The sequence below is a fragment of the Paenibacillus eucommiae genome (assembly GCF_017874215.1).
In the GTDB taxonomy this organism is placed as follows: domain Bacteria; phylum Bacillota; class Bacilli; order Paenibacillales; family NBRC-103111; genus Paenibacillus_AI; species Paenibacillus_AI eucommiae.
Window position 1 is genome coordinate 115,343 of the sequence record NZ_JAGGLB010000005.1, and the last position, 57,671, is coordinate 173,013.

At 49.0% G+C, this 57,671-nt stretch carries 29 protein-coding genes (2 of these 29 running past the window's edge); 16 read left to right on the forward strand and 13 right to left on the reverse strand.

Translation table 11 applies throughout. The annotated features are described in order from the left end of the window. On the reverse strand, window positions 1-1,173 hold the 5' portion of the coding sequence (locus J2Z66_RS10035; RefSeq protein WP_209971255.1) for an alpha-glycosidase. 576 nt of this gene lie to the left of the window's left edge; only the first 1,173 of its 1,749 coding nucleotides appear in the window; it begins with the start codon at window positions 1,171-1,173; the stop codon falls past the left edge of the window. A 1,104-nt stretch (window positions 1,174-2,277) separates the two neighbouring features. Between J2Z66_RS10035 and J2Z66_RS10040 the strand changes: the two genes are divergently transcribed. The 3 genes from J2Z66_RS10040 (at window position 2,278) to J2Z66_RS10050 (ending at window position 4,575) form a co-directional block, all read left to right on the forward strand. After that, the gene (locus J2Z66_RS10040; RefSeq protein WP_209971256.1) at window positions 2,278-3,036 is read left to right on the forward strand and encodes a YheC/YheD family protein; all 759 of its coding nucleotides are present in this window, start codon (window positions 2,278-2,280) and stop codon (window positions 3,034-3,036) included. A gap of 195 nt (window positions 3,037-3,231) precedes the next feature. After that, window positions 3,232-3,939, forward strand: coding sequence for an MBL fold metallo-hydrolase (locus J2Z66_RS10045; protein WP_209971257.1), 708 nt, complete (start codon window positions 3,232-3,234; stop codon window positions 3,937-3,939). Between the two features lie 69 nt (window positions 3,940-4,008). Further along, on the forward strand, window positions 4,009-4,575 hold the full coding sequence (locus tag J2Z66_RS10050; RefSeq protein ID WP_209971258.1) for a TetR/AcrR family transcriptional regulator: 567 nt from the start codon (window positions 4,009-4,011) through the stop codon (window positions 4,573-4,575). Window positions 4,576-5,336: 761 nt separating this feature from the next. On the opposite strand, the gene J2Z66_RS10055 is transcribed toward J2Z66_RS10050, so the two are convergent. The 3 genes from J2Z66_RS10055 to J2Z66_RS10065 all read right to left on the reverse strand — a co-directional run bounded on the left by J2Z66_RS10055 (window position 5,337) and on the right by J2Z66_RS10065 (window position 24,109). After that, window positions 5,337-8,606 carry a Tc toxin subunit A-related protein gene (locus J2Z66_RS10055; protein ID WP_209971259.1) on the reverse strand — a complete coding sequence of 1,090 codons (3,270 nt, stop codon included), beginning with the start codon at window positions 8,604-8,606 and terminating at the stop codon, window positions 5,337-5,339. A gap of 15 nt (window positions 8,607-8,621) precedes the next feature. Next, the gene (locus J2Z66_RS10060) at window positions 8,622-16,004 is read right to left on the reverse strand and encodes a neuraminidase-like domain-containing protein (protein WP_209971260.1); all 7,383 of its coding nucleotides are present in this window, start codon (window positions 16,002-16,004) and stop codon (window positions 8,622-8,624) included. Between the two features lie 143 nt (window positions 16,005-16,147). After that, window positions 16,148-24,109 carry a SpvB/TcaC N-terminal domain-containing protein gene (locus J2Z66_RS10065; RefSeq protein ID WP_209971261.1) on the reverse strand — a complete coding sequence of 2,654 codons (7,962 nt, stop codon included), beginning with the start codon at window positions 24,107-24,109 and terminating at the stop codon, window positions 16,148-16,150. Window positions 24,110-24,491: 382 nt separating this feature from the next. Between J2Z66_RS10065 and J2Z66_RS10070 the strand changes: the two genes are divergently transcribed. Beyond that, window positions 24,492-27,143, forward strand: coding sequence for a calcium-translocating P-type ATPase, PMCA-type (locus tag J2Z66_RS10070; RefSeq protein WP_245375427.1), 2,652 nt, complete (start codon window positions 24,492-24,494; stop codon window positions 27,141-27,143). 50 nt (window positions 27,144-27,193) lie between these two features. Here J2Z66_RS10070 and J2Z66_RS10075 read toward each other — a convergent pair whose 3' ends face one another. The 3 genes from J2Z66_RS10075 to J2Z66_RS10085 form a co-directional block, all read right to left on the reverse strand. After that, on the reverse strand, window positions 27,194-27,484 hold the full coding sequence (locus J2Z66_RS10075) for a hypothetical protein (RefSeq protein WP_209971262.1): 291 nt from the start codon (window positions 27,482-27,484) through the stop codon (window positions 27,194-27,196). Window positions 27,485-27,667: 183 nt separating this feature from the next. Continuing rightward, window positions 27,668-28,177, reverse strand: coding sequence for a hypothetical protein (locus J2Z66_RS10080; RefSeq protein WP_209971263.1), 510 nt, complete (start codon window positions 28,175-28,177; stop codon window positions 27,668-27,670). A gap of 61 nt (window positions 28,178-28,238) precedes the next feature. Continuing rightward, window positions 28,239-28,772: a hypothetical protein gene (locus tag J2Z66_RS10085; RefSeq protein ID WP_209971264.1), complete on the reverse strand. Its 534-nt coding sequence runs from the start codon at window positions 28,770-28,772 to the stop codon at window positions 28,239-28,241. Between the two features lie 599 nt (window positions 28,773-29,371). On the opposite strand from J2Z66_RS10085, the gene J2Z66_RS10090 reads away from it, so the two are divergent. From J2Z66_RS10090 to J2Z66_RS10100, 3 genes are all read left to right on the forward strand, one after another. Continuing rightward, window positions 29,372-29,932 (forward strand): glycerol-3-phosphate responsive antiterminator, encoded by a 561-nt coding sequence (locus J2Z66_RS10090; RefSeq protein ID WP_209971265.1) that lies wholly within the window; start codon window positions 29,372-29,374, stop codon window positions 29,930-29,932. 57 nt (window positions 29,933-29,989) lie between these two features. Further along, window positions 29,990-31,483 carry a glycerol kinase GlpK gene (glpK, locus tag J2Z66_RS10095; RefSeq protein WP_209971266.1) on the forward strand — a complete coding sequence of 498 codons (1,494 nt, stop codon included), beginning with the start codon at window positions 29,990-29,992 and terminating at the stop codon, window positions 31,481-31,483. Window positions 31,484-31,723: 240 nt separating this feature from the next. Then, complete coding sequence (locus J2Z66_RS10100) at window positions 31,724-33,391, forward strand: glycerol-3-phosphate dehydrogenase/oxidase (protein ID WP_209971267.1); 1,668 nt, start codon at window positions 31,724-31,726, stop codon at window positions 33,389-33,391. A 778-nt stretch (window positions 33,392-34,169) separates the two neighbouring features. Here J2Z66_RS10100 and J2Z66_RS10105 read toward each other — a convergent pair. Further along, window positions 34,170-35,414: an aminopeptidase gene (locus J2Z66_RS10105; protein ID WP_209971268.1), complete on the reverse strand. Its 1,245-nt coding sequence runs from the start codon at window positions 35,412-35,414 to the stop codon at window positions 34,170-34,172. A gap of 82 nt (window positions 35,415-35,496) precedes the next feature. Between J2Z66_RS10105 and J2Z66_RS10110 the strand changes: the two genes are divergently transcribed. Both J2Z66_RS10110 and J2Z66_RS10115 read left to right on the forward strand, forming a co-directional pair. Next, complete coding sequence (locus J2Z66_RS10110) at window positions 35,497-37,164, forward strand: glutamine--tRNA ligase/YqeY domain fusion protein (protein ID WP_209971425.1); 1,668 nt, start codon at window positions 35,497-35,499, stop codon at window positions 37,162-37,164. Window positions 37,165-37,310: 146 nt separating this feature from the next. Continuing rightward, window positions 37,311-37,952, forward strand: a complete 642-nt coding sequence (locus tag J2Z66_RS10115; RefSeq protein WP_245375428.1) for a hypothetical protein — start codon at window positions 37,311-37,313, stop codon at window positions 37,950-37,952. Between the two features lie 552 nt (window positions 37,953-38,504). Here the strand turns inward: J2Z66_RS10115 and J2Z66_RS10120 are convergent. Beyond that, on the reverse strand, window positions 38,505-39,461 hold the full coding sequence (locus J2Z66_RS10120) for a hypothetical protein (RefSeq protein WP_209971269.1): 957 nt from the start codon (window positions 39,459-39,461) through the stop codon (window positions 38,505-38,507). 160 nt (window positions 39,462-39,621) lie between these two features. On the opposite strand from J2Z66_RS10120, the gene J2Z66_RS10125 reads away from it, so the two are divergent. The 7 genes from J2Z66_RS10125 (at window position 39,622) to J2Z66_RS10155 (ending at window position 50,622) form a co-directional block, all read left to right on the forward strand. Then, entirely contained in the window at window positions 39,622-41,346 is a 1,725-nt protein-coding gene (locus J2Z66_RS10125) for a sensor histidine kinase (RefSeq protein ID WP_209971270.1), read from the forward strand. Then, complete coding sequence (locus J2Z66_RS10130) at window positions 41,339-42,439, forward strand: response regulator (RefSeq protein ID WP_209971271.1); 1,101 nt, start codon at window positions 41,339-41,341, stop codon at window positions 42,437-42,439. Before J2Z66_RS10125 ends, J2Z66_RS10130 begins: the two co-directional genes overlap by 8 nt. Before the next feature lie 158 nt (window positions 42,440-42,597). Then, on the forward strand, window positions 42,598-44,337 hold the full coding sequence (locus tag J2Z66_RS10135) for an extracellular solute-binding protein (protein ID WP_209971272.1): 1,740 nt from the start codon (window positions 42,598-42,600) through the stop codon (window positions 44,335-44,337). A gap of 96 nt (window positions 44,338-44,433) precedes the next feature. Beyond that, window positions 44,434-45,324 (forward strand): ABC transporter permease, encoded by an 891-nt coding sequence (locus tag J2Z66_RS10140; RefSeq protein WP_209971273.1) that lies wholly within the window; start codon window positions 44,434-44,436, stop codon window positions 45,322-45,324. Between the two features lie 27 nt (window positions 45,325-45,351). After that, window positions 45,352-46,236 carry a carbohydrate ABC transporter permease gene (locus J2Z66_RS10145; RefSeq protein ID WP_209971274.1) on the forward strand — a complete coding sequence of 295 codons (885 nt, stop codon included), beginning with the start codon at window positions 45,352-45,354 and terminating at the stop codon, window positions 46,234-46,236. A gap of 39 nt (window positions 46,237-46,275) precedes the next feature. Beyond that, window positions 46,276-47,445, forward strand: a complete 1,170-nt coding sequence (locus J2Z66_RS10150; protein WP_209971275.1) for a Gfo/Idh/MocA family protein — start codon at window positions 46,276-46,278, stop codon at window positions 47,443-47,445. Window positions 47,446-47,643: 198 nt separating this feature from the next. Further along, window positions 47,644-50,622 carry a fibronectin type III domain-containing protein gene (locus J2Z66_RS10155; protein ID WP_209971276.1) on the forward strand — a complete coding sequence of 993 codons (2,979 nt, stop codon included), beginning with the start codon at window positions 47,644-47,646 and terminating at the stop codon, window positions 50,620-50,622. A gap of 1,571 nt (window positions 50,623-52,193) precedes the next feature. Here J2Z66_RS10155 and J2Z66_RS10160 read toward each other — a convergent pair. The 4 genes from J2Z66_RS10160 to J2Z66_RS10175 all read right to left on the reverse strand — a co-directional run. Then, window positions 52,194-53,222, reverse strand: a complete 1,029-nt coding sequence (locus J2Z66_RS10160) for an ABC transporter substrate-binding protein (RefSeq protein ID WP_209971277.1) — start codon at window positions 53,220-53,222, stop codon at window positions 52,194-52,196. A gap of 101 nt (window positions 53,223-53,323) precedes the next feature. Beyond that, window positions 53,324-54,976 (reverse strand): helix-turn-helix domain-containing protein, encoded by a 1,653-nt coding sequence (locus J2Z66_RS10165; protein WP_209971278.1) that lies wholly within the window; start codon window positions 54,974-54,976, stop codon window positions 53,324-53,326. A gap of 201 nt (window positions 54,977-55,177) precedes the next feature. After that, the gene (locus J2Z66_RS10170; RefSeq protein WP_209971279.1) at window positions 55,178-55,513 is read right to left on the reverse strand and encodes a hypothetical protein; all 336 of its coding nucleotides are present in this window, start codon (window positions 55,511-55,513) and stop codon (window positions 55,178-55,180) included. A 578-nt stretch (window positions 55,514-56,091) separates the two neighbouring features. Beyond that, window positions 56,092-57,671, reverse strand: partial view of an ABC transporter substrate-binding protein gene (locus J2Z66_RS10175; protein WP_209971280.1) — the 3' portion only. Its footprint extends 79 nt past the window's final position; only the last 1,580 of its 1,659 coding nucleotides appear in the window; its start codon lies off the right edge, out of view — the gene reads right to left on this strand; its stop codon occupies window positions 56,092-56,094.

The following is a 57,671-nucleotide window of genomic DNA, read 5'->3' on the forward strand; positions in this document are numbered from 1 at the left end:
ACTGCCATCCATGCCTGGGTCTGTGAAAAATTGCAGCACTTTATTGGAAAAGGGGTAGTTCATGACGGAATCGAACTGATCGCCCATAAGCCATTTAAGGGAATCATTCCAAACCTCGCCGACTATGTAGGCTTCCGGATTGGCAGCCTTGACTGTTTTGCGGAAATCTCTCCAGAAGGCGTGATCGACTTCATTGGCGACATCGAGTCTCCAGCCGTCAATTTTGATTTCCTTGATCCAATATTCCGCAACATCCAGCAAGTATTGCTTCACTTCGGGATTCGCTGTATTGAATTTAGGCATATTGCCAAAAAAGCCAAACGTATCATAGGTCGGAATGCCGTCTTTAACTTCTAACGGGTACTCACGGATGTGGAACCATTCCGCATATTTGGAATTCTCCCCATTTTTCATAACGTCCTGGAATTGGGGGAATTGTTCGCTGCAGTGATTGAACACAGCATCCAGCATGACACGAATGCCTTTGGAGTGGCACTGCTCTACCATTTTTTTCAGAAGCTCGTTGTCTCCAAGATGCGGATCCACCTTTTTATAATCAACGGTGTCGTACTTATGGTTGGAAGGAGCCTCAAAGACTGGCGTTAAATAAATGGCGTTGATCCCTAAGTCCACCAGGTAATCCAAATGATCTATAATCCCCTGCAGATCGCCGCCGAAGAAATTTTCATAGGTTGGCTTGCCCCCCCAAGGCTGAGTTCCTTCAGGGTCGTTAGAGGGATCGCCGTTGGCGAATCTTTCAGGAATAATTTGATAAAAAATCGCCTCTTTGGCCCATTCCGGGGCTGCATACATATCAACTTCATGGATATAGGAAAAGTCATAATAGCCTCCGGTAGGAGCAGGCTGATCGGGGGTAACCCCCATTTCTGTCATCCAGGCATACTGATTGCCGCTGCGCAAGCGAAATCCGTAGGATACCCGTTTATACTTAGGCTTAACGTGAGCTTCCCAATAGTCAAACATGGAATCTGATGAGATTCTGAGCATATTGTATTCGGCCACCGTCTTGTCCCAATCATATTTATCGCCTGTAACTGCGACAACTTCCTCAACATCATTACGTTTGGTACGCATCCGCAGATGAATGGTATCTTTGTCGTAGGCATAAACCCAATTGTTCAATGATGTATGATAAAAGCATTCTTGCAGCATAGCCTCAACTCCTTATTTGTTTGCTGAATGCTTAACATCATATTAACCTAACTTTCTTCAGATTAAACACAGCAGATCCTTTCAGAAAAGAAATTCAAATAAGAGCAAGTCCGCCGATGATTGGAAATCGGAAGATTTGCTCTTATTTGAAGATGGGATAACAGCAGGCGCAATTAGACTGGCAGGAGTGAGTGGGGGGAGGAACGTAAATAGGGATCCCGCTTATCGAAGATAACCGGAATCCCTAGCTTATACACCATATATTCAATTGTGGAATGACACTCTCCCATCCAAACAACCTTCGTTGCAGAATTTCAATTTCCTTAGTACAGATTCCACATTCAATTTCAAATTAGATTTTCACATTATCCTGACTACATAATCCATCCACAATCAATCCACAATCCACGAACTATCAAAACCCACAAACCACAAAAGCATCAACTCGAACTTCAAACTTCAATATTTCAAAGTTACCTAAACAACTGACGACTAGCTGCAAAAGAGATACATTCGCTTGGGTTCCCGCATGCCTTATTAGGTGAGCACTTACCTGCTGCTCCTTCCTTATAATAGATATCAACAAATCGGGTACTGCGTTTAGACCAGGCATGCTTCGCTTACCTACGTCATTGGACTATCCCCTTTCCTAGTTATTGTGATTTATATCCATTTCAATCTAGGAAGAAAAAGCATGTATCCAAAAAGTTGGATAGGTTCTAGATTGAAAGATATAACAAAAGTTACTAGGAATTGCTGTTACTAGGTTGGTGTGTCGTTGATGTCTTATTTACAGAATACGAGATTGTTAAAGAAATGTAAATATTCAGAATATTCTATTTTCGGTCTTCTGGCTGTTTTATGACAGCGTTTACTGCTTATATCTATCGTATGCTTACCATTTAAAGTTATTCCAAAATAACTGTGATTTGGAGTGAAAAATAATGTAAGTGATCTATCCTACTCGGTGGTGCAACAAAATGCAATTGGGCGAGCCAGTTGATGAGGAACGGGAATAGTAGCAGGCCATAATCCCTGTCGCAGCAATGCTCTATGGCATAGAATGGAGCAAGCAGTTTCAGCAAGAGGAGAGGATGTGGCCACATGGGTAGGTTTCCCAATACGAAGCTCAGAAAAGCTATGTATTTGAGCGAGGATTCGGAACTCAGGCAATATAATCCCCAAACGGAATTAGCTATGCCAGAAACCGTACTATCGATGCTGAAGCAATACCGGATGGTTTATGTAAAACCAAATCTGGGTACGGGTGGGCATGGTGTTATTAAAGCTGAGCAGATCAAGATTGGGGGTACAACCAAGTATCGCTATAAATTAGATATGCGCACTTACACATTCACGTCTTACGAGGAATTTTACCGGTCTTTAAGCAGACATTTTGGTCCCAAGGTTTATTTGGTGCAGCAGGGAATCAAGATGCTTACTTCCGGTGGCAAGCCTTTTGATCTGCGGGTGATGATCCAGAAAAATGAACGGGGACGGTGGGAGCATACAGGTAGCATCGGCAGAATTGCCCATCCGCGGCGGATTGTAACCAACTACCATAGCGGAGGAACTCCCCAGCTGATTGAAAAATTGCTCAGGCCCTACATGGGCACTAAAGGAAGCGCCGCCTATAACCGAAGGCTCGGAAGGTTAGGTTTGCAGGTAGCACGATATATGCAAAAGGGCTACCCTAATATAAAGGATATAGGCTTGGATATAGGCATCGACAAATCAAAAAAGCCATGGATATTTGAGGTGAACACGCGTCCCAATCCGATTATTTTTCGAAGCTTAAACCAACCTGCGGTATATAAACGCATTAAGCGCCTTACCCGTCTTCATGGGGAGTATCACGGCTAATCTTGGTCACACTCACGAGCCGCCAGCTCCGTACTGCTTCTTATTGGGACAAAGGCGGCCAGGCCAAAAAAGGGGGCAGCCCGATATGATGGCTCTTTTGAGAAAATCCAGAGACTTTAGAAAAAGCACTTGATAAAACTAATGATGTTAGTTATTATACTAATGTAATTAGTTTTTCGATGGAGGGATTCATTCATGCGCATTACCAAAGAGGAGAATTTATTTCAGCTATCTTTTTTACCGCGTATATTTCCCGTTAATTGTTATTTAGTAGAAGAAGAAAAAGAGCTAACGCTTATTGATGCCGCGCTTTCATATAGCGCTAATAGCATTCTGCAGGCCGCACAGCGTCTAGGCAAGCCAATTACCCGGATAGCACTTACTCATGCTCATGGTGATCATGTCGGCGCGCTGGATTCACTCCGGGCAGCACTGCCACAGGCCAAAGTGTATATGTCAAGACGTGATGCGAAGCTGCTGGCCGGTAATTTTGAATTCGAGGCGGGTGAACCTAACACCCCAATTAAGGGTAGCTTTGCTAAATCTCTGACAACGAAGCCGGATGTGTATCTGGAGGATGGCGACAGGGTAGGGTCCTTGCAGGCTGTGGCGGCTCCAGGACATACGCCGGGAATGATGGCTTTTCTGGATGTGCGCAGCAGAGCGCTAATTGCGGGTGACGCCTTGGTTACCCGTGGAGGAGTTGCCGTATCGGGAACCTTCAAGCTGTTTTTTCCGTTCCCGGCGTTTGCCACCTGGCATAAAAAAACCGCGCTTGAAACTGCAAAGAAGCTAAAGCAGCTTTCACCTGCCCTTCTGGCTGTGGGCCATGGACGTATGCTGCGCAATCCAGTGGAGGCGTTGGGCCGGGCGATAGAAGAAGCTGAGAAAGCTGAAAGCTGAAAGCTGAAAGATGAAAAAGATGAAAAAGGAAAAACGGAAAATAGGAAAGTCGGGGGAGGTGCAGGGCGGATGGCTAAAAGACCAGGGATTGATAAAGCAGTAATTCTTCAAAATGCGGTAGAGCTTGCAGATACGGAAGGCTTTGAACAGGTGACATTAGGGGCTATAGCGCTGCGGTTAAACATAAAAACCCCTTCTTTATACAACCATATAGATGGTCTTCCTGGCTTACGCAGGCTGCTATGCTTACATGGTCTAGAGCAGCTTAGAGTAAGCTTGATTCAAGAAACGCTAGGCAAATCTGGGGATGAAGCGCTGTTTGCACTCGGAATTGCCTATGTGGGGTTCGTTAGAAGACACCCTGGACTCTATGAGGCAACAATGGTGGCGAACACTCTCCCTGACCAGGAAATCAAAGCTGCGGGGGAGGAGATAGTTAGACTGCTGCTGTTGATCCTGAGTGCCTATAAGTTGGAGGAGGCTGAAGCCCTACATACAGTGCGCGGTCTGCGCAGCATAGCACATGGGTTTGCAACTTTGGAAGCCAAGGGCGGCTTCGCCATGCAGCTGGACCGGGATGAGAGCTTACGGCATCTGCTCCAGACTTATGTAACTGGGATGAGGCATAGCCATTAAGAGCGGATGCAAGGGTAAGGTAGCGCTGGCAGAGGCGCAAACGGGTGCATGGGGATGGCGTGGGTGCGTGCAGGTGAAAGTATATAGGGATAGGTGCATGCAGGTGAAAAGTAGATAGGGATGGGTGTGTACAGGTGGAAAGTAGATAGGGATAGGTGTGTGTGGTGAAAGTGGATGGCGATGGTACGTACAGGGAAAGTGATGGGATAGGTGTGTATAGGTGGAAAGTAGATAGGGGTAGGTGTGTACAGATGAAAGTTGGTGGGACAGGCGTCTATAGGCGATGAAAACATCATCATGTGGGAAAAAGGGGTCTTGGTAGCGGGAGAAGAGTCATTTAGTGATGAAAAACATTGTTAAGTAACCAAAATTCTGGAGAATGCATTACTTAGCGATGAAAAACATCGTTAAATGGGAAAGAAAGGGCCTTGGTAGCGGGAAAAGAGCCATTTAGTGATGAAAAACATCGTTAAGTAATCAAAATTCTGGAGAATGCATTACTTAGCGATGAAAAACATCGTTATGTGAGAGAGTGAAGAGAAAAGAGTAGGGTAAAGAGTAAAGAGTAAAGAGTAAAGAGTGAAGAGTGAAGAGAATAGGAGTTTGAATAAGGTAGCGGTGGTCAGAGTGAAAACATGTTGTGATCTCGTCTTCCACACCTAGGCTTGAACTATACATTTTGTGTCTTAAAAAGAAGAGGCTGCAAGCCGCTATAAGCGGCCGCAGTCTCTTTTTGTGACAAAGCTATAAAATGCCCAAAGCTAAATCGTTGGCGTCAATGTGTAGGCCATAATCGCAAAAACACGCTGCTGCATGCTGCGCTTCAGAACCGCATTGTCAGAAGGGAGAGTCAGCGTCAAGCTTCCCTCGTCACTTAGCTGCTCACTAAGTGCAGTAAGATCAAGCCCTTGGGGGGCAATGGTCTCGATCTTATCATCCTTAATTGCCAGCAGCTGCAAGTGAGTGATTGTGATCGCCATCCCTTTTGTAAAGTAAGGGAAAAACTCACGCTTTACTACCGCTTCGAAATTAGCATTGCCCTGCACGAAACGGTGCCACTCACCGGGGAAATCCTGGGGAAACCCGAGCAGGAGGGAGAGACCGGAAGAGCTGGCTTCTCCAACAAGCGCTTCGATCTGCTTGACTGCTTCATCGCGCAATTGTGCGCCACCCTGGCGGGCTGTGTACCGCACATGAACGATGACGTCCGAGATGGTATTGTAATCAAACTGCCGGAAAGCGGCTGGCAGCTCCAGTCTCCAGATGCTCTGCACGCCTGCCCCTTCGAAAGGCAGGAACCGATCATCGCGCAGGTTTGCCTCGAACAGGCCGCTATCGTTGCTTGCGCTGCTCGTCACGATGGATTGAACCGTGCCGAAATAATCAGTGAAGCGAGCGTCCTCGCTGCTCTCCCGGGCGTATCCGTCCGACACTAACGGTGATTTCCGCAGCGAGCTCTTGAGCAGCGTTAGCGTGCAGTTGACGCTGGTGTAAGGTCCCGTAACCGAAGGGATGGAGAGGGAGACATTTTTGATCCGGCGCATGTAGTGGCCTGGGCAATCGAGGTCAAACAGCCATTCTGGCAGGGCAACCTCGCATACTCCGGATGCCTTGAGCGCAAGCAGCGCGGCTGGATCTAGCTGTCGTAATGACACATGCTTGATCAATTCGTATTCACGCTTGTTGTTGTCATGGAAAGCCAGCTCCATCCGTTTCACATCCAGATAGAGACTCTCGCCCGAAAGAAGCCCCTTCCTTCCACCATCCCAGTAATTAAATTTAATATAGTCAGTAGCATCGACCTCAGGGCGCATCAGCTCATGCTTCATCGTCAGCTCGGCTTTCCGTGCTGTATCGAAAGCAAAGCGGTAATATTCGTAGTAAAGCTTGGATATTTCACCCTGCATCCAGCCGTACAGCTCTTCGTTCGTAAACTTTTCATGCATGAATTGGTCCAATTCCAGCGAATGCTCTATCTGCTGTTGTATGGACGAATATTCGCGGCTCGTCACCTGCTCGGCTAAGAGTGAGCCGATAACCTGTTTGCCAATCAGCATCAAATCGCGTGCAGCCAGCCTCACCTGCAGCACCCAATCATCAGCGCGCCGCTCAAAGGATGCAGTTTTGGAAGCATTCTGTCCTTGCTTCTCCTCAATTTGCGCCCATATGTTGAATCCCGAGCTCACGGCTCTGCCCACGTTGGACAAGAAGGCCCCGCCAAGCAGCTCGGATTCGCCGCCGATTCCCCAGTAAGCCATCTTCACATTAAAGTTCGGAATTGCTGCCAGCCCTGCTGTAAGGACTTCGGAGGCTGCTGCCGATATGCGCGCAGCCAGTGCCCTGTCGGCATGACCGTTGAGATCGTCATATTCACCGGCATGCAGGAATAATCGGCCCTCCTGTTTAATCTCCATCGGAGGATATTCAGGGGCTGTTATGACTCTGTCATATTGTCCAACGAGCGCACTGTAGGCCTCGTCGAAGTTCTCTTCCGTCAGCACTGCGCCGCGGTCGATTGGCAGCGTATCGGGAGCGCTGTCGTCGGGAGTCAAGCCAAGCAGCCGCTGATAATAACGATAGCGCTCCAAAGCACCTGCACGACTGCGCAGCAGCGATTCGGTCGACTCCTTCGCCTGGTTCCACTGCAAGAAGCGAACTTCACGTGTCATCTCTTGAATTTTGATCTCATGCCCTTGGCGGAGCAGTGACATCCGCTCCCCGTCTCCTTTTTCAATCGCAGACAGAAGAGCCGCACCGAGCCCGCGTACCTCGCTGCACAGCTCCAGCGCTTTTTGAATGAGCAGCATAGAGCGTACAGGACTTATCGGCTGATTCAGGCCGTTCAAAATCGAGCCGACCGGAATACCAGCGGCAGCCGCCTTGACCAGCATACCGGGATCAATAGGCGGGTCGAACAAGGCAAGCTGACGCACAACGCCTTCTATATTCATGCAGTTGCGGATTTTGAAGAGCCGGTCAGCTGTTTTGTCCCAATATCCGAGCAATTTATCGTTATGGGGAATGCAGAAGTAGAGCGTACGGCCGAGGCCAAACAGCGGACCGGAAGCGTCCAGATCGGATCCTTGTGTCTGTGGCAAGCCGAGATTAAGCGGGAATTTGCCCTCCAGATCGACCAGCGCGTTGCCTGTCGCGTCCAGCCCCCGCTTCTTTAGCTCGGCAAATGTCATCGGCCGAGAGGTGCCCCGGGGCGGAATGCGCTGTGGCCGGGCGCCTAGCAGATTGGCCGCCATCACATAGCGCTGGGTAGCCTCATTAATCGATTCCACGGTATCCTGCCGAAAAAGATTGTCTCCCCAAGCCAGCAGATTGTCCAAATATTTCATAAAGACAGAATATTGGTAAGCAAGATGCCGGGTTCGTGCAACTGCGTGCGGCTGGAACGGCTTGTTTCGGATCGCCTCATAGCCGTTAAGCACGGATTCACGCAGTTTGGCCTCCTCTGGAGTCAGATTCGGCTTGCTGAGCAGCTCCAGCAGCTCGTCAATGCGGGTAACATCCCCTTGCTGAACATCCCCATTCTGCCGAAACGCGAGAAATTTCCAGAAGCGCTGAGGGGCTGGAACCGATACATCGGTCGTTGTTGGGTCAAATATATAATGAAACCATTTTTGTGCTTCGGCAAAACGTTGGTTTTTGCTGAGATGTACAGCGATTGTAAGCGGAATATGGAAGAGCAGTTCCCAGTTGTAGTTGGCATAAGGACCGCCTGTACGGACATCCATTTCTATCGGAAAATGATTGACCTTGACCAGCTTGCTATCCAGCGTTGTATAGAAAGAATCAAAAAATTCAGCAGCCCAGCTTTCATGATGGTCCGGATTCAGCATTCCTGATAGAGATTCTTTATTGAGCTTCTCAATCAACTTTCCGACAAAGGGATGGAAGAAATTTTCGAAGGTGTACGTGAATCCAATCTCCTGCTGCTGTACCACCCTTCCACTTCCATGGTGAAAATTGTAAGCATCCTTAAAAGCATGAAAACCGATTTTATCATAAGCAGCCTTAGCCATAACAAGCCCTCTTCTCTAACGGTTGGATTTGTTAATCTGAATACGGCCCGCGGGCCCAATGTCGATATTGCCGAAACGAATGGTCCCTTGTGTCCCGATCCCTTTGTTAATATAAGCATCTTCGGATATGAAACGCTCTATAGGCTGCGGATCGACAATGCCGAAGTCCGGGCCTGTCCGGTAAGGATTCAGCCATTCAGGAGTCGGGCGCGGCTTAATAGGCACATTCGGAACGACCAGAGGTGGTATAGACACTCCGGGCTTCTGAGGAGATGGCAGAGGAATATAGCCCTCCCATTTAGGGATGAGGACGGTGCGCTCCTCTGTAGTGACATAAAAGACATGCCGGCTGTCCTCATAAAAGAACGGTGCGTCCCAAGGATCTGCCAGGGAATGACTAGGGCTGACAGTGCTATCCCTGAGCGGATTGTTCAACACTGGACGCGGCAGCATAGCAGACGGGAAGGTGCCATCCGGGTTCATAAGCATAAAGCCCCGATAATAGTTGATAGTAAACGCTTTGAGTGATGAATCCAATTCCCGGCTTGGTCCAATGAGCAGAAAATAAGGCGCGTCGATATCCTCAAGACGAACCGGCAAGCTGTGGGTGTTGTAAAGAGTAAACGAAGACGACCCCTGCCCAGAGATGTGTATACGCAGGGCGTCTTTTCCTTCACTGTATACGGATAGCTCTAATTTGGAGCGGTCGAATGCGTCTGCCCCGACAGGGTTAAACCGTCCCAGCTCAGTTGGCTTTTTGATATCTGACGTTTTGACAGGCTGCCATTTGCCATTGTAATATTCGCTCCAGCACAGAATGGCCTGCATCGTCACTTGTGAATTAGTTTTGGCATCCGCCTGTGTCGACTTCTTGACCTCGCTCAGCTTCATATTGGCGATGGATTTCTCAGCCCCTCCAGAGCCTTCTGTTGGTCCGGGTGATGCATTCAGTTTGGAAGGATCAAGCGGCGCCTGCTGCAGCACTCTAAGCCAGAAAAGGAACATCCGGCCTTTCCAGACGACCGGGATGACCGGGTTGTCTTCAATATCCAGCCGAATAGGCTCCCATGGCGTCCAATACCCATATTCGCGGCGGCGGTAGAAATAGCTGCGGTTCGCGCCAGCCGTACGGGCAACCACGTGGCTGATATCATCCTGGGACTGGTTCGGATCGAATTCTTCGAAGTGAATGCCGCATGGCTCCAGCTTCGCCACTTCCTCCAGCTTCGTCAAATAGTTCTGCAGCGCGGCTGCTGCGCTGTCTTCTGTAATATCGCTTTGCAGCAGCTCGCTCATCGCCTCCTTGAAGAAAGGCGATTGATCGTCACGCAGCTCGGGCTCCAGCCAATTTTCGGGGTAAAGGAAAATTTTGCGATTGGCTTCCCATACCCGGTAACGGCTCATCCATTCCCACTGCTTCGCATTGATGGAGGATGGTGATACCCTGCGTTCCAGATTCATTAAGCTTCGTTCGATGAACAGCTGGACAGAGGACAGAGCGTGCCTCACGCGGGATGTCTGCATGCAAGGCTCCATCTGGACATCCATCAGGAAATATTCGAACAGCTTATCCGGTGTATCGATGTGCCCGGTAACTGCGGACTCACGCATCCGATGAAGCAGGTAGGCAACCAGCGCATCACGCTGCAGTCTTCTCATTTCATCATTAATACCTTTCAGAACTTCCAGCCAGCCGCTTTCGTCATAACGGGCACGAAGCGCCGACTGCAAGCTGCGGACCGTTGGTGCTTGCGGTTCGTTATGGGCGGCTTGGATAAGTGCCGATGCCGATACGCCAAGCTTCTTTACCCAAGCATACGCACTATAGACTCGCCCCAAAGTCTCGATATTGGCAAGATCAACTGCTGTAATGCCGAAGTGCTGCAGCAGCGTCTCTACAGAAGATGGCTCCCAGCGCGGCAGTGTGTACAACAAACCATCTGGATTTTGGGCCGCGGCAGACGGGTTTTGCAGGATAGACAGCAGCCGCTCATCGTCAGGAGAGAGGGCGGCCTTCATCGAAGCGAAGGTCAGCAGCGCATCGAAGGCTTTCAACAGCGCCTCCCAAATTTCCGGCTTTGGATTGCCCGCTGCTGGGAGCTGATTTAGCCAGCCTTGTCCATGAATCCGATAGTCGCTTTGGGAAGCAAAGAAGGAAATTTCGGACGCAGTCAGATGAAGCGCAGAAGCAAGCGCAGCTGTTTTACTGAATCGGATGTATATGCTCCGCAGCCGGTCGATCCCGAAGGTGGGGTACAGCAGTTTAGGCGGTATGATTCCTACCCCAAGACCACTCGTCTCCCAGCGAAGCTTGAACGTGTCTTTGACTTTCTCGGCTTGTATGGAAACGGGATACAGCGTTCCTCCACGCAGCTCAATTGGCGTGTTATTACTATAGACAGTGCCGTCCAGAGACAGGGGAACCGTGGCGCCAGCAAGGGATAAAGTCACGCTCGCACCAGGATCTGCTTCGATATATAGGTTATAAAAGCCGTTCTCCGGTGCTTCCACATACCCGCTCCAAATACCAGAAACTGCGCTGCCGGGTGACGGGTTAGCAGGAAGCTTGTGCTGGCTTTCAGCTGTATATGTGAGATTATCGACCGTGTCATAAGTTATATCTGCTTCTCCGGAAGCTGAATCCTGATAGAAGAACTTAACGGAAAGTCCGGATGACGACAGCGCTGTTAGATCATCCAGCGCAGGGCGGTTCTGATCATTCGACGCATGCAGAATGGACGCGTTATTAAGCGCTGTAGAGGCTAGCGCAGAATCGGCTTTCGCTGCTGCTGCAGCGGTCTGCAGCGCAAATTGGCGCTTGCGGCGGTTCTTCAGCTCAGCAAGCAAGCTGGATATCAGCTGCTCCCGCTTTTTCGTCACAGGAGCAGAAGAGGCCTCAAACGAACTATAGTATGGCAGCAGCTCGGGGTACTGGGCGAACAAGCTTCTTGTGGCACGATACAGCTCGTCTACCGCATTTATAAATCCAGTGCTCGCACCGCCTGGCACGGCTTTAAGCGCATCGCGGATCGCATCGCTCATAATGCCTGAGCTGTATATGAGCCGTTTCCGCAAATTGTCGTAAGATATGCCTCCTTGTGCAGCAGCCACAATTTCTTGCTTCAGCGCGGGCTGGTCGTGCGCGTAAGGGATGTCGGTTACGACGCTGCCGCTTAGTATGCCGAAGAATCGATCCGCTGCCTCGCTGCCATAGAACATAGCCATCTTCGCCCGTGCTGCCTGTCCGTCCGGATCATCGGTCAGCGAGAACTCGCCTTCAATTGTGGCGAGACCGGACCGCAAGGCAAGGGCAAGATCCAGCAGCATCTTGTCGTCCGGCGCCGAACGCCCGCTTATGTCCTGATTCCATACCAGGTACAGCAGTTGAGCAGGCTTTACAGACGTTGCTTTCAGGCGGTTAACAAGCTTAATAAACCGCAAGAGAGGAAGCTCGGGAGGGTTAGGAGCTGCAAAAGGATCAATCGTTGTGTACCTGCTGAGCAGCACAAGCTCCTGCACGCTAAGCTTCAGCTTTCGAGCCAGCCAGCCGCGGCGAAAAACCGCAGATATTTGGTCCATAAGCAGTGGTGTCGTAGCGTCGATGTCAAGCTCTTTGATGATGGTTTGGAGCTCCTCACCAGTCAGTTGGAACGCCGCACGCAATGAATGCGCATGGTCGATTAGCTTTTTGGATCCATCCAAATATTGACCATATCCGTCATCGGCAAAAGCAGCATCCCGATCAAGCAGGGAGGGACTGAGAAACATTTGGCGGTAGAGGGAATTCTCCCCATGTGTATCGATTGGAGCCAGACAAGCGAGCAGAGGCAGCAAGTCCTTATCCGTTCTGAGCTTCAGGAGCGCTATGGTGCGGATGACTGCACCAAGACGTGGCAGCATAATATGAAATCCAGCGTCCAGCCGCTGCTTGTTGATCTGATCATCGGGGTCGTTCGGCGTCTGATCAGCTGGATATAGCGCAGTAATTGCCTTATCCAGCTGATCGATCGACCAGCCTGATTTCTTCCATAGCCGGATGAACCGGCTCAGACGCACAAATTCAAATGCACGGATTGTGTTGGAAGTGGGATCAGGATTGGCGTAGCGGAGCTCCAGCTTCTCGAAGCTGCAGCCTTTGTCCGATCCGTCCGGGTCCTGCAGCGTAATTAAGCCCATCATATTGGCATAATTGTCTGCATTAACGATCCATGCTTTAATGTCCCCTGAATAAGCTGCGGGGTCAAGATGCGGCGCCAGTGCCTCGTCCAGCTCGGCACCTGTCATACTGCCATCTTTATATGCTTTTAACACCGCGAATGGCACGCCCAGCCGTTCAAGTTTTGGTATAAGCGCAGCATTCGGGTTCATAAATCGAGTCTTCAGAATCTGGATCAGATCTTCATAAGAAATACCAAGCCGTCTCGTGAGCGCTTTTGCATTCGAGAGGCTGTCTGCTGCATCCGCTTCCGGGGTGCCTGACGGAAAACCATAAAGGTGCTGCAGTGATAAGCTGCTATCGGTAAGTAGTGTATATTCAGCTCTCGAGAGCCGCAGCTCCTCCATCAAAATATCACGCCAGCCATATTCGTCTTCACTTGCGCGCTCCAAAGTGTCACTTTTGCGCAGATCCTCCATGACTGAAGAGAGCGGCGCTTCGAACTTTGTGAAATAGCGGCGCAAATTTTCCAACGGCTGGTGGAAGGGAAGCGGAAGAACGGGCGGGAGGATAGGGGGGAGCGAGCCAGGCTGGGCTGGCTTGCCAGCCAGCAGCTCATACGCCGTCTCACTGACAAATTGCGGATTGGCCAGCAGCTCCTCCGGTTGTGCCAAGCCGTCCGTATTATGGCCGGTATAACCCGACAGCGTAAAATCATGCGTAATATAATGCTCAAGCGTCTCATTAACCAAATCAATATAAGGAACAGGCAGATTCGTATTTTCGCAGGTTAAAGGAAGGTGCTGAAGATCGGGCCGGCGATCGAGCAGCACCGTTTGCGGATTGAATGCACCCGCAGGCACAGATGGGCGGTCCAGAAAAAGCAGCAGGTCAACAAGATAAGCCGCTGGACTAAGAATCGAACGGCAGTGCTCGCAGGAGCAATAATCTGCCTCACCGAACAGCTTCTCAAGAGCGGGATAGGCAATTATATCTGAAGCATTCGAAAAGGACTCCGAAGTGGCTGAAACTGCAGACTGTGTCTGAGCAAAAGCATACATATCCGGTACCAGGGCAGAAGTACGATAGGAGAGCGCGAGATTCAGTACTGTGTTGTGCACCTGCTGGGATTTCGTATAGATAAGCCGGGCATTCGCTTCACCGCCCACTTCATGCCCAATTGTACGGATAAACTCATCCCTGTCATGGCGAACCACAGCATAGGCTGAGTCCAAGCCCTTGGCCAGCAGTACATTCATTGCATCATCGCTGGGGGATATTTGATATACCCGTTGAATGCGTTCAATCTCTTCAGCCACCTCAGGCTTTATTTGCAAGCTGCGGTGATTGATGTATTGCTGGATGGGGTGAACACCAATCTCGAAATCTCCCTGCTGCCCGGATAGAAAAGCGTACACCGGCTCGGCAAGACCTGCAGTCTTCAGCGGGGTATCCTTATCCTTGACCATTCGGGCCACAACTGCTGTAGGGTAGCTGAGCCTTATTTGAGCCGCCATCAACTCGGCATAACGTTCGCGCTTCTCCGATTCGTTCTCGCCAGGAATTTCCTGAGGAACTGGATCGTTCCCCATAATGCTCTGCCAATTACGCGCACGATAAAAGCCGCTATCGACAAGATCATGTGCGCCAGACAGTCCATTCGGTCCTCCGGCCCTATGCAGCTTGTGAATAAGCGGAGCATTATTCAAAGTCATGTAAGCAAGCTGTCCATCCAGCTTAAGCCGCGTTTCCAGCTTCTCCCCGAACGTGCTCCGCACAGAATTCCAGAATTCCGTTGTATTGTGCCTGTTTCGCATATATAAATCCGCCAGCTTAACCTGCTGCTGGGTGTCATCGCCAATAGTGACAGCTATTAGATCCTTAAGCGGTGAAATCCCTATTAGGGCGGGCCCATCCAGCGCCCGCCTGGCAGCCGTTCTGCGGAACTTCTCGACTGCACCTGCAACACCTCTCGCCATGGAAGCGGGAATGCCTCCGCTGCGGGTCGCATCTTTCCAGATCGATTCTGCGATGGAGGCGTCCGTCTGATAGAGCGCATCATCATTGGCGGGCAGGCCGGCGCGGAAAAGTGCATAGAAGAAAGCCGGCTCAAGCTGGCCGTCCTCATCCGCAGTCCTGGCGCTAAACTGGTCTGCCAGTGAAGCGAGCGCTACTGCGCGCGCATCCCAACCGGTTTTGTTCGCAAGGTAAGTAATATCCTGCTGCTCATCGGTCTCTTTCAGATCGCCCAGCGAACCGCCGAAATGCTCGGATAATGCGCCTGTCAGCATTTCATGCTCGGATCGAAGGGTGGCAGCTATTTTAAGATCATCAGGAAGCCGGATATGCAGTGTCTCATGGTTAGATGCATTGTATCGGACATCGGAAGCGGCAAGAAACCTGTCGCCTGAATATACGAGCGCCTGAAGATCCGGGGTTGTTTTGCCGCGTTCACGCAAGCCCTTTTCAGAAAATGAAGCAAGATAACTGCCGCTATCATCGGTAAGGGTCTCAGCCAGCAGCGTGTCGCCTCCGACGGACTTGTCCATAATCCGAACCTGCAGCCCTCCAAGGCTCGCGCTTATCCGAATCAAGACTTTCCCCTCCACCGTATAGGAAGCAGCAGCGGATACAGAAATCGGCACCTTCAGATCGACCACTTCAAGGGGAGCCGCCTCCCGGATCACCTTAGCTTCACTTAACATCGCTCCATCGGTGTTATATACAACGATTCTTAGATTAATTCCCGCGACACCTGGCAGCGAGTCGTAGCGGATCGTATAGAAGCCTTCGACATCTGTCAGATCCTCGCCAAGACGAAGCATTGCGCCTTCACCTACGTGAAAAGCGCATACTTTGCCGCCTGCATATGGGCGGCCATCCTCGCGCCAAACCTGTCCGGCGGCTAAGCGCATGACCGGCTGACACGGAGTTTCAACTGCGCCGCCATCAAGGGCATTCCATTTTTTTAATAAGGCATTAAGCACTTCTGCGGTCTTCTCGTCTACTTCTCCCGTCGGCTCGATACCTTGCTGTTCTTGAAACATCGAAACCAGTTTGAGGGTCATTTTATCAAATATAGCTCTTTCCTGTTCGGCTGACAGGCGAGCTTCAAGGGCTCTACGTTCCTCTTCGCTGAATCGAAAAAGATTTTTCTCCAGTATAAGTCTCAGAGCTGCCTGCAAATCGGCAACCCCGACTCCAGTCATCCGCAGCTTCAGCGGAGAAACGATTTTATTCATGAAAGCCCTCCTCGGCAAATGTGCTGCGTAATGTATGCTGCGTGCTGTGTAGTACGTAATCCGTAATCCGTCTTGCTTGATGCTTAATGCGTACATAATGAGTAATACGTACGTAATACGTAATACTTGCTGAGTGCCACGCGTCAGAACGGACGGTCGTCCGGCCATCCTCCGCTCATAATGGTCTTGAATTGCTCCTGTTCTCCATTTGCCAGCTGAGACGTCCTGTCGACGCCATTGGTCGAATAGCTGCATCGCGAGCACCGTGGCATCGCGCTTCCGGCTGCTCTACCCGAGCGCTGCTGTACATGCAACAGCAAATCGCTGAGATCATCGGCAGTAACGGAACGCCCAAGTGCTGCTTCCCTTGCATAAAGCGCATCGCTAAGCGCGTTCATCTCGGCATGCTGTTGACCGGGACGGCCATAGTAGTTCGGATGAGTTTGGGAAGGCAGTTCGCCAAATTCTCGCATTCTTTGCTCTAGTAGAGGGTGCATCTCTCTGCCGGGTGCCGCATTAGTACCTGTAAGCACCTGGTCGGAAGCAGGCTCGTGCACGGCAGCGGCAGCAGGTCCTTTGCCATCGCGTGCTGCTGCCCGCGCACTAAGACGAACGCGGACGTTGCGCACAGCGGCACGACCGAGCGTGCCCACGACGGCCCCGCCTCCACCGAAAGCAGCACCCGTAAGCGTGGCGGCCCCGACCTCGTCCATGTTCAGGCCGCCGTTTGCTTCCACTTCTCCGCTTGCGACCTGGCGGGTTGACTCCTGTACGGCGCCGCCTGCAGCACCGGCGACGATACCTTTTCCCGCGCCGCGGGCAACCTGACCGCCCAGGCTGCCAGTCGCTGCAGTAGCCGTGCGTGCTGCTGCAACCGCCTGTGCGGCGGTTCGGCCGGTTCGCACGGCCTGGCCTACAGCCCGGGCGGCGGATGCGCCCGGAATAATACTTAAGGCGCCGCCAGCAGCGCCTCCTCCAGCGGCTGCTGCGCCAGCACGCCTCAAGTCAATGTCCTGACCGGGCTCCCTCGTCAGTGCTTGCGCCGTCAAGTCTGCGGCGCCGCCGCTAAGCGCACCGGCAGCCGCGCCAACGGCAACCGTTCCGGCAAAGGTAACAGCCGCAGCCCCGGTAGCTCCGGCGGCTGTACCGCCAACTGCAGCGGCAGCCGCACTGACCGCTATAGCGCCAGCGCCGGCAGTAGCAACCGTTACGACGACGGCGACCGTCACCACGGCAGCTACAATAGCAGCCTGCTTCCATGTCCACATTCCGTTTGGATCGATATGGACAATCGGGTTGTTCCGGACAAATACATACAGGTTTGGCCCATCCATCAGACCGCCTGGATCGCAGCTCAGCCACCTGCCGAGCCACGGCACATAATATCGCGCACCGTAGTAATACAAGCCGCTTTCCTCGTCCCGCTCCTTGCCCGAATAACGATAGCGCTTGGGTGCTTCCGCTGCACGGCCAGCCCCCTGGTAGGAGGTGCTGCCATAGGGATAATACTCTTCATAGGAGAGTATTTGGGCGTCTCTGCCAAGCTCCAGGCTGGCCGAGCCCAGGTGATTGCCAAGCTGATAGCGAATCAATTGCCCGGGTGATCCGTCATTGCCTATGGTACGGGTCTCCACTACCGCAATCCTTTCTGAGTCGTCCATAATGTGCAGCGTCTCGCGCTCCAGCTTCACCGTTGTTCCGTCTCCGGCGTACTCACGGTACAGTTCAAACCCGGCCAGATAGATCCGCTCTGACTTGCGGGTCGGCTGCTGTCCGGCGGCGGCTTGCCGCTCGGTCACCTTACGTACACGCTGGCCCTTGGCGTCATAGACGTACCAGGTCGTTTCTGGCACAGCCCCGTTTCCGGCAGCTTGCTGCGATGATGCCAACAGCTGGTCCCGGTAATCCCACAGCATTAGCTGCAGATGCGGCATGGCGGTTATACTGCCGTGTAATCCCGCTTTTCCGTCATACCGGTAGGGTTCGGCGGTTGCTCCAATGCCAGGTCCAACCCCAGTTGCGCTCAGCCGGTTATTCATTTTCCCCGGCTCCAATTGACTAGCCTCATTATAGGTGTAAGAACGCGTCCAACCGGGAAGAACAGGGTCACTGCCGCGATGCTGCACAGCCAAGATGTTGCCGGCTGCGTCATAGACGTACTGCTCGGTATACAGCCCCATTGCATGGCCGTCGCCGGGCTGCTCCTGGCGGCTTCGGAAGCTGTCCAGGTGATCAGGGGGCGGCGGGCTTGACTGGCCTGGTTGGCCGGCATTTTGCCCCAGATGTTCACGGCCCGAGGCTTCAATCAGGCGATTGATGGCGTCGTAGGTATAACCCGTGCTTGGCTCTACCCGGCGGTTGCGAAAGAAGACGGTCTGCTGCGAATCGTCGCGTATGCGGGTAATATTGCCAGCCGGATCGTAGCTGTAATGCAGATTCTGCACCTGTCCGGGGCTGTCTGTTCCGGTGAACCCCGCTGCATGGCGGACGGTTCTCAGATTCGTGAGCTGGAACGTGTCCGGATTGTACGTATAAAAGGTAGAGATGCCGGCACCGTCATCCGTACCGTAATCAAGACGTGCTCGCTGACCTTTGGCATCATAGTCGATTCCGGTAATGAAGGTAGTGACGGCTGCAGCACCGCGCAAGCTTGCTTCAACCCGATCCAGCAAATTAGCCTCATTATAAAAGGGGCGGATCCTGCTGCCATCCGGCGCAATGAGCTCGACCGGGCGGTTCATGGCATCAAAGCTATTTGCGGTAGTGAAGGATTTCTGCTCTAAGGGGACTGCTGTAGACCAATCGAGCGTTGTTTTATATTCTCTGGCTAATGTTAGTTCGCTCTGCAGCAGGTTGCCCTTAAAATCGAAAATCACATTGGTCGCGACTCCTGCCTGATCGTAGCTTTGAACGGCCCTTCCCCGCAGGTTGGCGGCCTCCGGATCAGGCTGGCTTTCGCCATAGACCGTTCGTTCTACCAATAATTCAGGACCGTTGTCTTCCCACATATAGGATCCTGCCGGTCGCCGCAGCGTATCATAGATGGTACGTAGTTCGCACCCGCGGCTGTCCCAGGAACGAAACGGCTGGCCGGCAATATCGTTCAACGTCCACCGCTCGCCAGCCTCCATGCTGGCCAGGTGAATCCGGCTGCCCAGCATATCGTAATCGCAGCGCATGACAATACGGTCCAAGGCATCGTGAATTTCACGTTGATTCCCTTCTATATCGTAAACGACCCGGCTGCTGTAGTATTGCTCAGTCGGTGGATCAGACACAGTGGAAGTGCTGAGCTTGAACTTGTTATGGGTAACAGTAAGGAATGTTCGCCCCAAGGAGTCCAGATGGGCAACCGTAGGTGTTTCGGCTGCAACAACGGCCTTGAGAGCGGCTTCTTGCTCCTTCGGACCAAGCGCACCTCCCGAGCGCTGCTCCAGCCAGGACGGCAAATAATACGAGTCTGGCAATCGTTGGAAGTAGCTGCCTGCATCCGCATCATCTGCCGGATTGGCTGCCAGCACGGTGTCGGCAACGTTCCATGACTCCTGCCTCCAGGCATCAGACACTATTTTCTCCCACGTATGATTCGGATGCAGCGCTGCGACTACACGCTGGGCGCAATCGTAGAAAAGGATCGGGCTGACACCGATACTAACATCAAGCTCGTAGTGGTGGGTATCCGTGAAAAAAGGCTCAAACTGGCGAACAGGCTTGCCCTTGTTGTTGAAGATCGTCCATCCGCTGCCGACCCAGCGCGGGCTGATGCTCGCCGGAGTCAGCTCCGGATGGCCATTTTTCATGACGATGAGTCCGCTCACTGGGTCTCGTAGTGGTACAGGGCCGGCTTCAGCCTGGATTTTGCGCTGAATTTCCCGGCCGAAGCCGTCGGAATAAGCAATACCAAGCTGAATCTTCGTTTCCTGTCCGGAAGCGAGATCGGCATCATGTGTTTCGCGGGTCAAGGTAGCTGCATAAGCAGGCATCGGAATAGAGTCGTCTCTCGTGCGATAATAGGCGAACAGATCATATACTCTGCGTGATGTGGCTCGTCCAAGCAGCTTGTGCATATTGGATGCAGGATCCTGAAGCAGAGCAGCCACACTGCTGTCGGTCAGATCCGGTATGAAAGCTTCAAGCGAATCGCCGCGTCTCGGCAAGTCTTCTGGCTTGCCTGCGACTGCAGTGCCGACAACCATGCCAAGAGCATCACAGGCAACAGCCGAACAGTTTCGGTTGGAATCCATAACAAGTGCAGCCTGGAGCAGACGATAATCGTGTCCATCGCGAATAAGTGGTTGTTCCGGATCCATGCTGCGTTCGCCGATCGTCGTGCGATTGCCCAGGGCATCTTTCGTTTCTTGCACAAGCAGATCGTATTTATCGTAATGGACGCTTGTCTCCGTACTGGCCGCATCCGTATGGAAGGGATTGCGGTAACGGAGTGGAAGGAAGAAGTGTGCTCTGGCGTACGCATACTCCTGCAGCGGTGTGTCGTCCGCATCTGGCGAATACAGGATCGTTCCGGAAGGAATCCACCAATTGCCGTCATGATTGAACTGCACATATCTTGCTTCATCCTTCATCATGGCAGCTGTGGCACGTCCATCGTATACAGCGGCTAGCAGACCAGGCGTGAATGCAAGCTTATAGCTTGTAAAAGGAAGGGCAAGTGACTGCAACTGCCCTGGAGGTAATGCTTCAGTCATATCATTGCTGCGATAGAGTGTATGTACGTGCTCAAGCAATCTTTTCTCCAGCAGGCCAAGGGTGGGAGCTTTCTCATAAGCAATGGCTGATGCAGCAGCTGCGGCGTTCTTCACGATATCGAAGCTGAAGAGGCTGCTGCCTGCTGCAAGCGTAAGCCCGGTTAATTCATAGCTGCGGGACTCGCAAGGCAGTCGGGTGCGATAATCCGATTGCTCGTCGACGGCATTGGTGAATTGGTTCTCCATACAGGTGATGTGCAGCTCACTCTGCTTCCTCTGATCACGCAGCTCCAGAGATGGATCGGGCTTGCGGCGGCCATAGCCAATTGCAGCCGAATGCACGATATTACCGAAATCATCAACCTCTAGCGTCAGCTCATGAGCGATTCGCGGATCGGCTGGATTTCTTTCGTAATGATAGTTCACAGCTTCGCGGGCATGAGTGAAAAAAACCGCATTGCGATGACTGGTCTTGGACTGCAGGAGCCGGACAGCGTAACTATGCTCAGTAACCGTGTAAGGGTGCGGCTCTTTATCTGTTCCGTCAAGAGCGTATACTTCCTGGCGGAGCATGGAGCCTTTCAGCGCGCGGCATGCTTCACGCTCCTCTTCTATGCTCAGCCCGGCAGGAAGCAGGTGGTCAGGGAGCAGCAGCCGGCCTGCAGCGGCATCATCCAAGCCGGGTTCCCGATAATATTCACCAGCATCCCGATCATTGAGCTGACCGGCATAGTAGTCTGAGATACGGCCACGCTCCATATAAGCACCCGTATGATACCAGGTGCGGGTCAGAATGGGCGGAACATGGGAGCTCTCATTCCAATTGGCAGCAGCAGGTATCCTACCCCCGGCATCAAGTGTGGAGAAAGCTTCCGTGTCCCACTGCTCGACCAGGCCAAAGCCTCTGAATTCACGCTCTTCTCCATCGTAGTAGCCGTGATGGTACGCATATTGGTTAACGAATCGATTCCCGCTAATTCGATCTATAGTCTCCACCTTCTCAATCACATGGACGGGAAAAGGAATTCTCGTTATCCAAGGTTTCCCTGCTAGCTTGTCCGCAAGATAGAAGGTTGTAGAGGACGTATAATGGAAGCGGGACTCTGCACCGAGGTTATTGCTGGCTCCGATTAACAGATGTGGCTTTTGCCCGCCCATTAAATCAATGTACCGCAGCGGCCGCTGGCTATCTCCCGGCAAAGGAGAAGACCAGACCAGGCAAGCGGTGCCATTGCCAAGTAAATCCGCGGTCATGACTGCTGCCAAGTTATCAGCAGCAGGAAATGCGGGCAGATGATACGCGTCGCTCCAAAGATTTCCGGACAGATTGAAATAGAGCCGTGCGCCGGCCGCTCCCAGGTAAATAAGATCAACGGCCCCTGATCCATCAATATCGGCGAGACGCACACGCTGCTGATTGAACTGGTCCGATATATCCAGCCAAGGCGCATTATCCATCTCAACCTTGGCACCGAATCGTCCATAACCCTTATTGGGCCAATAGCAAATCTCGCCATTGCGAATACGCACAAGATCGGTAAGGCCATCTCCACTCATGTCCGCCAGATATATCGACTGCATGCCGTCAGCTATCACCAGCCGGGGCCCCAACTCTTCATCCTGCAGCTGATGCACCCTTTGATCCGGGCCATATCCTTCCTCGCCAAGCGAAGGATACCAGGTGAACACTTCCTGTTCTGTAATCAGCACATCGGCACGTCCGTCTCCGTTCAAATCGATGAACCGCAGATTGGGCTCGTCCCATGGAATGCGGGGGATTTGCTTGAAGGACTTGAAGGAATCCCAGCCGCGGTCTTCCGTCCGCTCATAGAATCCGGGCGCCTCCTCGTCCCGAATAACCAGATCCAAGCGTCCGTCGCCAGCAAGATCAAGGAGCTGCTGGCTTCGCTGGCCGAAGTTGGCCAAAGAAGGTTGGGCGGCTAGAACCTCCTGAGGCCCGAATCGTCCTTTTCCCCAATTCGGCTTGTAATAATACGCGCCGGCACATTCGGTCAGAATGCCCGATACTCCTTCGCCATCCAGATCGATCCACTGCACATTCGTGGCTCCCAGCCCATCTGGCAGGTTGTCCAGACTGTCCGAATCTATTTCCCTAATCTCGCTCTGAATGGCTGCTTTACTATATTCGAATTCCACAGGCGGAACTGATTTCATGATATAAGCCGCATAGTTGACTCCGCCCCGTGCTATTAGCGGCCGGGTATGATCGCGAACGAAGCCGGATTGGACAACGCTGCTTATGAATGAGGCAACACGGGTGCTGCCTTTATGAGCGAGTTCATCTTCAATGGCGACTGGCTGTGAATAATCAAGGTCTGCATATTCGAATGCCATCGATTGAACGAGGCAAGGCTCATCGCCCAGCTCGGCGAAATGGTGGAACATAAGCATCCGATGGCAGCGGCGGATCGTCCGTACTTCAAATCCTGCGCGATAGGAGGAGAACGGGTCCGGCCGCACGGTCCACTTACTGCCTGGATTGACCGCAGCATAAGCATATTGAAGCTTATCGGCCTCCGGCTGGGCAGCATCAACGTCAAATTCCTCAAAGTGCCCGTCACCATAGTCAAAAACCGCCTCGAACATCCACAGCGTCTGAGTCAGATCGGACTGAATGAGATGCGACGTAAGGTTTCCGTATTTAATTCTTTTTAAGTACCGGTTGGCTGTGTAGGTCCGATTGCGTTCATTGACTGCCGTCCGGTCAACATGGGCATCATCCTCGGAAACGTATTCATATACGATGGCGTTGCCTGTATCGTCCCGGCTTTCTTCGATAAGCCATGTGAAAATGCGTGTTGGATCGTTGGGATCAGCGATGCGGTTGTTTGTATTCTTGCCATAGAGGGTCGTTACATTGCTGTGGGTAATAGAGCGCCAATGGATATCCCCTGTCGTTTTGCGGGTCCATCGTTCAATGCGGGAAAATAATCCTTCTGTTCGGGGGCGGTAGCGGTGTATCAAGTAATCCGGCGAGGAGACCGTATCTTCATAGATCCCGCCTTCCGGTTTATTTACAGGCACCAGGTTATCTGAACCTGATAACATATAGACATCCGAATTCTCGTCATCGCGGTATTCAGGCAGGCCGCCATCCGTCTTGCGTGTTATCGCAGGTAAAGACAGGCTCCATCCGAAGCCGAAGGGTCCATTGCCAGATCCGGAATCGTAAGATAGCGCAAGCTCGGGGCCAAAACCGCCGCGGCCGGGGCTAACGGGAAGAGGGACAGTCATGGAGGCGGTACCTGTTGCCGGATTAACGGCAAATTTCTCTGCAATACCCCTGATGGCTCCACCTCCTTTAGGAAGAGAGAGGGTTGGGGAGGCAAAGGCGTGCTGCTTCGTTAGGCTGCTTGCTGGTTTGTTAAGATCAGTCAATAGCTGTCTCTCCCATCTGCTCTGGTCTGAGTGAGAAACATAAGCTGCCTGTATAAATGGATTTACCAGATTAGGCATATTGTAACACTCGATATTTGGAAAAAAATAGGTTCCTAAGTTGTATTTATAACTCGTTCTTTAAGCACAAAATATGCGCCTTAGGACATAGATGCTGTGAACGAATATGCAATCTAGATCAGTATTAACAGTAATATTTGGGACTATAATGCTATGGAGTGTTGTCTGTATACGCCGCTACTTCGACATTCTTTTAAATGTATATTAATTCCCAATAAAATACATAAACCAAAAATGCTGCCGCTCATTTAACGCTTACTCTTCCAAGCTCTGTTTGTTATAATCCATGTAAGAGGTGATTTGGATGTGGTTTTCTAAAACTCAAAATGAGGCTCTACAAGAGCTGCAGGTCGATCCTGCGGTGGGTTTAAAAACAGAAGAAGTGCAGTCCAGACTAGAGCGATACGGCCCTAACAGATTGAAGGGCAAACCGAAGAAAAGCTTGATTTCCCTCTTTTTCGAACAGCTAAAGGATATGCTCATCTATGTGCTGCTTGGTGCGGCGGTTGTCACATTTGCTGTTGGAGAATATGTAGATGCGATCATCATCCTTATCGTCGTTGTGCTTAATGCGGTAATTGGTCTGATCCAGGAGAACAAAGCTGAGAAAGCCATCGAAGCGCTGCAGCAAATGACGACGCCTAAATCTATCGTTAGACGTGATGGAGAAGTGAAAGAAATTCATTCAGGAGACATTGTTCCTGGTGATATCGTCCTGATAGATGCAGGCAGATACATCCCTGCAGATCTGCGGCTGATAGAAAGTGCGAATCTGCAGATCGAGGAATCGGCATTAACAGGTGAATCCGTGCCTTCGAATAAGGCAGCTGAGGATCTTTATAAAGATCCAGGTACGCCTATAGGAGATCTATCCAATATGGCTTTTATGTCAACCCTTGCTACCTATGGAAGAGGTGAGGGTGTTGTAGTCGCTACGGCTATGGAAACGGAAATGGGGAAAATAGCCAAGATCCTGGATGAAGATCTCAATGAGAAGACCCCGCTGCAAAAACGGCTGGAGGAGCTTGGGAAAATACTGGGATATGCGGCGATAGGCATTTGTGTGCTTATTTTTATCATTGGCCTGTTTCAGCAAAGAGATCTTTTCGAGCTGTTCCTAACGTCCATCAGCTTGGCAGTAGCGGCCATTCCGGAAGGCCTTCCTGCCATTGTGGCCATCGTATTAGCACTTGGTGTTGCAAGAATGTCCAAGATTAACGCGATTGTGAAAAAGCTTCCTGCAGTCGAAGCCTTAGGCTCAGTCAATATCATTTGTTCAGACAAAACAGGGACGCTTACGCAAAATAAAATGACAGTCGTGAAGCACTACACATCGAATAAACTCCAGGATGAACCTCCTGTCGAGCTTATCAAAGCATTCGTGTTATGCTCAGATGCTACCCTCGACGAGAATGATAGCAGTACAGGAGATCCTACGGAAGTCGCTTTACTTGTATTCGGAGAACAGTATAAGCTGACGAAGAAATCCTTGGATGCAGAGCACCAGCGGGCTTCCGAGAAACCATTTGATTCGGACCGCAAGCTGATGTCTACGTTAAATGAAACCGAAACCGGTTATCGGGTACATACAAAGGGTGCAATTGACCAGCTTGTGCAAATTTCAACATCTGTTATTGTGGAGGGAAAGATCGTCCCCCTGACGGATGAACTGAAGCAGCAATATCTGCAGATTGCCGAAGAAATGTCGGATAGCGCTTTACGAATACTTGGAGCAGCTTATAAGGATACAGATCGTCTCATCCCTCCTGGTGAAATGGAGCAGGATCTTACGTTTCTTGGTTTCGTAGGAATGATTGATCCACCAAGGCTTGAAGTGAAGGACGCAATACAGGAAGCAACCATGGCTGGCATTACTTCCGTGATGATTACTGGGGATCACAAGAACACGGCTGCAGCCATTGCCAAAGAGCTTGGAATCGCCGATTCTATTGAACAGAGTATGACAGGAGCAGAAATAGATCAATTATCTGATGAAGCTTTTTCACAAAAAATTAAAGATATCAGGGTATTTGCCCGCGTTTCCCCCGAACATAAAGTAAGGATTGTCAAAGCCTTCAAAGCAGCCGGACATACGGTTTCCATGACGGGCGACGGAGTGAATGATGCACCTTCCCTGAAAAATGCCGATGTCGGGGTTGCTATGGGGATTACAGGCACGGATGTGTCCAAGGGTGCAAGTGACGTTATATTAACGGACGATAATTTCTCGACCATTGTGCATGCGATTCGGGAGGGCAGAAATATTTATTCGAATATCAGGAAGGCGGTTATATTCCTGCTGTCCTGCAACCTCGGGGAGGTTATTGCGATCCTTGCGTCGATCGTGTTTTTCTGGCCCGTGCCGCTGCTTGCCACGCAAATTCTCTGGGTTAATCTGGTGACCGATACGCTGCCTGCCATTGCACTTGGCGTTGATCCTGGCGAGGATGATGTGATGAAAAGGAAGCCGCGGGACCCGAAGGAGAGCTTCTTTGCGCAAGGAGCAGGTGTGCGAGCCATTCTTGGCGGGACGCTGATAGGGGGATTAACTTTGGCGGCCTTCTATATCGGACTGCGTGAGCACGGTTATAGCCTGGGCTCAGCCGGTATTTCGGAAGAGGCCATGACGTATGCGAGAACGATGGCTTTTGTGGTGCTTGCGGCATCGCAGCTGTTTTACTCTTTATCGATGAGAAGTATGACCAAATCTATTTTTCAGGTCGGGTTATTTTCCAACAAATTGTTAATAGGTGCTGTCATTCTCGGCTTGGCTCTGCAGTTTGCGGTGATTACAATTCCTGTGCTTGCCGAAGCGTTCAAGGTGCATAATCTTGGGCTCAACGACTGGGGACTAGTTATTGTCCTGGCCTTAATTCCACTCGCGATAAACGAAGTGATCAAGCTGGTTGGACGTCTGGGGAGCAAAAAGGAGAATGCATCTTCAACGAATGCCTAATCTTTATGGCTAATCCTTATGTGAAACTGAGTAGCCTAAGCATTTTAACTCTAGTTCTTACTTTCATTTATTTTTACTAAAAAGGGTTTTCTAATTAAATTATAATGATAACTTATAAAATAGTCCTTTCCTTCTTCTAAAAAAGGCCACACAATATCGGGAGTTCGAATGGTAACTTCTTTATTATCCTTGTGCACTTTAATAAAATTTTGATCATTCATAGTAACTTTTTTCTCTAAAGTAACAATTGCTACTGTGCTTGATGTTATAAAAAAATAATAAAACAAAGTACAACTTAGCATAACCAACAAAAAGATTCCTATTTTTATTTTAAACTTCATATCGGCATCACATCTTTCTTTGGGGTAGTAGTTCTAACTGCAACTCCATGAAAATGCACCTCGCGTATCGGTTTGATGGTTGTAGTGGTGCGTCCATTTTACCATTTCGCTTCGGTGCATTTTTGTTTTCATTTGATATGGTGGGCTTTTTTTATTAACTTACGGGACAATCATGTTCAAAATTTACAGATACCCTGTTTGTTGAAGACTATTCAAATACTGACCGTATTTCGGATTTTTTGGTACGCAATCTTGTGGAGCGATCCCATTTAAAACTAATAACTCATGAAACAATTTTTCGTTAAGTCCTTGAAGTGTAAAAGAACTAATGTTTTCCTTGTTTTTACTTTCTAAAATGATTATTATCAGTTTTCCCTGTTGAATTTTCCTCCATAACGAAGCATTAACTTCATTTTCTTCAGGTAAGAGTGAAGTCTGGTTCTCTGAAAGTTCCTTATGACTAGCCTTTTCAACCTCAGTAAATAAATGACTTAACACTGTTTCGTCCATTATCATGTAACATGCAGCTATGTCATCATAATTTATGTTCGGATCAGCTTTTATATTTCCAAGTAAGTCTTTCTGGCATTTAACAGCGCCATATTTTTGTCGCAGTATTTTATCAACTTGGTCTAAAGAATAAATCAGTGGCAAGTTTAATTGTATGAACTTTTCGTGAAGTATTTGATCCATAAGATCGCTCCTATTTAAGCCTCATATGCAACAAGCGCTTTTATTTATTAGAATAAATTAATTATTGAAAATCCTTTTGGAATTGAAGCGACCAAACAGGAGTGTTGGGACTACTGGTGTTTTGGTTTTGATTTTCTTCACTTGCTTTGGATAGTTCAGCAACGTGGATACTGCCATCAGTGCGTTCCCAAATGATTTTTGCAGAGTTGAGATCCTTATTTAATAAAATGCCATATTGAAAGTCACCTTTTTTATATGCCTTTTTTGCCTCGTCAAGTGCCATAAAGAAGGACTGTGCCTCTGTAGTAGAAAGATTATTAGTAAAATGGAAATCAATATCAAACCCATAAACAAGCTTCCACTCATTTTCCTTAAACTCGTCACCTTGGAACTTTTTAATGGTATCAATCCCTTTTGCCCATGATTTATAAAGGCGATCCACGATTTCTTTTTTTTGCTTTTGTTCAAAGGGAATCGTAACAGGGTCAAATTGTTTGATAACTCTAGGTGTTGACGCAGCAAGGGCAGTTGAAATTGAGAAAGCACCCGTTAATACAAAAGTTGCAATTCCGAAGGCAAACCATTTTTTTATCATTTGTTTAATCACGCCTCACTTATTTATTTAACATAGATATCCGGCATCAAAGAATAGAATTAGAATACGGAAGAGACTAGTGTAGACGGGGACAAAGCAAATCAAAAGCAGCTTACGGACATGAGATGCGTTATCTGTTAGTTTTAAGGTTCTTTTTGGATCTTACGGACATGAGGTACCTTATTAGCCTTGGCTGGGATTAAATGGGCTCCTTTTTATCCAAATAGAGAATCTGATGTCCGTAAGCTTCTTAAAATAGGGGGAATTATGGCAAATAAGATCCCTGATGTCCGTAACGATGATTTGCGCGCCCCTTGTCCCCTTACTTGAATGTTTAAGCTGCCTATTCCAGATGTCTGATGCCCAATACATAGATTAGTCTTTAGACGTTACTAATATTGGAAAAGTTACATAATAAATGAAAAATTCGGATGACAGACAACCCATGTTGACACTCTGCAGGTTCTCGAATTACAATAGAAGCAAGTTAATATTCGTGATGGAGAATGGGAGATTCACATAAATTGCTTATCGAAGGATGAAGCGGTTTATGTGTTTTTTATTTTCTACTTCTTTTTCCGGGAAGGGAGCCTGCGCCTATGTCTTTTCATCATCAAAGCATTCTGCCAGCTATTCGCAAAATGAAAGATTTGGAGAAGCTGCTGGACTCGCCATTCTCTTATATTGTTCTTCTGGACAGCCATATTGGTCAGCTGAAAAATATTGTTGATTTGGCCCGGGCGAACGGCAAGAAAATTTTGCTGCACGTCGATCTGGTGGAAGGACTCAAGAATGATGAATATGCAGCGGAATATATATGCCAGCATGTTCGTCCAGAGGGATTGATTTCAACGCGGTCTGTTGTTATTGCGAAGACGAAGCAAAACGGCTTGCTGGCTATTCAGAGGCTGTTCCTGCTTGATTCAAGCGCGCTTGAGAAGAGCTATACGCTGCTGGAACGCACGCAGCCAGACTATATAGAGGTACTGCCAGGCGTCATGCCGCATATTATTAAAGAGGTCGGGGAGCGGACGGGCATACCTATTTTTGCTGGTGGCCTGATCCGCTCGATCAGTGATGTCGAGAATGCGCTGCAGGCAGGCGCTGCCGCTGTCACGACTTCGCATCAGGATTTGTGGAAGCATTATTCAGACAAATAGCAGCCACAACATAGGCCACAGCATAGCTCCAAATAACTTCAAGGAGGCTCGCATTACGTGGAACATTCATATATTTTATCGCTGGATCAGGGGACTACCAGTTCCAGGGCTATTTTATTCGACCGGCAAGGAAGTATTGTTTCGATAGCACAAAAAGAGTTCACGCAGCATTTCCCCCATCCAGGATGGGTGGAGCATGATGCTGATGAAATTTGGGAATCTGTGCGGGAGGTGACGGCGGACATTTTGTCAGAGCCTGGCATGTCTCCCGGGCGGATAGCAGCCATTGGGATTACGAATCAGCGGGAAACGGCAGTGGTTTGGGATCGCCATACGGGAAACCCTGTATATCATGCGATTGTATGGCAGTCGAGACAGACTTCTGACATTTGTGAGCAGCTTAAGGGACAAGGGCTGGAGGAGCTTTTTAGGGAAAAAACGGGACTGCGTATCGATGCTTATTTCTCGGGAACGAAGGTGAAGTGGATTCTTGACCATGTACCGGGCGCGCGGGATAGGGCGGAGAGCGGTGATCTGCTTTTTGGAACGATAGATACGTGGCTGATTTGGAAGCTGTCCGGCGGAGCGGTGCATGTGACGGATTACTCGAATGCCTCAAGGACGCTAATGTACAATATTCATGAGCTGGCATGGGATGAGACATTGCTAAGGTATCTTGATATCCCGTTGTCGATGCTTCCCGAGGTGCGTTCCTCATCGGAAATCTATGGCTATACGGCTGAGGAAAATTTTATGGGTGCAGCCGTGCCGATTGCTGGTGCTGCTGGGGATCAGCAGGCTGCTTTGTTCGGGCAAGCTTGTTTTGAGCGAGGGATGGCGAAAAATACTTACGGCACTGGTTGTTTTATGCTGATGAACACAGGGGAGCGGCCGATTGCTTCCAAGCATGGGCTGTTAACGACGATCGCCTGGGGACTCAGCGGCAAGGTCGAATATGCGCTAGAGGGCAGTATTTTTGTTGCAGGATCAGCTATTCAATGGCTGCGCGACGGTCTTCAAGTGATTGAATCGGCACAGGAGAGTGAACAGTACGCGAACCGGGTAGATTCAACAGATGGCGTCTATGTAGTGCCCGCTTTCGTGGGTCTGGGAACGCCATATTGGGATAGCGACGTTCGTGGAGCGGTGTTTGGGATTACCCGCGGCACATCGCGTGAGCATCTGGTCCGTGCAACGCTGGAGTCACTAGCCTACCAGACTAGGGATGTGCTGGCTGCGATGGAAGAGGATTCGGGAATCGAGCTGAAAAAGCTGCGTGTTGATGGAGCAGTAGTAAGGAATGATTTCCTGATGCAGTTCCAGAGCGATATGCTCGGGGCATGTGTTGAACGTCCTGTCATTGATGAAACTACAGCTTTGGGGGCCGCCTATTTAGCGGGTCTTGCCGTGGGTTTCTGGAAGGATCAGGAGGAGATAGCGGCCCAGTGGCATATAGATCGCACCTTTGAGCGGAGCATGGAAGAATCGCAGCGCAGCGAGCTGTATGCCGGGTGGAAGAAAGCTGTCCGGGCAGCTATGGCTTTTAAATAAGTGTACTTTGTGTTATGATACATCTTAAGTTCATACAACGGTTGGAGAATTGGAGAAACCATGAGCAGCTTATGCGCATTTGTGCATCAAGCTGGTTCGTGGTTTTTTTGCATATTACTGCATATAGGGCTGCGAATAGGGCGACATAAAGGCGACATAAAGTGCGACATACAGGATGACATACAGGACGACATACAGGACGACATACAGGACATCATGCTACAACAGGAGGGAAAACTCATGGAAGCTTTATTTACCGCGGAAAAGCGGGAGGAAATTTTGCAGGGAATGACAGAGCAGGTCTACGACTTGCTTGTAATAGGCGGGGGGATCACGGGTGCAGGGATCGCGCTGGATGCGCAAAGCAGGGGAATTAGCACGGCGCTGGTGGAGATGCAGGACTTTGCTGCTGGAACGTCGAGCCGTTCGACCAAGCTGGTGCATGGAGGCCTGAGGTACTTGAAGCAGCTGGAGGTGAAGATGGTAGCGGAGGTAGGCAAGGAAAGGGCAATTGTATATGAAAATGGTCCGCATATCACTACTCCGGAGTGGATGCTGCTGCCTTTCTACGAAGGAGGAACCTTCGGTAAGTTGACGACTTCACTGGCGCTTAGGGTCTATGATTATTTGGCAGGTGTCAAAAGAGAAGAGCGACGCCAAATGTTCACAGCACAGGAAACACTTTCCCGTGAACCCTTGTTAAGAAAGAACGGGCTTAAGGGTGGAGGCTACTATGTCGAGTACCGGACGGATGATGCCAGGCTGACGATTGAAGTGATGAAGAAAGCAGTGGAAAAAGGAGCGAAGGCTGTCAATTATGCCAAGGTGGAGCAGCTGATTTATGAAGAGGGCCGGGCAGCGGGCGTTCAGGTGGTAGATCAGATCAGCGGACGGACTTATTCCATTCGCGCCCTTCATGTGGTGAATGCGGCGGGTCCGTGGGTGGATACCTTGCGTGAAAAGGACAAATCGAAAGAAGGAAAAACACTGCATTTAACGAAGGGCGTTCATCTGGTGTTTGATCACTCGAGGTTTCCATTGAATCAGGCCATTTACTTTGATACGCCAGATAAACGTATGGTGTTTGCGATACCGAGGGAAGGCAAGACGTATGTTGGAACGACGGACACGAATTATCGCGGCGATCAGATGCATCCACGGATGACGCTGGCGGATCGGGATTACCTGCTGCATGTCATTCATGACATGTTCCCGGATCTTGGTCTGACGGAGGCGGATGTGGAATCCAGTTGGACGGGGATACGCCCGCTTGTGCATCAAGAGGGCAAGGACCCTTCCGAGATTTCGCGGAAGGATGAGATTTTTATTTCTGGCTCCGGCTTGATCTCGATTGCCGGGGGCAAGCTGACCGGCTATCGCAAGATGGCAGAGACGGTTGTGAACAAGGTCGCCGACAGGCTGATGGAGGCCGGTCATGCGCCGCTTCCGGACAGCAGCACGAAGCATTTGCAGCTCTCCGGCGGTGATGTTGGCGGCTCGGCGAACCTGCAGTCATTCATTGATGAGAAGGTTAGCCTCGGCAAGCGTCTGGGGCTTACAGATTCAGAAGCAGCGACACTTGTGCGACGTTATGGCTCGAATATAGATCGTGTATTCTCCCTGCTGGTGAATCAACAATATGATCAGAGGGCCGCGTCTTTATCGCCTGCTGTTTTCGCAGCACTCTCGTATGCTATAGAACAAGAAATGACAGTGAGGCCAGCAGATTTCTTTATTCGGCGGACCGGGGCACTTTTCTTCGACATTGCCTGGGTTAGGAAGTGGAAGCAGGAGGTGAGCGCATACATGGCCGTCCGGTTAGGATGGTCAGTGGAGCAGGTACAGAGCTTCACAGAGGAGCTTGAGCAGCAGCTTCATGATGCGGTGGTTCCGCAGGAGACGGTTTAGGCTAGGCTGATAGGCGAAACATGGGCAGCAAAAAACCACCTCAGCCCGAAGTGGAGAAGGGGCGAAGGTGGCAAGATGGAAGATGGCAAGATGGAAAGATGGAACCAGGAGTGATTAATTTTCAATTACACAGGTGCAGTTTTCCATATCGCCACTATCCCTTTCCCTAAGCAATCAGCCTCTGCTGGGCAGTCCGTTTGAGCTTGGCATGTTCGGCACTTTTGAAGCTGAGAGGGAAGGGATCCTGGAGGAAGGGTGATAGTGGCAGCACTCTTCCCCGATTGGAGCGTGTGCTTGACTTAACGATGTTTTTCATCGTTAAAATAAGTTTTTTAGGTCAATCGGGCACGTTAACGATGATTTTCATTGTTAAAGGAGGACCAATGGTCCCCTCTGGGTGGATAAAAGGGATTTAACGATGTTTTTCATCGTTAAAGTGAGGTTGTGGGACGACCCCGTGCTTTTAGCGATGAAAAACATCGTTAAAGTAAGATCTCCTAGCAGGTCCTCTCAGCTCTTCGTCCCATGAGCCTTTGACCGCTAGGAAATCTCCACCAATCAAGAAAAAGCGCCTTGTTGACTGTCCGTTTGAACTTGGAGCTTGGTTTTCGTGCGATTGTAGCTGAGGAGGGAAGGTTGTGGGTTGAAGAGTGCTAGCATCCGCAACAACCTTTAACAGCGGCTGGAACCCATAGCTGGCCAACACCCTTTCCCTCCCGACATGCAACTATGTAAGAACACGCTCCTCAAAGGACGCCCCAAAAAGATGTCATTCTTTTTAGATAACCCAATTCCCCTGACGGAATATAGGCTCACGTGTTCCATCTGCGGTGATGCCGTCGATGTCCATTTCGGCAGAGCCAATCATGAAGTCGACATGGGTTAGACTGGCGTTGTAGCCCTGGCCATCCAGTTCTTCCTTGCTCATGGTTGTACCGCCCTCCACGCAGAACGGATAGGCATTCCCGATAGCCAAGTGGCAGGAGGCGTTTTCGTCAAACAATGTGTTGTAATAAATCAAATTGGAGTTGGAGATGGGAGAGTCGTGCGGTACGAGGGCAATTTCCCCAAGGTAGCGGGCGCCTTCGTCCATATCAAGCAGCTTGTTCAGCACATCCTCTCCTTGCTCCGCGGCAGCCTTGACGATTTTTCCGTTCTCAAAGGTGAAGCTGAAGCCGTCAATAAGTGAGCCGTTATAGCTTAAAGGCTTGGTGCTTTTTACAGTCCCGTTAACACCTGTTTTTACAGGCATAGTGAATACTTCCTCGGTAGGCAGGTTAGGGACGTAAAAAATGCCTTTGTCGGTATTGCTCCCAGCGCTGACCCAAAGATGCTTTTCCGGAAGCTCTATGGTGAGGTCGGTGCCTGGCGCTGTGTAATGGAGCTTTGCGTACTTTTTAGCATTAAGAATCTTCTGCTTCTCAGTCAAGTTCTGGATATGCTCGTTCCAAGCCTCAACGGGATTTTCCGTATCCACACGTGTCAGTTTGAAGATGAGCTCCCACAGCTTAGCCATACGGGTCTCTTCATCCATGCCCGGGAAAACCTTGGAAGACCATTCAACTGTCGGAATCGAGACCAGAAGCCAATTGACTCTGCTGTTACGGAGATAGTTAAGGAATCCGTCCCTCGCCATGGCAGCGGCCTTGTTCACAGTGGCGATTCTGCCCGGATCAATCCCTTTTAATAAATCGGAATTAGGGGCGTATATTTGTAAAAAGGCGGCGCCTTCCTTAGCCAGCTCTTCCAAGCCGTTTGCTTTCCACATCGGATATTCCTGCAAGGCCTCTTCCGGAGCGTGACGGAGGCGGATCGCTTTGACCTCATCGTCCTCCCATTCCACAATGACATTCCTGACGCCTGCTTCATAAGCCTTCAAAGTAACCTTGCGGACATAATCGGCACACGATATTGGCGAGGTAATAACAAGCGTCTGGTCCTTCTGCACATTCAAACCTACCTTGACGGCAAGCTCTGCATATTTTTCCAGATTTCGTGCAAAGTTACTGATTGGCTCTGTCATAAGGCATTCTCCTTTATATTTGAGTGAGATTTGGTGTATGATAGAAAGTATTATTTACACCGCGAGAGAAAGGCTGGGAACTATGGAAAACAAGGGAACTCCATCGAATTTCATTAAGAACATTGTAATCGAAGATTTGCAATCAGGCAAAGTCAAGCAAGTCATCACAAGATTCCCGCCAGAGCCGAACGGATATCTGCATATCGGGCATGCCAAATCGATCTGTCTGAATTTCGAGCTGGCCCATGAATTTGGGGGACGGACGAACCTTCGCTTTGATGATACGAACCCTGCCAAGGAAGATACTGAGTATGTAGAGGCCATCAAGGAAGATGTGGCTTGGCTCGGTTTTGAGTGGGATGGTTTGTTTTTCGCTTCCAATTATTTTGAAGAGATGTACAAGCGTGCGCTTATTTTGATTCAAAAGGGCCTGGCTTATGTAGATGATTTAACAGCAGAGCAAATTCGCGAAGCCCGTGGAACGCTGACCGAGCCTGGCAAGGAAAGTCCATTCCGCAATCGCAGCGTGCAGGAGAACACAGAGCTGTTCGAGCGTATGCGCGGCGGGGAATTTAAGGACGGAGAGAAAGTGCTTCGCGCCAAAATTGATATGGCTTCTCCAAACGTTAACTTGCGTGACCCGGTCATTTATCGCGTTGTGCATACTCACCACCATAATACTGGAGATGCTTGGTGCATTTATCCGATGTACGCCTTCGCCCATCCGATTGAGGATGCCATTGAAGGTGTGACACACTCGATTTGTACGCTGGAATTTGAGGATCAGCGCCCTTTCTACGATTGGATCGTTCGCGAGTGCGAAATGGAGCAGGTGCCAAGGCAGTATGAGTTCGCCCGTCTGAATATAACGAATACCGTGATGAGCAAAAGAAAGCTGAAGCAGCTTGTCGATGAACAGGCCGTAGATGGCTGGGACGATCCGCGCATGCCGACGCTGTCCGGGCTTCGCCGCAGAGGCTATACACCTGAGGCGATCCGCAGTTTTGTCCGCGAGATTGGTGTGTCCAAAAGCAACAGTCTTGTTGATGCCAGAATGCTGGAGCATTTTATTCGTGAGGACCTTAAGCTTAAGGCGTTAAGGACGATGGCGGTGCTTAAGCCTTTGAAGGTGGTCATCACAAACTATCCAGAGGATCAAACGGAGCTGCTGGAAGCTGAAAATAATACGGAAAATCCGGAGATGGGCAGCAGGCAGATTCCTTTTTCCAGGGAGATCTATATTGAACAGGACGATTTCATGGAGAACCCGCCGAATAAATACTTCCGGCTTTTTCCTGGCAATGAAGTGCGTCTCAAGAATGCCTATTTCATTAAGTGCCATGATTTCGTCAAGGATGAGCAGGGGAATGTGGTTGAGCTGCACTGCACGTACGATATTGAGACCAAGAGCGGTAGCGGCTTTAATGCCCGTAAAGTGAAGGGGACTATTCATTGGGTGGATGCTAAGCATGCGGTGCCCGCTGAGTTCCGGTTGTATGAGCCGCTTATTATGGATGACACTCAGGGAGATAACGAAGGGGGAGAAGAGGCTTCTTTCCTGGATAATCTCAACCCGAATTCACTGAAAATCATTGAGGGCTTTGTGGAAGACAATATGAAGGAAGCTAAGCCGCAGGAAAAATTCCAATTTTTCCGTCATGGTTATTTCAATGTTGACCCTAAGTATACAGTAGCTGGCCGGCCGGTATTTAATTTGATTGTATCGATGAAAAGCTCTTTTGAGGTATAGAGGGTAAAGCTGTTTTTTGCTAAAAAGACCGCTATCCTTATGAATGACTCACGTGAATCCCATGATGCAGGTAACATCTTGCACACCGATTGCCCTTCTCATTAATAGACTGGTATATAGCTATGTATGGAGGAGGAGTCAAGCAAATGCGGATGAAAGCAATAAAGATGCCTACAGGGGAGAGACGTTTTCTTCTTAAACGCCGCAAACAAGATAGTAAGCCGGCGAGAAAGCCTGACAATCGTTATGTATCCGTGAAGGTGCTGAGAAAAGTTGCCTTGAACATGCTCCCGTTTTACAGGAAAATTGCCTGCAACAGGGTGTTTTCGGTCAAATGGGCAAAAGCGGTCAGAGAGGCGGACCTGGACACGATGTTGAAGATGTTCCGGTCCGTGGTCTCTGTACCCTTGTCTTCTTTTGCAACCAATGCGATTGGTTACTTTATAGATTTTCCTTTTTCTGAGCCGATTGGCCCTTATACGAATGCTACCTCGCTTCGTCCTGGTACGACCCAGTTCACCTTTAACAGTACCATTCATCAACATATCGCCAAAGCGATCCTTCCATTGTATACGGAAATTATCCGCAATCCACATTACACGGCATTAATTGTAAGAGCTATTCGCAATAATAATCAAGCTTTCCTTGATCGGCTCATCCGTAGTAAAGTTATTACGAAACGGCTTATATCGATAGACATTGATTATTCTGGGATGTTTCTAGGTTTTCGTTATCCGGCCAGTAAGTTTGTATATTACAATCAGTTTTTTCGCGAGAGGATTTTGTAAGAGGCACGACGCTAGCCCTTTCTCCTAACAAAATTCCAATGAAATTCCATTGAAGTATCCATTAAAAACAAGTTAAGGAAATAAATCCCTTTTCTCGTGCCGGAATTGCTTCGAATTCATGTTATTATGGGAAATCCATTAAGATCTCAACCTGCCACGGGGCAAAAAGATGCATATGTACATCATTTTTGGACCTAAATGACCTCGGTAAAGGAAATTCCTGCAAATCTGCAGGTTCTCTACCGTCTCTTGTCCGTTTGACCACTTCAAGTGGCTATTTTCCTGCACAATTGCAGGAATTCTCGCTAAATAACCGATTTTGGGTGAAAAATCCTGCACTTTTGCAGTATTTATATGGCTTTACAAGACTACAGTCAGATGGACGGCTTTTTCTGCATTACCGCTTAAAAAAGACAATCCCGCGAGCGTAATCGCAAGGGATTGTCTTTTTTGCGTGCAGAGCAGCTTAAGGTACAGATATTCATTGTGAAGTGGATTCTGAAGGAAGCTGGAGTCAATTTCCCTATCTGAGAATCACGAGCTTCATAAGTATTATTTTACGGATAGTGTCTGGACAGCTTTAAAGTTAACATTTTCCATCTCTACAGGTACTCCCTTGGCAATAGCCGTACCATCCGCACCATCCGCAGCATCTGAGATATCCGCTTTGGCAGCTTCCAGTTCAGTAATTTGCACCGTATACTGCTTCAGAAGCTGGGCAAGTGCAGCCTTTATTTCTGCCGCATTTTGGGACTCTACAGCTTCTGCCAATTCAATCTGAGCCTTGAAGAAGGCCTTTAATTCGCCAGAGGCTTCTTTAAGTTCGACGGCTTGTACTGAAGCTGTTCCTGAAGCTACTCCTGAAGTTGTTCCTGATGTTACTTCTCCTAATGGTCCTGCAATCTGAAGTGCTTCTCCATCTGTTTCGACTGGTGTGGAAAGTATGGATTTATCGATTTTTTTCGCAAGGCTTTCCATGTTTACTTCGGAAGCAGGGACAGCAGCTAATGTGGCTATAGAGGCAACGGAAACATCTACTTTCGACAGGGATAAGTTATCCGCTTTGTCTGTCTTTAGGGAGGCGAGGCCACTGGAAGTTTTAAGGTCAGTTATGGAGAAGCCGATAAGCTTATTGTATTTCTCCAATGCTTTTTCCCAGTCGCTGACGGTGTCTGGGGCGTACTTTTTAGCTAATTCCAGAGGATTACTCAGGGTGAGAGTTGAAGCAACTGTTGAGATTTTATCTGACTTTGTAATGGTGTGGGCGGATGTTATATTTCCTTGCTTAGATCCATTGTCGGCATTGGCAACAGGGGCAGCAGCGATAGCGGATAGCAGTAGAGCGGACAGGGCGACGTTCTTGAATTTTAGGCTGTAATTCATTTTTAACACTCCTCGTAATTTGGTTTGTCTTACAGTTATTACTTTACCGAATGAGTGTGGCACAAAATGGGTCGGTTTGTGGAAAAACAATGGCATTGCCCTCGCGCGAGAGTCTTGATCCGACAAAATACGTCATTTTTCCTCTTTGACTTTGTATGCAGCATCATTTTAGCTGTTCCGTTAGTTTGGTGCAGGAATCTCCGCCTTCCACAGCGAACCCTATATTTTATTACGCTTTGGCTTTATTACGGATTGGCGAAGCAATGGATCTTGGGAGGTAGCGGCGGTGCTGATAAAACGTTTTGTTCCATATTCGCTTAAAAACCGGTTGACCATCATGTTGATTGTGGCGATCATGATTCCGCTTGCACTGATTGGTACTATATCTTATGCTTCGATATACTCTGTTCTGGAGAATAAAGCCGAACGGGGCGTGCGAAGCAATCTGCACCAAGTGATGCTGTCGCTGGGGGGGACGCTGGATCAGCTTAATCATGCCTCGCAGCAGCTGGCTCTGGACGGCCGGATAGGCAAAAATCTGGATCGGTATCTGAGTGCTGACGTATATGAAAAAAAGCAGCTTCACGATGAAATCAAAAATGAGCTCAGTCTGGTTACATTTACCAATCCCTCTATGGGCCTCGCTTTTTATTATTTTGCGGATTCGGGTACCGTTATGTTTGAGAATTACAGTATTGAGAAGGATGTTGATATTCGCAAGCTCCCCGTTCTATCCAAGTTCGGCACGATATCGTATAATGGACCACATCGCTCTCTGAATCCCTGGGATGGGCATCAGGTGTTTTCAATCGTCCGTGCTATGAATTTGACCGACGAAGAAAATGTATATGTGTATATAGAAACGAACTTTAAGCTGGCGGAATCGCTCTTGAACATGGATCAGTCGGCGGCTGATACAGCTCATTTAATAGTGGATACCGAAGGGCGGATATTATTCAGTGAAGATGAGGAAGCGTTTCCTTCCGGCAGCCTGTATGCAGTTGATGAGAGGCGGCAGAACGCTTACGCAGGGCATTACTTTTTCGAGGAATTGAATGATAAACAAAGCTGGAAGCTTGTAGCTGCCATTCCCAAGGCCTCCTATGACAGAGAGCTTCGAAGCTGGCTGCTGCAATTTGCGTTGTTGACGGTTTTGTCGCTGGCTGTTGGCTGTCTGGTTGCGTGGATTTTATGGCGCACGGTGTACACACCGCTGAAGAAGCTATCGCAGGATATGAGGCTTGTGCCGTATTCTTCTCCGCAAAGCAGCGGGAGGACCGCTACGATTATGGAGTTCGACCGCATTCACAATGGTTTCGAAGCTATGCGCTCGCGGATCGGAGAGCTGCTCATGGAAGCGGAGCAGAGAGAGCAGCGCAAAGCAAGACTGGAGGTGGAGAAGCTGCTGTACCAGATAAATCCCCATTTCCTCTATAATGCGCTCGATACAGTCCGCTGGCTGGCGAGAATGCGGGGGGAGAAGGAGATTGACAAGCTTGTATCCACGTTGAATAAAATCCTTCATTATAATTTGAACAAGGGTGAAACCGCGCAAATACGCGACGAGCTGGAAGCGCTCCATAATTATATGTCGGTACAGTCTGTCCGCTATCATTTTCAGTACGAGATAGATTGTCAGGCTGAGGAAAGCATGCTCGACTGGGTCATACCGCGGTTTATTTTGCAGCCACTGGTGGAGAATGCGCTTCTTCATGGTCTTAAAGATGACGGGAAGATCTGCGTCCGTATTGCGGCTGAAGACTCCAATGTGCTGATCGAGGTTAGGGACGACGGTGTCGGGATGACGGAGGAGCAGCTGCGGAAGCTTAGGGATGAAGAGGCGGATAGCGCTCCCGGCGCCGGCTTCGGTATCGGACTCAATTATGTGAGGAAGGTCGTCGCTCTTCAATTCGGAGACCGCGCCAAGCTGGCAATCGACAGCAAGCCGGAAACGGGGACGATCATCACGCTCCGGCTGCCTAGTATACAGGAGGGGGATGACAATGCTTAATGTGCTTGTTGTAGATGATGATCATTTGGTAAGAACCGGGTTTATCACTATTATGCCTTGGAGCAGACATGGTTTGCGGGTCGTTGGGGATGTCAACAACGGAGAAAAGGCGCTGGCCTTTCTCCGTGATAATCCGGTTGATTTATTAATTACGGATTTGTCCATGCCGGTCATGTCGGGCATCGAGCTTATGAGGCAGGCCAGGCGGCTGCTGCCAAGGCTTCGCATGGTGGTGCTGACTTTTCATCATGAATTTGAATATGCCCAAGAGGCAATCCGCCTCGGTGCACTTGACTATATTACGAAGGTAGAGCTGGAAGAAGATCGCATGGATGAGGTGCTCCAGCGGATTGTACTGCGGATTGCGGAGGACGAGCAGACTAGCGGAGCGGGTAGCGGCCCTGCTGCGGATGATTTCTATGAAGATCCTGCTGCTTTGGCTGCTTCTCCCTGGAAAGGGCCTGTAGAAACAGGAAAAAAGGAGCTGCAAACGCTGAAGGAAAAATGGTGCTCCTTCGATTGGATGGTCGATGACGAACGGTTCGCTCTGCTGCTTGGGGAGATGTTGGAGAGGCGTCTGACTCCCGAACGCGTCGAGATGCTGTTCGAGGCAGCCGTATCCCAATGGGAGCGGATCCTTCCGGAGCTTCAACCCTATATGGAGATGGAGGGGCTGCATACCTGGCAGCAGTGGACGGAATGGCTGAAGCGGCTGCGTCTTATGGTTAGCGAATCCACACAAACGCTTCCCTATTCATCTGAAGTAGTGAATTGCATCATGAAAGCGCAGGCTCATATCCGCGACCATCTGGAAGAAGAGCTGCAGATGCCGCAAATTGCCAGGATGGTAGGCATGAGCCGAAGCTATTTCAGTCGCTGCTTCCATGATATCTCAGGCTTTACGTTTAACGATTATATCCGGGATCTGCGAATCGGGAGGGCCAAGGCGCTGCTCGTGCAGACGGACAAATCCGTTGGCTGGATTGCTGCCCAATCAGGCTACCCGAACGTCAAATACTTCTCCAAGGTGTTCCGTGGTGCAACAGGACTGCTGCCGAGCCTTTACCGTAAAGAGGCAAAAGGGCAAAAATGATACGAAAACAGGTGTAATCTTATCTACTGGGTTGCGCCTGTTTTGCAGTAGAGACAATAATGGTGGAAAAGAAGAGATCAATGTGGCCCCATTGAGGTGTAGACTACCCTATACTAAAAACAGGTTCATAACCAATACATCCGAAGAGAGGGCGCTAAATGAAGGGGAGCAAATGGGGTAAAGGAATCGGAGTCATCATGGCTATTCTGCTCGTTGCAATGATGGCGGCTGCATGCAGTGGAAATAAAGAGGCTAACAATCAGCCAGCAGAATCGCCAACCCAAGCAGATAACGGGAACGGAAAAGCTGGACAGGAAGAAACGCAGGGGGAAGAAGCGTTCGATTATTACAGGTATAAGGAACCCGTCGAAATTACGATTGTTAAGGATGTTCCGCCAGATTTAAAGCTGCCCGAAGGAGAAACGATTGAGGACAATTCCTTCTCGCGCTTCGTCAAAAAGCATACGAATATAGACTTTAAAGTGGCTTGGTACGCTACAGGACAGGATTTCGTGCAAAAACAGCAGCTGGCGATTGCAAGCAACGACATCCCGGATGTGATGCTGGTCGATGAAACAACATTTCGTCAATTGGCTGCTGCAGAGCAGCTTGAGGATTTGACCGAAGTGTACAACAAGTATGCGCAGCCGCAGCTGAAGAGCAAGTACGAAGCAACCCAAGGTGTAGCATTAGCCAAAGCGACCTATGACGGCAAATTGATGGCGCTTCCTAATTTAAGCGGGCTTGCTGAATCCATCAGCCTATTATGGGTACGGCAGGATTGGCTGGATAAGCTGAATATCCCTGCACCCAAAACTGCCGATGATGTGGAAGCGATTGCAAAGGCGTTCGTCCAGCAGGACCCTAATGGAAACAACAAAGCGGATACAGTGGGCTTGACCGGATCAGGTGCGTCATTGTACTCGAATGGCTATGCAGGCATGCATGATTTCACGGGACTTTTCGCTGGCTATAACGCTTACCCTGGCCTTTGGCTGAAGGGGGAGGGCGATTCGATCGTATATGGTTCAACAACACCGGAGACAAAGGCAACGATTGCCAAGCTGCGCGGCATGTACGCGAATGGGCTGATTGACAAGGAGTTCGCGCTGCGCAAAGACCCGAATCAGCTCGTATCGAACGGAGAAGCAGGCATGTTCTTCGGTCCTTGGTGGGCGCCATGGAATTTGTCGGAATCGATTACGAATGATCCGGCAGCGGATTGGAAGCCTTATTGGATTGCTGATGCGGAAGGCAAGCTGAACACGCATATGGTACCAATCAGCTCTCACTTCGTCGTTGTCAAAAAAGGCTTCAAGCATCCTGATGCCGTTATGACCTATATTAACTGGTACACAGGCGGAGACAGTCTGAAGAGTGAAGACGAGAAGGAAAGAGCCCGCGCTCAGCAGCGTTTGGATGATTTTCAGGCGCTGGATCCGACTTTAATCATTGCCCTGTATCCCCTGTATACGACTTATGTGGACACAGATGTGGTAGAGAAGACCAATATTAAGCTGAAAAAAGCAATTAGCGGTGAAATAAAGCCGGAAGACATGGAGCCTGGAGACCGGATCGTATACGAGCAGTGGCAGCGGGATAATGCCAAACCGAAGAGCAATGCGGCTGATTGGCCACCACCATACGCTTATCTGAACGGCGGGGATGCCGTCATGCAGCCCGTGGACCGGAAAGTATTCAACGAGTATACGGCTACGACAAAAACCATGCAGCGCAAATGGGCTAACCTGCAGAAGCTGGAAACCGAAACGATGTATAAAATCATTATGGGTGAAGAACCACTAGAAGCATTCGATACCTTCGTAGAAAAATGGAAGAGCCAAGGCGGAAACGAAATTATCGCGGAGATCGAAGCTGAGTTGAGCAAGCAGAAGTAGAATCAAATAAGATGGGGGCTGGCGCCAATTGTGACTGAGCTTTGGGCTTAGGCATATGGCGCTGCCCTGTAATGCCAAAATGGGGTGAAAGAGGCCGTGAGATACCGGACATTTGAGAAACATTACCATCTGATGCTGCTGCCTGGTATTATACTGCTGTGCATTTTCAGCGTGATACCGATGTTCGGGTTGATTATCGCATTTCAGGATTTCAAGCTCGGTTTCGGTGTCTGGAGATCGCCCTGGATCGGACTTGAAAACTTCCAATATATGCTCCAGATGACGGATAGCAGGATTATCTTTTATAATACGATCTTTCTTGCCAGCTGCAAAATTGTCGTGAATTTGTTTACACCTCTCGTGTTTGCGGTGCTCTTAAATGAGTTGCGCTTGCGGATGTTCAAACGCTGGGTGCAAACGATCGTATACATTCCGCACTTTCTATCATGGGTTATTCTGGCCGGAATTATCGTGGAGATGCTGTCGCTGGACGGCATTGTCAATCGTGTTGTCCGTTTGTTTGGCGGAGAGGGAATTCTCTTTCTGGCTAGCAATGCCTGGTTCCCGGCACTTATTGTGACCAGCGATGTGTGGAAGGAATTTGGCTTTGGAGCAATTATTTATTTGGCCGCACTTGCGGGCATCAGCCCTTCGCTATATGAATCGGCAGCAATCGACGGAGCGACACGAAGACAGCGCATGCTGTATATTACGCTTCCCGGGCTGCTGCCAACTGTTATTTTGATGGGCACTCTGAGCATTAGCAATATTTTGAACGCAGGATTTGATCAAATCTTTAATTTGTACAATCCTCTGGTGTACGAATCGGCGGATATTATTGATACTTACGTGTACCGGGCAGGGCTGCTGCAGGCGCAATATGGTCTGGCGACCGCTGTTGGATTGATGAAATCGGTCATTTCATTCATTTTGATTATTTTCTCTTATGCTTTGGCTTACCGGTTTGCCAATTATCGAATTTTCTAATACTCAAAAGTAAAGCAGGTGAGCAGTTTGGTTGAGAGCCGAACGATGGCTTCGCGATTAGCGGATGCAGCACTGATTATCCTCATGACGCTTATTGCGTGCATGTCTTTAGGGCCGATCTGGCATACAGTAGCGGTTTCTCTCAGCGACAAAGCGTTTGCTGCGGCGGGACGGGTCACATTCTGGCCGGTAGGATTCAATATTAGCTCCTATTACATCATTTTGTCAGATTCGTCTTTCCTTCGGGCATTTATGATTTCGGTCAAACGGGTAGCGTTGGGTGGAGGGGTCAACTTCGTGCTTTGCGTGCTGATGGCCTACCCGCTGTCCAGGTCGTCCCGGGAATTCCGCTACCGGAATGTGTATATGTGGTTTCTTATTTTCTGCATGTTGTTTAACGGTGGCATTATTCCGCTTTATATTTTGATGAAGTCTTTGGGTCTTTTTAATTCCATATGGGCTCTTATTCTGCCTGGAGCTGTGCCTGTCTTCAATGTCATTTTGCTGATGAATTTTTTTCGCAGCTTACCGAAGGAGCTTAGTGAGGCCGGGTATATTGACGGAGCGGGACCTTGGTATATGGCTCTTAGAATTTTTATTCCTTTGTCCACGCCTGCTTTGGCTACGATTACGCTGTTCAGCATTGTTACGCATTGGAATTCGTTCTTTGATGGATTGATTTTCATGAGGACACCTGAGCAGTATCCGCTGCAGACGTATATTCAGCAGTTAGTCGTGCAAATCAGCGCGCAAAATATTGATCATACCAAAATGGATTTACTCGCCAAGCTATCGAATCAGACCTTGAATGCGGCTAAGATCGTTGTCTCCATTGTGCCGATTCTAATCGTATATCCTTTTCTGCAAAAGTATTTCGTTCATGGAATTATACTAGGTTCCGTTAAGGAATAAGTAATCATTAAAATGATAGGAAGATAGGATGAATGTGCAATGAGAATTGGAATTATTGGATACGGGCTTCGGGTCCGTCATGTATTTGAAGAGTTGTCCAAGGTGGATCCGGAGTGCCGGATCACGGCTGTCGCCGATCCCCGTTGGGAGGAGTTCCAAACACAGATGGCGGATGGCAGGGGTGCAACTGATGGCACGAATAGTACGAGTGGAATGAATGGAATGAATGATACCACCTGGTATGAGCATGCAGATGAGATGCTGGAGAGCGAGGAGCTGGATGGTGTCGTCATTGGCACCCGCTGCAACCTGCATACCGAGATGGCGCTAACGGTGCTTGCTCGCAATTTACCTCTATTTCTCGAAAAGCCTGTAGCAACGACTTATGAGGATTTGTTTCGTTTGAAAAAAGGCTACGAGGCTTCCCGTTCACAAGTCGTGGTGTCATTTCCGCTGCGCAATACACCTCTAGTCGAGCTGGCCAAACAAATCATCGATTCGGGGCAGATTGGCACGGTGGAGCATGTGCAGGCTGTGAACAACGTTCCTTATGGAGGCGTGTATTTCCACAATTGGTACCGGGATGAGCGTATAACTGGCGGCCTTTTTCTGCAAAAGGCTACCCATGATTTCAACTATATCAACTACTTGCTCGGTCTGAAGCCGGAAGCGGTATGCGCGATGAAATCGAAGCAGGTTTTCAAGGGGAGCCATAAGGCAGGGCTAAAGTGTGTGGAGTGTGAAGAGAAGCATACTTGCCCCGAAAGCACGATTGTTAGTCAGGTCGGAGATTACTGCTGCTTTGCAGAGGATACTGGCAATGAGGATTCGGGAAGTGCGTTGATCCGGTATGAATCAGGCATGCATGTTTCTTATTCACAGAATTTTTTCGTCCGTCGGGATGCCGGAAGGCGTGGGGCCCGTCTGATGGGCTACAAGGGAACGATGGAGTTCGACTGGTATACAGGAGAGTTAAAGGTTTATATGCATCACGAGCCTCGTGTAGTCACGCATCGGCTTGATATAAATGCTTACGAGGGGCATGGAGGAGGTGACGCTAAGCTTCTACACAACTTTGTTCAAATCATGAAGGGCAGGGAACAATCCAAAACCACGCTTGAAGATGGTCTGCTCAGTGCGCTAACCTGCTTGAAAGCGAATGAATCAGCCGTAACGAGTACGTTCCGCACGATTGAATGGGCACGGTAAGGAAAGCTTGCCATCGGCAAGGACGGGGCATCAACTGCCTGCTGCTTCCCATGGATAGTTTGGATCATGGAAGATAAAGCCTTTTTCGGGGCAGCAGGCATTGAATGGTTTCGGCATTTCGGAATTGTTTGATTCCGGGAGGGGGCAAGAATAGGCTTCACCAATTTGTAAGCGTTTTCTAAAAAAGGAGGAACAATAATGGGTAAAAAATGGCTGCTGGGACTGTTTGCCATGCTGCTCTTAACCGGGTTTATTCCGGCAAATCATACGGAGGCTTCGTGGTTTCCATCCATACAGGCTGACGGGCGCAAGGATGAATGGAATGATATCAGTCCGCTGATCCGCGGCAAGCATACTACCGTGAGCACATTGAAGGTGACGAATGATGCTGCGTACTTGTATGTATTGGTCGAGGGCATCGGGCTTTCTGCCCTAACTTCTCATTTTTATCTGAATACGGATGGATCTGATGCCACGGGTTACCAGGAGCCGGGTTGGGATGAGGACAGCGGGGCGGATTACCTTTTGGAAACAAGTATCCAATTAGAGCCAGTGACTGTCGGAGGGCAAGTACGCAATGTGAAGAAGGACAAAGCTACTCTGTTGAGCTATACGGGTACAGGGACAGATTGGAGTTGGAGCCAGGCAGCTGAGTATAAGGGGAGCGGCCAGATTGTAAAGACGGACAGCCTCATCGAAGCGCGGATTCCATTGAGCGATCTCGGCTTGTCATCCGGTAGTGACATTCATGTCGGGTTCGTCAACTATTACTCCAAATCTGAACGCCTCCCGGCTAAAGCCGATGATTTGGCGGTCTACACCCTCAAGCTGGCTAATTCCGAGCGTCCTTCTGTACCGGCTGGATTGAACGTGACGAATGCGAGAAGCACCAAGCTGCAAATTAATTGGTCGCCTTCTACAGACAATATCGGGGTTAAAGGTTATAAAATATATCGCGTCAAAGCGGATAACATCGAGTATGCAGGGTGGACAACGACAACCTCTTATACGGATGGCTGGCTGCAGCCTTCGACGGCGTACTCCTATAAAGTGGAGGCCTTCGATACGGATGGTTATAGCTCGGGCCCCAGCCTTGCTGTAACAGGGTCGACAACAGCTTACCCGAGTGTGCCGGCATCAACTGGCGACTGGAGTGAAGTAACGGATTTATTATTTAACTATACAGTGGAAGATTCGATTGATGCTGAGGAGTTTGCGAGCTACGACTTGCTGGCGCTCTCCGGCGCTGTTTCTCCTGAGAAGCTGAACGAAATTAAAGCTATTAATCCTGATATTTTTATTGTGGGCTATATTTCGGTTGGTCAGGATGCAAGGGAAGGTAATTCACCGGACATTTTCTTCAAGGATAGTGAGGGGAATCCGGAATGCGACTTGAATTGGCCATCCTGCTTTATTGATCCAACGAATCAAAACTGGCAGAAAAAGGTGCTTGATGAGCTGCTGCCGGGGCTGGTGGAACGTGGATTTGACGGCTTTTATCTGGATACGGTTGAGGTTACAGAAGTGATTCATACGGATAAAGCATGGGGCATGGGACAGCTGGTGCAAAAAATCAAGGAGAAGTATCCGGACAAAAAAGTATTTTCCGGCGGAGGCGTGCATCTCTTACGGGGTGGGGACTATGATATTCGTTCATCGGTCGATGCCGTGCTGTTCGAAAGCTACACAAACACATGGGTCGGCGATATGATGTGGGACGAGACCGCAGAGGTTCCTGTGGGAAATGCGGAAACATACGGTGTGTACACACCTTATGATCATCCTAGAAAAATGGACTATTTGACGAAACGTGATGTTATTAACAAGGCCCGATTCCAGTTTAACACGGATGGTACACTCGTTCGTGATGTCTCCGGAAAGCCCCTAAATCAATCGGATGCACAGTTTCATGTATTTACTTTGGATTACAACACGCCGTTTCAGCCTGAATTGATTCGTTATTCTGCTGAGCGCGCTTGGGCAGACGGTTTTCTCCCGTCATTTGGCATGAAGCTGCTGTATTTCCCTCCGGCGTTTGACTGGAGAAGCATGAGTGCATATACGCCATTTGCACCGTTAACGGACTATAATGCGAATAACTTCGGGAAAACCTACGATTTATTGAAATACATTCCTATTGAAGTAGACGGCGATGGTTCAGAGTGGAGCGGCACAGCTGCGCATTCGGTTACTGGAACGGGATCCGTTGCAAAGATGAGTGTCGCCATCGACGGAACGAACTTGAATGTGCTCGTTGAAGGAACGGGTTTAAACGTTCCGGGACAGCGCATCATTCTGAATACAGATCAAAATATGTATTCGGGCTACCAGTTCCCTGAATGGTTCGGTAATGCGTACACAGGAACTGATTTTATCATTGAAAATGGGACATTGCTGAAGCATTTGGGAGATCCGTGGAGCAGCAGCGGGTGGACATCATGGTTGTGGGAAGAAACTGAGGAGCCGATCAGTTATGTTGTGAATGGCGCGGGGACCGTGATTGAAGCGTCTATTCCATTAGAGTTGTTGACATCGGTAGGTGGAAACAAGCTTTATCCATTCAGTCAAATTACAGCCGCATACATGAAGTTTACCGGGGCTGCAACAACGGAGACTTTGCCACAAGTACTGCCAAGTACTACAGACAGCCTGCTGCACTTCGATTTCCGCGGGGAACTCATTAAAGCGGACGGCTTGTCAGCAGATTGGACCGGGCTGGGAGCTGTTTCATCCGCTTCGGGTGCAGGCAGCATCCATCAAATTAGCGCAATCGGGAATGGCTACCACTTAAATGTGCTTGTTGAAGGAACGGGATTAACCAGCAATAAGGGACGGTTGTTGTTGAACACCGATAACAATCTGGTCACCGGCTATCAATCCTCATCTTGGGGAGCGGCACCATCGACCGGGGCTGATTTTATGGTGGAGGATGGGGAGCTGTTTGAATATGCGGGAGGCGGCAGCGATTGGAGCTGGAAGCGTGTTGTGCGCTATCCGGACATTCCGGTTGGGCCAACCGGATATGCTGCGTCCGCATCGGCCATTGAATACCGGATTCCGCTGGATGCGGTTCATTTATCGCCCATCAGCACATTTAGCGCAGCTTTTCAAACTTATAGCGGGGGCACAATCGTCGAATCATTCCCTCATTTTCTGCAGATGACGCTGCCTAAATAACATTCATCTAAGACTCGATTGAAAAAAGGAAGGAAGCAGTGGATGTGCTGCTGCTTCCTTTTTTTGTTTTTGTGATGTTGTTGGAACGTAAGGGCTTTTGGGGATGGCGGGGGTGAATAGTTTGCATTTGTGCGGTGCAGCTTTTTAGTTTTGCAGCTTTGTATCTTTGCAGTGATGAAGTAACTGGAGTTACCATCATTTATTCATCCTCTCAGGGGATCAGAAAGGAAGCGCAAATTGTCCCTATTGCCACTATCCCCTTTGCTCAGGAAAGTAACTAGTAACCTTTGCTGGTGGTCGGGTTGAGCGCAGCAGATTCGGTATTTTGAAGCTGGGAGGGAAGGGTTGTGGTAGGAAGCACGATAGTAGCGGGCCGTTTCCCTCAGATGATGGACATGTGCTTCACTTAACGATGTTTTTCATCGTTAAAGTAAGTGTTTCAGATCAATCCGTCACGTTAATGATGATTTTCATCGCTAAAAGAGACCGGATGGCCTCTCTGGTTGGTAAAAAGGGATTTTAACGATGTTTTTCATTGTTAAAGTAAGGTTGTCGGGTAGACCTGGTGCTTTTAGTGATGAAAAACATCGTTAAATCAGCACTTCTACCCCCCGAAAGCAGACAGCAGACAGCAGGGAACAGATAATAGAGAACGGAGAACAGGGTGCCTTAGCCCGCTATGAAATTTCCTGCAATCAAGATAGAAAACTTGCTGATTGTTGGTTTGAGTTTGATGTTCATGTGATTACAGTTGCACCATAGTCCAGAGTTGGGTAGAGGGAGGTCAGACTGACTCTAGAGCTCGATGTTCGAATTGGCCGAGGCAAGGGGCCGGACAGTTGAAATGAAGCAGTAACGGACATGAGAGCCGCTATTTCCTCGAAATGATGCCATTTCTAAAACATACGGACATGAGGGCTCTTATTTGCCCGGAATAGGGTCAAAACGGGAGGAAACAACCTGAATAAGGGATCCTATGTCTGTAAGGATGTCAAATCATGCGATTTTGTCACAAATAGCGGCCGTGATGTCCATAAGCATTTGGCTGAGCCTTCCAAGAAGAGGTGTTAGTATATATTTTCTGCTAATTGACATAAGTATATAAATGAAATTAATATAAAGCATAAATTTTATATTATTAGTAGAATATAGTATATTATTGAATTAAAGGAAAGGAGTGAGTAAATGACGTTAGTGTCACCGGCTGGAATCATTCTTTTGGTAGTTGTTTTTTTTACTGCTAGTGTTTATTATCCGGTTAATTTGGAAGCTATTTAAAAGAAAATGAATCTCCCAAAGGAAGAGTAGTAGACAGTTTTTTGGTAAATTTGAGAAGTTCTGTGACAGCTTGCGTATTGCGGTGATGGGTACGTAAATTTACGACTATCCGTGACAGACGCTGGACATACCCGTGTGACATAGCCGTGAGACATACTCGTGGCACATATCCGCTGCATTTCCGCCGTATATATCCGCACAAAAAAAAGATGCCACAAATGATGGCATCTTCATCGGAATATTCATCCGAATAATTCTGAGTCCAACCTATTCTGTGTAATGAGAAAGAGGATTTACTTCACAAGGCTTTCCAGTACGTCGTCAATAATTTGACTATTAGCAATAGCTCCAGTGTACAGCCAGCTAGAGTCGGGCCCATATTCATGCACGTTGCCTTTTTTCACAGCAGGTATTGTCTGCCAGATTGGATCCTTCAGTGCCTCCGAGCCTGTAGTTTTGTCACTGTTGACAAGGAAGATATGGTCCGCATCCAGCTCGGCTAGGGCTTCCATGGAGATCGACTTCCAGTTGCCGCCTTCACCGCTAGAAATAGCTTTGACTTTCTCTGGTACAGCCAGCCCCAAATCCTGATACATAACAGCTCCACTGGATACAGTTTCGCTTACAACCCAGAATGTTTTCGATACGAGCCAAATAGCAGCTACGGATGGAGGCTTGTCAGAAGCAGCTTTCAGTTTTTCCTTCGCCTCAGCCAGTTTGGCATTATAAGTATCGAGTGCTTTCTGCGCCTCGTCACTTTTGCCCAGCACCTCGCCAACTTTTAGCAGAGCTTGCCGCCAGTCATTATTCACAGCGTTACCTAGCGCATAGGTAGGAGCGATCTTCGCATATGAATTGTATCTGTCATCAACAAGAAGGCTTTCGTCGCCTATAATGATGAGGTCCGGATCATAACTGGTAACTGTCTCGAAGGGCAGATCCCAGGGAATAAAAGGGATTCCCGCAAGCTCTGACTGCAGGTACAGCATGGGCGCATCACTGATGGCCCATTGTGCAGCGGGCTTGACCCCAATTGCCAGCAGATGATCCTCCAGGTAGGAAGCGATAATACGCTGAGGATTGGCCGGTACAACTACCTCATGACCGAGTGGATCCGTTAGTTTTCGTTCTGTAGGTTCCTTCTTCTCCTCCACAGGCTGTACGGTTTCTTTTGGAGAGTTCCCCTCGGATGATTCCGCGTTCGTACTTCCGTTGTCCTTGCCCGCATCCTTACTGCTATCTCCGCAAGCAGCGAGCAGCGACATCAATAGCACCAAACTTAACGCAACCAGCAGCAGCTGATTTCTTTTTCTTAACAACATAACCCCATCCTCCTGCTCAAATAGTTACTCTATTATGATATCGATAATCATTATCACTATCTAAGTTTATATTCTAGCAGGTGTGAGAAGTCTGTCCATGGCTATAAGTCACTCGTTTCATGCACAAAAATACATGGACGCGAATCATCTCGGCCGTGGGAAATAAATAGCTGCCGCTGCAGCTCCAACTGCTTGAACAGGGAATACACATCATTAGGATGAAAAACCCGTCTGTCTATAAAATAAACCCGATTATGCTGAAAGGCAGCAATGCTATTCCATACCTCATGCTGCATAAGCCTGTTCACATACTCGGCGCTCTCTGTCGTAAACGGGTAACTGATAATCATATGGTCGGCAGCATAGCTTGGAAGCTGTTCCATGGCTAGTTCGCGAATCATTCCTTTTCCGATTACATGTTGCTGCACCATCAGAGGTGGTGTGAGGCCAATACCCCGGTACAAATTGTAGCCGCCTCTTCCATGGAATTCATTAAATGCCCATATACTGTTCGGCGCCAGCTCATATAGACCGACAGTTTCGCCTGGTAAAACAATGCCGCTAATCGCCTCTTTAACCTCAGCAGCCCGCTGCTTATACCTGGAGACAAAAAGCTCTGCTTCTTTGCGCTTATCCAGCGTATGTGCTAAATGGCGGAACCGCTCAAACGGGTTTCCATAGGGCACAATTAATGTTGGGGCAACCTTTTGCAATTGTCCAATCATCGCTGAACCCAGCCATTTCGGGACAATAATCAGCTCCGGCTCCAAACCAATGACTGCCTCAATCGAGGTTCGCCCAACGTCCACGACGTCGACAAGCTCATCCTTAAGCAAATGCAGCAACTCCAGGCTGTAAAAATAAGAGGCACCTACTGGACGGACGCCCAAAGCCAGCAAATTCCCAACCCAGTCATAAATGACGACACGCTTTGGCTTCTGTATATAGCTTTTCGGAGATACTCCGGTGATTTGCTTAAATTTGCGGCTTAAATACAAGCCATTGGAATAACCTACATTACTGGCTATCTGATCCAGATTATTGTCTGATAGCAGCAGTTGTTCTTTTGCTTTGCCGATCCGAATTGCTGCTAAATATTCAGAAAAGCTGGACCCGGTCTCATCCTTGAAAATTTTGGAGAAAAAACGGGGATGAAAGCCCGCTAATTGTGCCATCGCATCGCGGGTAAGCTCTTCCCGATAATGATGCAGCATATGGCTGATCACAGCTTGAATCGCATGAGTCGACTGGTCATGATCAGAGGATTGTACGGGATTCGCGGCGGTCAGCTCTTCCTGTTCCTGAATCAGCTGCAGCAGCTCGTACAACAGCATTTCCCTTGCCAGCTCCGTATTCTGGCTCTGCTCTTCATCCATGGACTTCAACTCCTTCATGACTACGCTTAGGCGGTAGGAGGAGCTTACAGACAATTCACCATCGGAGAGCCACGGTGCACGATGCTCCCGGTATGCTAGCGGCTCGCCCGGAGCATGCTCCGGCTGCATAATATGAAAGGATACGACATAGAGAACCAGGTCTTCGTGGGGGGCACTTTTAAGCTCCAACACTCGATCTGCATTGCAAAAAAACACAGAGCCCGGCTGGATGATCGCCTTGTCACCATTAATAGACAATTCTCCCTTGCCTTCGACAGCGAGCAGCACACTGTACGCTTCGTTCCAATGACGATAGCGATCGTCTGCAGCAAGCAGCGTCAACTGCTGTACCTGCTTATATGAATAAAGCATCCTCATGATGCTTAACTCCCCTTCCTTAGCGAAACTTTATGGAAACTTTCAAAGCCGTCGAAAATGGCTGTATCTCTTAATTATACACTTATAGGCGGCTTCCGTCCGCGTGAATTTGCTATTCAGGTAATATTTAGTGTTACTGGGTAGTGCCTTTATTTTGTTCAATTGGCTGTAGTCAGTCGCTCCTGGGGTGTCGCAGTATGATTAGTCAATCGTTCCAGAATACCCTTCAGGATAAATAGAAACAAGCACTGATTTATCAGTAGTTCTATAATGTACCGTATAATTAGTATTAATTTCTATATCACTCCATTGTTGAACCGATAACACATAAATAGTCTGTCTACTTGTATTTTCCGAATCTTTCTTAAGCTCTATAATGATAGCGTGCTGCCCGTTATATTCTGTTTTATCAATTACTCTCACAAATGCCGTCGTAGAAGAATACGGTGCTGACTCATCCTTATTCTGGCTGCATGCAGCAGCGGTGCAAATTAATAAAATTGAGGTCAAAAAAATAAAAATAATTCTTAGTTTCACAAAATCACCCAATTCTTTTTTGATAGTAAAATCGAGCTTACCTTAAATAAATGTTGGGCTTGATTTTGCTGAATTGTTGAACGAGCATAAATCGATCAAGTTACTATTGCATAGTCAAGCATGGAATCATAGAAGGAGAGTCAATTTTAGTGCAGCCACTTAATCTAAAGCACCGACTTTCCAAGCATCATTTACTTGTCTTTGTTGGCTCCGTGTAACCAATAATTTTTTTTCAGAAAAAAACATCTAACTACCACTGTTGTAACATATATTGTATTTTAATTCCATGAAACGGAATTTTCTTAATCTTGTTTCTGCATAGTAAATATATAGGAAAAACATCGCAAAAACGATAGTTCTGCTGCTCTTTGTAACGAAGTTTGTATGATGGGGTTGGCAGGTGAATTGAATGGGGTCGGTAAGACAAAACGCTCTTTCTTTGGAATGATACGTGGTTAATGGCCTAGATCTATTCGAATGTGAGACAAAATTAATTAAAGATCAACCAACAAGACTAAATAAGTGCCCCGTTCCTTCAGGAATAAGGCACTTGTTTTCATTGGTCCATCTCCCATGTATCACGAAGATTTACCCAGCAAATCAGGCAGCATATCAAGCAATTTCTCCCGGGTCAGGGCATCTGCGAAGTTCCACTGGGCTTCCTCGATCAGGTAGACATATCCGTTGCGGACAGCAGGGAGGCTCTGCCAAAGAGAGCTTTGAATCATGTCCTCGGCAGCTTGTCTCGATACAGGATTTTCGGGGAGCAGCATAAAGATCCGGTCGCCTGCGTATTGAGGAAGTAAGCTTGGCCGTATTTCCTTGTAGCCCAGTTTGGCATCCAGAATAGCTTGAATGTTGTTGGCCGGGCGGAAGCCGGAGGGGTGGTACAGAGCTGAAGAGAGACCGGTGACTCCCATAACAAATAAATGTCTGCCGCGCTCATACGTGAAGACGGAGGCCGTTTCTCCAGGTTCCATGGAGGATTTAAGCTGATGCCACATCGTTTGCGCTTTTCTGTTGTGACGGGCGAGCCATTGTTCAGCCTCTCTTTTTTTGCCGAACCACTCTCCGAGGACGAGCATGCGCTCCTCTAAGGTTGCCCAAGTGTTATAGGTTATGGTCGGCGCAATTTTGGAGATTTGTTCGTACTGGCGCTCATCAGAATTGGAGAAAATAATTAAATCAGGTTCCAGCGCGGAAGCCCTTTCTGTATTGAAGGGAAATCCGATATCCTGGATGCTTTTTGCCGAATCTGTATGCATGGCGTATTTATAGCTCGTGAGGCTTCCGCCAACGGGATGAATACCGAGGGTCAGCAAATCTCCCATATTTTCCCCAAAGTAAATGATGCGGCTTGGCTCTGTGGGGATATGAACCTCATGTCCCGTCCAATCTTTAACAAGCACCTTGCGGCGCATAGATAATGCATATTGTCTGGGAGTGATGCCTGTCGTCTGACGGAAACGGCGATTGAAGTAATATTCGTCTGTAAATCCGACTCTTTGGGCAATATCGCGCAAGGGTGCGTTCGAATTGGCTAACCATTCTTTGGAACGGTTAATGCGAAGCTCTGTCAGGTAGTCAAGAGGCTTCTTGCCGGTTAACTCCTGAAAAATGGATGTATATTGCCAGTGGGGGACGTTGGATAATTGGGCAAGCAGTTTGACCGTGATGCTGGACATATAGTTATTTTGCAAATAGTGAATGGTTTCCTCTACCGATTGTGTCAAGCTAAGTGATGGATCGGAATGCAAATTATGCTCAAGCAGAAAGCCCATTAATTCCTGAAAATGAAGATGCTGTTTAAACCACTCCAGGTCACTATGACCCAGTCTTCCGGCATGCAGCTGTTCGGTAAGACGGATCAGACGGGAAATAGGATAAACACGTAGTTCGCGCTTAGGAAAAATATCCTTTGTATATAAAGCCTGCTGCTGCTCTCCGGCATGAATGACGGTAAAGCTGAGCTGGTAGAAGCAAATGGCGTTGTCAGTTCCATTCTCAATTTGAAGGGAAACTCCCGGAGGAAACAAATAGCAATGATCTGGAAAAAAACGGAAGCATTGATCATCTATATGAAGTCCGCCAGTTCCGTTCGTGAAGATCAACAAAGTATAGGAAGAACAGGTCGCCTCTTCGAATGTCCATCCCGGGG

Excerpts from the sequence above, each read along its gene's own strand:
- J2Z66_RS10040 (WP_209971256.1), top strand. The coding sequence starts at position 2,278 with ATGGGTAGGTTTCCCAATACGAAGCTCAGAAAAGCTATGTATTTGAGC.
- J2Z66_RS10045 (WP_209971257.1), top strand. The coding sequence starts at position 3,232 with ATGCGCATTACCAAAGAGGAGAATTTATTTCAGCTATCTTTTTTACCG.
- J2Z66_RS10050 (WP_209971258.1), top strand. The coding sequence starts at position 4,009 with ATGGCTAAAAGACCAGGGATTGATAAAGCAGTAATTCTTCAAAATGCG.
- J2Z66_RS10055 (WP_209971259.1), bottom strand. The coding sequence starts at position 8,606 with ATGGCTAAGGCTGCTTATGATAAAATCGGTTTTCATGCTTTTAAGGAT.
- J2Z66_RS10060 (WP_209971260.1), bottom strand. The coding sequence starts at position 16,004 with ATGAATAAAATCGTTTCTCCGCTGAAGCTGCGGATGACTGGAGTCGGG.
- J2Z66_RS10070 (WP_245375427.1), top strand. The coding sequence starts at position 24,492 with ATGTGGTTTTCTAAAACTCAAAATGAGGCTCTACAAGAGCTGCAGGTC.
- J2Z66_RS10075 (WP_209971262.1), bottom strand. The coding sequence starts at position 27,484 with ATGAAGTTTAAAATAAAAATAGGAATCTTTTTGTTGGTTATGCTAAGT.
- J2Z66_RS10080 (WP_209971263.1), bottom strand. The coding sequence starts at position 28,177 with ATGGATCAAATACTTCACGAAAAGTTCATACAATTAAACTTGCCACTG.
- J2Z66_RS10085 (WP_209971264.1), bottom strand. The coding sequence starts at position 28,772 with ATGATAAAAAAATGGTTTGCCTTCGGAATTGCAACTTTTGTATTAACG.
- J2Z66_RS10090 (WP_209971265.1), top strand. The coding sequence starts at position 29,372 with ATGTCTTTTCATCATCAAAGCATTCTGCCAGCTATTCGCAAAATGAAA.
- J2Z66_RS10100 (WP_209971267.1), top strand. The coding sequence starts at position 31,724 with ATGGAAGCTTTATTTACCGCGGAAAAGCGGGAGGAAATTTTGCAGGGA.
- J2Z66_RS10105 (WP_209971268.1), bottom strand. The coding sequence starts at position 35,414 with ATGACAGAGCCAATCAGTAACTTTGCACGAAATCTGGAAAAATATGCA.
- J2Z66_RS10110 (WP_209971425.1), top strand. The coding sequence starts at position 35,497 with ATGGAAAACAAGGGAACTCCATCGAATTTCATTAAGAACATTGTAATC.
- J2Z66_RS10115 (WP_245375428.1), top strand. The coding sequence starts at position 37,311 with ATGCGGATGAAAGCAATAAAGATGCCTACAGGGGAGAGACGTTTTCTT.
- J2Z66_RS10130 (WP_209971271.1), top strand. The coding sequence starts at position 41,339 with ATGCTTAATGTGCTTGTTGTAGATGATGATCATTTGGTAAGAACCGGG.
- J2Z66_RS10135 (WP_209971272.1), top strand. The coding sequence starts at position 42,598 with ATGAAGGGGAGCAAATGGGGTAAAGGAATCGGAGTCATCATGGCTATT.
- J2Z66_RS10150 (WP_209971275.1), top strand. The coding sequence starts at position 46,276 with ATGAGAATTGGAATTATTGGATACGGGCTTCGGGTCCGTCATGTATTT.
- J2Z66_RS10155 (WP_209971276.1), top strand. The coding sequence starts at position 47,644 with ATGGGTAAAAAATGGCTGCTGGGACTGTTTGCCATGCTGCTCTTAACC.
- J2Z66_RS10160 (WP_209971277.1), bottom strand. The coding sequence starts at position 53,222 with ATGTTGTTAAGAAAAAGAAATCAGCTGCTGCTGGTTGCGTTAAGTTTG.
- J2Z66_RS10165 (WP_209971278.1), bottom strand. The coding sequence starts at position 54,976 with ATGAGGATGCTTTATTCATATAAGCAGGTACAGCAGTTGACGCTGCTT.